Annotated in this window: 57 protein-coding genes, 1 pseudogene and 1 riboswitch (1 of these 59 running past the window's edge); of the genes and pseudogenes, 27 read left to right on the forward strand and 31 right to left on the reverse strand. The window is 38.2% G+C overall.

Annotation, left to right across the window (positions count from 1 at the left end):
• Nucleotides 1–262: 262 nt before the first annotated feature.
• The 6 genes from L1283_RS18150 to L1283_RS18175 form a co-directional block, all read right to left on the reverse strand.
• Nucleotides 263–604 (reverse strand): four-helix bundle copper-binding protein, encoded by a 342-nt coding sequence (locus L1283_RS18150; RefSeq protein WP_038330913.1) that lies wholly within the window; start codon nucleotides 602–604, stop codon nucleotides 263–265.
• Between the two features lie 105 nt (nucleotides 605–709).
• Nucleotides 710–1,273, reverse strand: a complete 564-nt coding sequence (locus L1283_RS18155) for a hypothetical protein (protein ID WP_152606065.1) — start codon at nucleotides 1,271–1,273, stop codon at nucleotides 710–712.
• A 35-nt stretch (nucleotides 1,274–1,308) separates the two neighbouring features.
• Nucleotides 1,309–1,692 (reverse strand): hypothetical protein, encoded by a 384-nt coding sequence (locus L1283_RS18160; RefSeq protein ID WP_260031553.1) that lies wholly within the window; start codon nucleotides 1,690–1,692, stop codon nucleotides 1,309–1,311.
• 63 nt (nucleotides 1,693–1,755) lie between these two features.
• Entirely contained in the window at nucleotides 1,756–2,697 is a 942-nt protein-coding gene (locus tag L1283_RS18165) for a cation diffusion facilitator family transporter (RefSeq protein WP_038330906.1), read from the reverse strand.
• Nucleotides 2,698–2,784: 87 nt separating this feature from the next.
• Nucleotides 2,785–5,196: a heavy metal translocating P-type ATPase gene (locus L1283_RS18170; RefSeq protein WP_038330904.1), complete on the reverse strand. Its 2,412-nt coding sequence runs from the start codon at nucleotides 5,194–5,196 to the stop codon at nucleotides 2,785–2,787.
• 89 nt (nucleotides 5,197–5,285) lie between these two features.
• Entirely contained in the window at nucleotides 5,286–5,849 is a 564-nt protein-coding gene (locus L1283_RS18175) for a helix-turn-helix domain-containing protein (RefSeq protein ID WP_038330902.1), read from the reverse strand.
• 211 nt (nucleotides 5,850–6,060) lie between these two features.
• On the opposite strand from L1283_RS18175, the gene L1283_RS18180 reads away from it, so the two are divergent.
• The 6 genes and pseudogenes from L1283_RS18180 to L1283_RS18205 all read left to right on the forward strand — a co-directional run bounded on the left by L1283_RS18180 (nucleotide 6,061) and on the right by L1283_RS18205 (nucleotide 12,182).
• A complete protein-coding gene (locus L1283_RS18180; RefSeq protein ID WP_038330900.1) occupies nucleotides 6,061–6,906 on the forward strand; it encodes an RteC domain-containing protein in 846 nt (281 codons plus the stop codon).
• A gap of 262 nt (nucleotides 6,907–7,168) precedes the next feature.
• Nucleotides 7,169–7,297, forward strand: coding sequence for a hypothetical protein (locus tag L1283_RS18185; protein ID WP_257213780.1), 129 nt, complete (start codon nucleotides 7,169–7,171; stop codon nucleotides 7,295–7,297).
• Between the two features lie 37 nt (nucleotides 7,298–7,334).
• The gene (locus L1283_RS18190; RefSeq protein ID WP_038331140.1) at nucleotides 7,335–7,616 is read left to right on the forward strand and encodes a helix-turn-helix domain-containing protein; all 282 of its coding nucleotides are present in this window, start codon (nucleotides 7,335–7,337) and stop codon (nucleotides 7,614–7,616) included.
• Between the two features lie 105 nt (nucleotides 7,617–7,721).
• Nucleotides 7,722–9,212, forward strand: coding sequence for a DUF3945 domain-containing protein (locus L1283_RS18195; protein WP_038330898.1), 1,491 nt, complete (start codon nucleotides 7,722–7,724; stop codon nucleotides 9,210–9,212).
• Between the two features lie 2 nt (nucleotides 9,213–9,214).
• The gene (locus L1283_RS18200) at nucleotides 9,215–11,299 is read left to right on the forward strand and encodes a type IA DNA topoisomerase (RefSeq protein ID WP_038330896.1); all 2,085 of its coding nucleotides are present in this window, start codon (nucleotides 9,215–9,217) and stop codon (nucleotides 11,297–11,299) included.
• 71 nt (nucleotides 11,300–11,370) lie between these two features.
• Nucleotides 11,371–12,182, forward strand: a pseudogene (locus L1283_RS18205) (ORF6N domain-containing protein).
• A gap of 46 nt (nucleotides 12,183–12,228) precedes the next feature.
• On the opposite strand, the gene L1283_RS18210 reads toward L1283_RS18205, so the two are convergent.
• From L1283_RS18210 to L1283_RS18220, 3 genes are all read right to left on the reverse strand, one after another.
• Complete coding sequence (locus tag L1283_RS18210) at nucleotides 12,229–13,149, reverse strand: helix-turn-helix domain-containing protein (RefSeq protein WP_038331139.1); 921 nt, start codon at nucleotides 13,147–13,149, stop codon at nucleotides 12,229–12,231.
• A gap of 13 nt (nucleotides 13,150–13,162) precedes the next feature.
• A complete protein-coding gene (locus L1283_RS18215) occupies nucleotides 13,163–14,059 on the reverse strand; it encodes an NmrA family NAD(P)-binding protein (RefSeq protein WP_038330895.1) in 897 nt (298 codons plus the stop codon).
• Nucleotides 14,060–14,357: 298 nt separating this feature from the next.
• Nucleotides 14,358–15,680, reverse strand: coding sequence for a voltage-gated chloride channel family protein (locus L1283_RS18220; protein ID WP_084106827.1), 1,323 nt, complete (start codon nucleotides 15,678–15,680; stop codon nucleotides 14,358–14,360).
• A 30-nt stretch (nucleotides 15,681–15,710) separates the two neighbouring features.
• Nucleotides 15,711–15,777: riboswitch (Fluoride riboswitch) on the reverse strand.
• Between the two features lie 177 nt (nucleotides 15,778–15,954).
• On the opposite strand from L1283_RS18220, the gene L1283_RS18225 reads away from it, so the two are divergent.
• Together L1283_RS18225 and L1283_RS18230 are read left to right on the forward strand one after the other, a co-directional pair.
• On the forward strand, nucleotides 15,955–16,392 hold the full coding sequence (locus tag L1283_RS18225; RefSeq protein WP_038330892.1) for a DUF1896 domain-containing protein: 438 nt from the start codon (nucleotides 15,955–15,957) through the stop codon (nucleotides 16,390–16,392).
• Nucleotides 16,379–21,829 carry an N-6 DNA methylase gene (locus tag L1283_RS18230; RefSeq protein ID WP_177766421.1) on the forward strand — a complete coding sequence of 1,817 codons (5,451 nt, stop codon included), beginning with the start codon at nucleotides 16,379–16,381 and terminating at the stop codon, nucleotides 21,827–21,829. Before L1283_RS18225 ends, L1283_RS18230 begins: the two co-directional genes overlap by 14 nt.
• Nucleotides 21,830–21,884: 55 nt before the next feature.
• Here L1283_RS18230 and mobC read toward each other — a convergent pair whose 3' ends face one another.
• Nucleotides 21,885–23,882 carry a conjugal transfer protein MobC gene (gene mobC, locus L1283_RS18235; RefSeq protein WP_177766423.1) on the reverse strand — a complete coding sequence of 666 codons (1,998 nt, stop codon included), beginning with the start codon at nucleotides 23,880–23,882 and terminating at the stop codon, nucleotides 21,885–21,887.
• 108 nt (nucleotides 23,883–23,990) lie between these two features.
• On the reverse strand, nucleotides 23,991–24,770 hold the full coding sequence (locus tag L1283_RS18240; protein ID WP_038330885.1) for a helix-turn-helix domain-containing protein: 780 nt from the start codon (nucleotides 24,768–24,770) through the stop codon (nucleotides 23,991–23,993).
• A gap of 83 nt (nucleotides 24,771–24,853) precedes the next feature.
• Between L1283_RS18240 and L1283_RS18245 the strand changes: the two genes are divergently transcribed.
• Nucleotides 24,854–26,005, forward strand: a complete 1,152-nt coding sequence (locus L1283_RS18245; RefSeq protein ID WP_065720163.1) for an NAD(P)H:quinone oxidoreductase — start codon at nucleotides 24,854–24,856, stop codon at nucleotides 26,003–26,005.
• Nucleotides 26,006–26,165: 160 nt separating this feature from the next.
• Here L1283_RS18245 and L1283_RS18250 read toward each other — a convergent pair whose 3' ends face one another.
• Nucleotides 26,166–27,443, reverse strand: coding sequence for a relaxase/mobilization nuclease domain-containing protein (locus tag L1283_RS18250; RefSeq protein ID WP_260031541.1), 1,278 nt, complete (start codon nucleotides 27,441–27,443; stop codon nucleotides 26,166–26,168).
• An 8-nt stretch (nucleotides 27,444–27,451) separates the two neighbouring features.
• A complete protein-coding gene (mobA, locus tag L1283_RS18255) occupies nucleotides 27,452–27,883 on the reverse strand; it encodes a conjugal transfer protein MobA (RefSeq protein ID WP_038330878.1) in 432 nt (143 codons plus the stop codon).
• Between the two features lie 724 nt (nucleotides 27,884–28,607).
• Between mobA and L1283_RS18260 the strand changes: the two genes are divergently transcribed.
• From L1283_RS18260 to L1283_RS18270, 3 genes are read left to right on the forward strand one after another with little or no spacing between them, the layout of a single operon-like run.
• On the forward strand, nucleotides 28,608–29,375 hold the full coding sequence (locus tag L1283_RS18260) for a ParA family protein (RefSeq protein ID WP_038330876.1): 768 nt from the start codon (nucleotides 28,608–28,610) through the stop codon (nucleotides 29,373–29,375).
• Nucleotides 29,376–29,380: 5 nt separating this feature from the next.
• Nucleotides 29,381–29,818 carry a DUF3408 domain-containing protein gene (locus L1283_RS18265; RefSeq protein WP_038330874.1) on the forward strand — a complete coding sequence of 146 codons (438 nt, stop codon included), beginning with the start codon at nucleotides 29,381–29,383 and terminating at the stop codon, nucleotides 29,816–29,818.
• Between the two features lie 5 nt (nucleotides 29,819–29,823).
• Nucleotides 29,824–30,459, forward strand: a complete 636-nt coding sequence (locus L1283_RS18270) for a conjugal transfer protein TraD (protein WP_260031539.1) — start codon at nucleotides 29,824–29,826, stop codon at nucleotides 30,457–30,459.
• A gap of 6 nt (nucleotides 30,460–30,465) precedes the next feature.
• Here L1283_RS18270 and acpS read toward each other — a convergent pair whose 3' ends face one another.
• Genes acpS through L1283_RS18305 form a run of 7 tightly spaced genes read right to left on the reverse strand, consistent with a single transcriptional unit; the run spans nucleotide 30,466 to nucleotide 34,667 of the window.
• On the reverse strand, nucleotides 30,466–30,840 hold the full coding sequence (gene acpS / locus L1283_RS18275) for a holo-ACP synthase (protein WP_143884044.1): 375 nt from the start codon (nucleotides 30,838–30,840) through the stop codon (nucleotides 30,466–30,468).
• 2 nt (nucleotides 30,841–30,842) lie between these two features.
• Nucleotides 30,843–31,427 carry a hypothetical protein gene (locus tag L1283_RS18280; protein WP_260031536.1) on the reverse strand — a complete coding sequence of 195 codons (585 nt, stop codon included), beginning with the start codon at nucleotides 31,425–31,427 and terminating at the stop codon, nucleotides 30,843–30,845.
• Nucleotides 31,424–32,458 (reverse strand): nucleotide kinase domain-containing protein, encoded by a 1,035-nt coding sequence (locus L1283_RS18285; protein WP_260031534.1) that lies wholly within the window; start codon nucleotides 32,456–32,458, stop codon nucleotides 31,424–31,426. The genes L1283_RS18280 and L1283_RS18285 overlap by 4 nt, the downstream gene beginning before the upstream one ends.
• Nucleotides 32,458–33,201, reverse strand: a complete 744-nt coding sequence (locus L1283_RS18290) for a thymidylate synthase (RefSeq protein ID WP_143884041.1) — start codon at nucleotides 33,199–33,201, stop codon at nucleotides 32,458–32,460. Before L1283_RS18290 ends, L1283_RS18285 begins: the two co-directional genes overlap by 1 nt.
• 4 nt (nucleotides 33,202–33,205) lie before the next feature.
• Complete coding sequence (locus L1283_RS18295; RefSeq protein WP_260031532.1) at nucleotides 33,206–34,066, reverse strand: ImmA/IrrE family metallo-endopeptidase; 861 nt, start codon at nucleotides 34,064–34,066, stop codon at nucleotides 33,206–33,208.
• On the reverse strand, nucleotides 34,067–34,405 hold the full coding sequence (locus tag L1283_RS18300) for a helix-turn-helix domain-containing protein (RefSeq protein ID WP_228429942.1): 339 nt from the start codon (nucleotides 34,403–34,405) through the stop codon (nucleotides 34,067–34,069).
• A complete protein-coding gene (locus tag L1283_RS18305; RefSeq protein ID WP_260031529.1) occupies nucleotides 34,395–34,667 on the reverse strand; it encodes a hypothetical protein in 273 nt (90 codons plus the stop codon). Before L1283_RS18305 ends, L1283_RS18300 begins: the two co-directional genes overlap by 11 nt.
• A gap of 193 nt (nucleotides 34,668–34,860) precedes the next feature.
• Here L1283_RS18305 and L1283_RS18310 point away from each other — a divergent pair, with 193 nt between their 5' ends.
• From L1283_RS18310 to L1283_RS18375, 14 genes are all read left to right on the forward strand, one after another.
• The gene (locus L1283_RS18310; protein ID WP_260031528.1) at nucleotides 34,861–35,166 is read left to right on the forward strand and encodes a DUF4134 domain-containing protein; all 306 of its coding nucleotides are present in this window, start codon (nucleotides 34,861–34,863) and stop codon (nucleotides 35,164–35,166) included.
• A gap of 11 nt (nucleotides 35,167–35,177) precedes the next feature.
• Entirely contained in the window at nucleotides 35,178–35,507 is a 330-nt protein-coding gene (locus tag L1283_RS18315; protein WP_260031527.1) for a DUF4133 domain-containing protein, read from the forward strand.
• A complete protein-coding gene (locus tag L1283_RS18320; RefSeq protein WP_379824674.1) occupies nucleotides 35,504–37,894 on the forward strand; it encodes a TraG family conjugative transposon ATPase in 2,391 nt (796 codons plus the stop codon). The genes L1283_RS18315 and L1283_RS18320 overlap by 4 nt, the downstream gene beginning before the upstream one ends.
• Before the next feature lie 490 nt (nucleotides 37,895–38,384).
• Nucleotides 38,385–40,259 carry a reverse transcriptase domain-containing protein gene (locus tag L1283_RS18325; RefSeq protein ID WP_429626372.1) on the forward strand — a complete coding sequence of 625 codons (1,875 nt, stop codon included), beginning with the start codon at nucleotides 38,385–38,387 and terminating at the stop codon, nucleotides 40,257–40,259.
• A gap of 256 nt (nucleotides 40,260–40,515) precedes the next feature.
• The gene (locus L1283_RS18330; protein ID WP_260031524.1) at nucleotides 40,516–41,148 is read left to right on the forward strand and encodes a DUF4141 domain-containing protein; all 633 of its coding nucleotides are present in this window, start codon (nucleotides 40,516–40,518) and stop codon (nucleotides 41,146–41,148) included.
• Between the two features lie 3 nt (nucleotides 41,149–41,151).
• Entirely contained in the window at nucleotides 41,152–42,147 is a 996-nt protein-coding gene (gene traJ, locus L1283_RS18335) for a conjugative transposon protein TraJ (RefSeq protein ID WP_260031522.1), read from the forward strand.
• 20 nt (nucleotides 42,148–42,167) lie between these two features.
• On the forward strand, nucleotides 42,168–42,791 hold the full coding sequence (gene traK / locus L1283_RS18340; protein ID WP_260031519.1) for a conjugative transposon protein TraK: 624 nt from the start codon (nucleotides 42,168–42,170) through the stop codon (nucleotides 42,789–42,791).
• A 10-nt stretch (nucleotides 42,792–42,801) separates the two neighbouring features.
• A complete protein-coding gene (locus L1283_RS18345; protein WP_038330851.1) occupies nucleotides 42,802–43,089 on the forward strand; it encodes a hypothetical protein in 288 nt (95 codons plus the stop codon).
• Complete coding sequence (gene traM / locus L1283_RS18350) at nucleotides 43,076–44,428, forward strand: conjugative transposon protein TraM (RefSeq protein ID WP_260031515.1); 1,353 nt, start codon at nucleotides 43,076–43,078, stop codon at nucleotides 44,426–44,428. Before L1283_RS18345 ends, traM begins: the two co-directional genes overlap by 14 nt.
• A 23-nt stretch (nucleotides 44,429–44,451) precedes the next feature.
• A complete protein-coding gene (gene traN / locus L1283_RS18355) occupies nucleotides 44,452–45,354 on the forward strand; it encodes a conjugative transposon protein TraN (protein ID WP_260031512.1) in 903 nt (300 codons plus the stop codon).
• 21 nt (nucleotides 45,355–45,375) lie between these two features.
• Nucleotides 45,376–45,936, forward strand: a complete 561-nt coding sequence (locus tag L1283_RS18360; RefSeq protein WP_260031510.1) for a conjugal transfer protein TraO — start codon at nucleotides 45,376–45,378, stop codon at nucleotides 45,934–45,936.
• Between the two features lie 11 nt (nucleotides 45,937–45,947).
• On the forward strand, nucleotides 45,948–46,397 hold the full coding sequence (locus L1283_RS18365) for a DUF3872 domain-containing protein (RefSeq protein ID WP_143884027.1): 450 nt from the start codon (nucleotides 45,948–45,950) through the stop codon (nucleotides 46,395–46,397).
• A 105-nt stretch (nucleotides 46,398–46,502) separates the two neighbouring features.
• Nucleotides 46,503–46,766: a molybdenum ABC transporter permease gene (locus L1283_RS18370; protein ID WP_143884026.1), complete on the forward strand. Its 264-nt coding sequence runs from the start codon at nucleotides 46,503–46,505 to the stop codon at nucleotides 46,764–46,766.
• Between the two features lie 299 nt (nucleotides 46,767–47,065).
• The gene (locus tag L1283_RS18375; RefSeq protein ID WP_143884025.1) at nucleotides 47,066–47,458 is read left to right on the forward strand and encodes a response regulator transcription factor; all 393 of its coding nucleotides are present in this window, start codon (nucleotides 47,066–47,068) and stop codon (nucleotides 47,456–47,458) included.
• A gap of 3 nt (nucleotides 47,459–47,461) precedes the next feature.
• Here L1283_RS18375 and L1283_RS18380 read toward each other — a convergent pair whose 3' ends face one another.
• The 11 genes from L1283_RS18380 to L1283_RS18430 all read right to left on the reverse strand — a co-directional run bounded on the left by L1283_RS18380 (nucleotide 47,462) and on the right by L1283_RS18430 (nucleotide 56,661).
• Entirely contained in the window at nucleotides 47,462–49,804 is a 2,343-nt protein-coding gene (locus L1283_RS18380) for a DEAD/DEAH box helicase (RefSeq protein WP_143884024.1), read from the reverse strand.
• Nucleotides 49,798–50,496: a hypothetical protein gene (locus tag L1283_RS18385; protein WP_260031505.1), complete on the reverse strand. Its 699-nt coding sequence runs from the start codon at nucleotides 50,494–50,496 to the stop codon at nucleotides 49,798–49,800. The genes L1283_RS18380 and L1283_RS18385 overlap by 7 nt, the downstream gene beginning before the upstream one ends.
• A 460-nt stretch (nucleotides 50,497–50,956) precedes the next feature.
• Nucleotides 50,957–51,673 (reverse strand): PRTRC system ThiF family protein, encoded by a 717-nt coding sequence (locus L1283_RS18390; RefSeq protein ID WP_260031501.1) that lies wholly within the window; start codon nucleotides 51,671–51,673, stop codon nucleotides 50,957–50,959.
• Nucleotides 51,670–52,383: a PRTRC system protein B gene (locus L1283_RS18395; protein WP_260031499.1), complete on the reverse strand. Its 714-nt coding sequence runs from the start codon at nucleotides 52,381–52,383 to the stop codon at nucleotides 51,670–51,672. Before L1283_RS18395 ends, L1283_RS18390 begins: the two co-directional genes overlap by 4 nt.
• 10 nt (nucleotides 52,384–52,393) lie before the next feature.
• On the reverse strand, nucleotides 52,394–53,548 hold the full coding sequence (locus L1283_RS18400) for a hypothetical protein (protein ID WP_260031497.1): 1,155 nt from the start codon (nucleotides 53,546–53,548) through the stop codon (nucleotides 52,394–52,396).
• Nucleotides 53,549–53,565: 17 nt separating this feature from the next.
• Nucleotides 53,566–53,784, reverse strand: a complete 219-nt coding sequence (locus tag L1283_RS18405; RefSeq protein WP_038330829.1) for a PRTRC system protein C — start codon at nucleotides 53,782–53,784, stop codon at nucleotides 53,566–53,568.
• A 26-nt stretch (nucleotides 53,785–53,810) separates the two neighbouring features.
• Nucleotides 53,811–54,413, reverse strand: a complete 603-nt coding sequence (locus tag L1283_RS18410; protein WP_260031496.1) for a PRTRC system protein E — start codon at nucleotides 54,411–54,413, stop codon at nucleotides 53,811–53,813.
• Nucleotides 54,414–54,417: 4 nt separating this feature from the next.
• A complete protein-coding gene (locus tag L1283_RS18415) occupies nucleotides 54,418–54,621 on the reverse strand; it encodes a hypothetical protein (RefSeq protein WP_143884016.1) in 204 nt (67 codons plus the stop codon).
• Entirely contained in the window at nucleotides 54,618–55,094 is a 477-nt protein-coding gene (locus L1283_RS18420; protein ID WP_260031495.1) for a hypothetical protein, read from the reverse strand. The genes L1283_RS18415 and L1283_RS18420 overlap by 4 nt, the downstream gene beginning before the upstream one ends.
• A gap of 55 nt (nucleotides 55,095–55,149) precedes the next feature.
• Nucleotides 55,150–56,223, reverse strand: a complete 1,074-nt coding sequence (locus L1283_RS18425) for a DUF932 domain-containing protein (protein WP_260031494.1) — start codon at nucleotides 56,221–56,223, stop codon at nucleotides 55,150–55,152.
• Nucleotides 56,224–56,268: 45 nt separating this feature from the next.
• Nucleotides 56,269–56,661: a single-stranded DNA-binding protein gene (locus tag L1283_RS18430; protein WP_260031493.1), complete on the reverse strand. Its 393-nt coding sequence runs from the start codon at nucleotides 56,659–56,661 to the stop codon at nucleotides 56,269–56,271.
• Nucleotides 56,662–57,416: 755 nt separating this feature from the next.
• On the opposite strand from L1283_RS18430, the gene L1283_RS18435 reads away from it, so the two are divergent.
• A protein-coding gene (locus L1283_RS18435) for a recombinase family protein (RefSeq protein ID WP_159333377.1) crosses the window boundary here: on the forward strand, nucleotides 57,417–57,671 show its beginning. 1,218 nt of this gene lie beyond the right edge of the window; only the first 255 of its 1,473 coding nucleotides appear in the window; the start codon lies at nucleotides 57,417–57,419; its stop codon lies off the right edge, out of view.

Here is a 57,671-nt window from a genome sequence, read left to right on the forward strand (position 1 = left end):
CAGATTGAAAAATAGGGGTCAATATCGAAATGATGAAAAAAGCTATGCTTGTACCACAGAAATCCAATCCTAAAATTTATTTAGGACACATATGACATTTTGTTTTTACTTTAATTATAACTTCTATACTGCAAATTTCGGTATTGCAACCAAGCTTTCCATTATACTTTTCTTTATTAGTTTTATGATATTTACTGATTGTACAAGACATAAAAAAAAGAGGATGTAATACCCTCTTTTTTTTAGAAAAATACTTATTAAATTATGCTGCCATCATTTCTTCACAAGCTTGAGCACATTTTCTACAAGCTTCGGCACATTCTCTACAATGCTCCATTCCCATAGCAACATGTTTTTCACATTCTTCAGCACAAGCGTTGCAAATTTCCATACAAAGTTTGCAAATGTCTTTACTAAATTTACCGTCAAGACTTAGAATATTGGCTGCTGCCTGACAAATTGCAACACATTCTAAATTGAGTTGAATACATTTTTTTAGATGAGCTACTTCTTTCTCATTTAAGCAAGCAATAGCACACTGGTTACAGATCGCCACACAGTCAAGGCAGGCTTCTATACACGATTGGAATTTTGTCTGTATCATATCTATATATTTTTGTGAATACTAAATTTAAAACAAAATAAAGTCATTTTAGTTCTTTTTAAGTTAACTTTAATAAACTTCAATGGTATTTTTATAGGTTCTACATCAACATTCCTTTAATATATTCAACTGCAAATACTGTTCCTTAATAAAAATAGCCTCTTTCAATTTGTCATATCGGCTGGGTAATTGTTCTGAAATTTGATAGTAATTTTTGAGTATGATATTTTTTCTAATATATATTGTTCTCAACAAACTTATCTCAGACACCAGATTTTTCCTATCATTCTTATTTTTTATACTTAATCCAATCAGTTCATAAATCTTATCAAGTTCCTCTGCTATTACTAATTCCAATACCGTATTAATCCCACCAAAGAAACTAAAAAACTTACTTTTAGAAATGTTGGCAACTGAGGTAATATCAGATATTTTTACGTCTTGTATGTTCTTTTTCATCAGAACTGTCCTTATATTTCCAATAGCTTGGTATACAAGGCTAGCATTTCTTCTATCAATATTCGTCATATGAAAAATTCCTCCATTTATTTTGACCATACACAAATCTAGTTGTCTGCAAGGTAGCAAAAGTGCAATTTGACTATTAACAATTGTAATTTTTACGGATTTTGGGCAAATAAAAAGCGGTAGTTCCTTTTCAGAAACCACCGCTTTAGCAAACGCAATAAAGCTACTCGACCTTATTATTTTTTCAACTTGTCCGCAGGCGGATTATAATCAGGTAAAGAGGTTACCCTTACCGTATCTACCCCAGTAATATCCCAGGTAATAGGAATCATCGTCATATACTCGCATTTAGGACACATATCACCTTCAGAGCCTACCATTTCTTTATGTCCGGGACAACCGGTAATCAAGTGTCCGTGTGCATCGATCAATTCACCTTTTTCATTTCTGTCTTTGCCCGCAATTTTATCGACAGACTTCTCAACTTGTTGTTCTGTAGCATGGTTATGTCCATCGCCTTCTGCGTGTGCGTGTCCATCTTTTCCTGCTTTTGTATCACCTCCACAAGCAGTAAAGAAAATGGCTAAAGAGGCTAAAGCCGATATCATTAATTTGTTCATTTTCATTTTATTTATTTTTTAAAGATTAAAGCTTATTTAAGTACTATTGAATGATTCTTAAGTTTAATGCTGATGGTCATGTGCTGAAGGAACAGCTTTTACATTACATAATATTGAATTATCATGTTGATGTTGGGGTGTCTCTAATTGAATAGTTACGTGATTAATACCTAAATGTTCCAATTCATGTTCTATTTTCCGAAGAAGTGTCTCACTTTGACCTATTGTCATTTGTTCATCTACCACAGCGTGACAAGTAAGCGCATTTAACCCACTTGTAATTGTCCAAATATGCAAATCGTGAATAGCTTGGACACCCTCGGTTTTTAAGATTTCTTCTGTTACCTTCTCAATTTCGATATTATCGGGTGTCCCTTCCATCAATACATGAACAGATGATTTGGTAACCAGATATCCACTTCTTAAAACCAAGACAGAGACGATAATACTTGCTAAAGGATCTGCCCAACCCCATCCGAAAAACATAATAAGTAAGGCTGCGATAATTGCCCCTACAGATCCTAGCATATCACTGATGACATGCAGATAGGCACCACGCATATTGAGGTTTTCTTTTACATCCGCTCCACGCATCATTATCCAGGCCACTAAGATATTAACCAGTAATCCTATAAATGCTACAATCAACATTCCGCTAGACTGGATTTCTGGCGGACTCTGAAAACGTTCAACAGCCTCATAGATAATATATCCAGAAATCAATATTAGTGTTGCACCGTTGATAACGGCTGCCAATATTTCAAAGCGTTTATATCCATAGGTTTTAGCATAATCGGCTATTTTGCTACTGAATTTAAAAGCCATTAATGCAATGAATAGTGAAATGGCATCACTTAACATGTGTCCAGCATCCGCTAATAAAGCAAGACTATTTGTCAAAAATCCTCCCACAACTTCTACAGCCATATAAGCTGTAATAATCACCAAACTAATGGTTAGTGTCTTTTTGTTTGCGCTATGCGAGTGATTATGCTCTTGTCCCATAATTTTATAATTATTGTTTTGCTGCTGCAAATATCAGCAGCAAAACGTGTTAAACTATTTCGATATTTTTTGTTTGATTTGTAAGATTTACTTCTTCCACTTCAAACGCAAACTGTTACTAACCACACTTACACTACTTAAAGCCATCGCAGCTCCTGCAATCATCGGATTCAATAAGAAACCATTAATTGGATACAATATACCTGCTGCAATTGGAATGCCTATAAGGTTGTAAATAAAGGCCCAGAACAAGTTTTGTTTGATGGTAGCTACTGTTTGTTTAGACAATCTGATCGCTTGTGGAATCTTAGTCAAATCGGAAGAGATGATGGTCATTTTTGCTACGTCCATCGCAATATCCGAACCTTTACCCATTGCGATACTTACATCGGCTGTTGCCAAAGCGGTACTATCGTTGATACCGTCACCGACCATTGCAACTACTTTGCCTTGGGCCTGTAGTTCTTTTACAAATTCTGCTTTCTGATGTGGTAATACTTCAGCTTTGTAATGACCAATTCCAGTTTGCTCGGCAATAGCTTTTGCTGTGGCTTCATTGTCGCCAGTAAGCATATACAGATCAATACCCATATCTTGCAATTCTTTGATTGCAGCTACTGAAGTTTCTTTGATTTTATCAGAGATAGCCACTACAGAAAGTGCTTCTTTACTATTGGCAAACCAAATTACCGTTTTTGATTCTTTACCCCATTCATCAGCTTGAGATTGTAACTGAGCAGGAATACTAATGTTATTTTCAAACAATAACTTTTTGTTTCCAACATAGTAAGTTTCGTTATTGTAGTCGGCTTTTGCACCTTTACCTGTAATACTGTCAAATCCACTCAAACTTACGGTTGATATACCTTCTAAGTTTTTCACCACCGCTTCTGCCAATGGATGTTCTGATTGTTTTTCGATACTCAACAAAATATTTTTAGTCGTATCATCATTGTTCAACCACGTAATACCGGTTACTTCTGGCTTACCTTCGGTAATGGTTCCTGTTTTATCTAAAATGATAGCTTGCACTTTTTTAGCCAATTCCAAACTTTCAGCATCTTTAATTAAAATACCACTCTCAGCCCCTTTACCTACTCCCACCATAATAGCTGTTGGTGTAGCTAAACCTAAAGCACAAGGACAAGCAATAACCAATACTGTAACAGCTGCTAACAGACCTTGTACCACACCATTGTCACCGCCTAAAATTAACCATAGAATAAAGGTAAAAATAGCGATACCAATAACCACGGGAACAAAAATACCTGCAATTTTATCAACCAGTTTTTGCACTGGTGCTTTACTACCTTGTGCATCTTGCACCATTCTGATGATTTGTGCCAACATAGTTTCTTTACCCACTTTCACGGCTTCAAATTGGAAGCTTCCTTTTTGATTGATGGTTCCGGCAAATACTTTTTCTTTCTCTTTTTTCAATACAGGAACGGGTTCGCCACTCAACATACTTTCATCCACATAAGAATTACCAGATATCACCATTCCGTCCACTGCGATTTTCTCACCTGGCTTTACTAAAATAATATCGCCAGCATTTACATCTTCAATAGCCGTTTGTTTTTCTGTCCCATCTTTTTGAATGACGATAACGGTTTTAGGCTGTAATCCCATCAATTTTTTGATAGCAGTCGAAGTATTTCCTTTTGCTTTTTCTTCCAATAATTTACCTAAAAGAATGAAGGCTATAATAACCGCTGCGGCTTCAAAATACACGTGGGGGTGAATGCCTCTTGCCATCCAGAAATCCATAAACACCATATTGAAAACACTGAACAGATAGGCGATACCGGTGCTCAACGCTACTAAAGTATCCATATTGGCAGATTTATTTTTGGTTTGCTTCCAGGCATTGATAAAGAAATCACGACCAATCCATAACACTACCGGAGTAGAAAATACCAACATAATTTCATTGGCATAAGGCATATCCATAAAGAACATTCCTATAACAACTACAGGTAATGATAGAATGATCGCCCAGGTGGTTTTATTTTTTAACTGTTTGAATTTCTTTTCGTGGATGGCTTCTAAAGTTTCCTGTTGTTTAGACTCATCTTCAATCAACAAGTCATAGCCTCCAGCTTGAACAGCTTTTCGAATAGCATTGGCATCTGTCATATTTGGAAAATATTCAACAGATAGATTACCAGTAGCAAAGTTTACAGATGAATTAACCACGCCTGGCACATAACGCACCACACTTTCTGCACTACCTGCACATGAAGCACAAGTCATCCCCAAAACCGGAAAACTAGCTTTTACTGTTGGTACACCATAACCTAAATCTCTTATGGCATTTACAGCATCAGCGACTACTTCTTCATCCTTAACCGTAATAGCCGCTCTGTGATTATTTATTTCTACTTTGTGACTTTCAACTCCCTTTACTTGTGCAAGTCCTTTTTCTACGATTAATGCACAATGTTCGCTTTCTACATCCTCTAGAGGTATGTAAATTATTTCTTTATTTGTTGCCATATTTCGATTGCTTTATTTTACAATACAAAATTGACAATAAATTGATAGATATTTATTGTGAAATTATGGGTTTGATTTGTAAGATTTACTTAAACCTCATCTAAAGGCTTACGTTTGTCTTCTCGAATTTGTTTAAAATGGCTAGGTGTAAGACCTGTTACCTTCTTGAACTGATTACTTAGATAAGCCACACTTGAATAGTTCATGCGATCGGCAATTTCACTTAATGATAACTCATCATAAACTAAAAGTTCTTTTACTTTTTCTACTTTTTGAGCTATAAAATATTTTTCAATAGTTGTACCCTCAATATCAGAAAACAAATTAGAAAGATAATTGTAATCATTATGTAATGCATCACTTAAAACATCGGAAAGATTTGTTTTTACGTCATTGTCCTGATGATGCACTAATTCAATAATTACGTTTTTTATCTTCTCAATCATGCGACTTTTCTTGTCATCAATGACCTGAAAACCTAAGGGATCTAACGCACTTTCTATTGCTTCTCGTTCTTTTGTAGTCAGATCTTTCACGAGAGAAACTTCTCCCAATTTTATATTACTAGCCTCTAAACCGAGCTTATCGAGTTCGTTCTGAACAACGAGAATACAGCGGTTGCAGACCATATTTTTTATAAACAATGTCCCCATATATCACAAAGTCAGTTTTTAATTTACATAAATACACAAATACAAATTTATGATTAATAATTTAGTATTTATCGTTTATGGGTGGTTAAGTGATAAACCGCCGATGAAAAACGATTAAAATCTTTCCCATTGTAGGGACACATTGGTTATTAAATTACTATTTATTGGTAAAATTTGTGTGATACCGATATTGATAGTAAAATCTTCCTTTATGAGAAAGTCAATAAACAATATTGTTAGCGAAATTCAGGAGCAAGAACGGAAACTCTCAGTCACGTGCTCGGGACTAATTGAAGAAGCTTTTCAAATGACGGTCTTTCTTCAGGAGCTATTGGTTTCGGCAAAAGAATATGTGTTAAGTTCGGGATTTGAGAACGAGGCAAAAGAGATTGAATTCTTTAAAATGACTAAGCCCCAAATCCTCGGAAAGCTAATTTACTATAATAAACTGTACCGGATAGAAACCTCGTGCCCGGTCAATAATGGAAAAATCTACCGCAACTATTTCTCGAAACATTTAACAGAGCTGAAGATTGAGTTCAGGGAACATATCTGCAATTCCCACTTTTACCGATACTACCGTTCAGGCAGAATAGATAAAGATCAAGAATATTTTAAACGGGGGCAGATAAATTACCTCGAAGGGCTTAATAGTTATGTGTTTGAAATCGACCCGCTTTTCTCAACCTATTACGATTACAAATTAGCTCGTATTCTCTCCAACGACCTGTTATATGCCTACCTCTTAACCAAAATCAGTCCCGAAGAAAACTCTGATACATTTTTCAGCAGCACCAGCGAAATTAAAGAGCTATCTTGGACGGACAGCAAGAATGCTTTGATTGAGCTAACGTATGCCCTATACGCATCTGGTGCTATTTCGGACGGTAAGTTAGGCATCCGGAAGCTCACTGCTATTTCACAAGTGTTGTTTCGAATACCACTGACCGATGTGCATCACGCATTCCACCGGATGAAAACCCGTGCAGGTTCTCGAACCTTGTTTTTAGATCAGTTGAAACAGGCATTGGAAGAATATATGGATAAAGACTTATAAACACTCCAATCAATAAAGAGTTTGAAAGCGATACGCATCCCGTATTGCTTTTTTGTGTTTGCATCTGCCCATATATGCCAACTGGCATAAGGGCTTGTTTTACCATGGCTCAAATCGGAAAATCTAACGAAAGCCTTATTTAATAAGGCTTTCCGTCAAATTGTAAAATTTTCAAAAAACCGCTAAACCAATTGGCAAGGCTTGGCAGACAAACACTGCCACCTTTCTCAATTTTGCATTGTAAACATTAAAGAGCAATGCGATGAAAATTATAACTATTGAAGCAGCAGCAGGGATACAGCTTAATAACTGGATAAATACTATTGCTGATTATCTACAAAGGCTGAATGATACAAGCTATGATGACTTATGGCAAAAGGCAGAAAGCTGAAAACAGACAAAAAAATAAATCCTTAAAAACATGTGCTATGAATATTGATAGAATGGAATTTATATCGTGGATGGAACGCATCATGGACAGATTTGATATGTTGGGCGACAATATTAACGATTTAAAAAAGAAACGAAATACCATTGATGGAGAGGAACTACTCGACAATCAGGATATTTTGCAAATGCTGAAAGTCAGTAATCGTTCTCTGCAACGTTATCGCTCTATTGGGAAGCTCCCATATTACACGATTAGCGGGAAATTGTATTATAAATTATCAGATGTACATCAGTTTATCAGAGAGAGCTTTAATAAATAGAACAGAACGCCAATGAAAGCCAAACATTTCCATTGACTGCCACTTTAGGCTAAGCAGGAAGCACTTCCTTTACTTTCGGCATAAAAACTTTAAAATTTTCAGATTATGAGCGAAGAAACAAAGAAACAGGAAACCTCCGAGCAATCTGTTCAGAACGTACCAGAACAACTGTCGGACATACTGTTAATATTGGATAAGGAAAAAATGAAAATCCAAGCCGTAAAGAGCATTGACGAAAACGGCAAAATGGAAACCGTTGACCCTACCAAAAAGAACCAATCTGATTTTATGCGTGTGGACAAACACGGCGATTTCGTTTCCAATTTCCTATCCAATTTTTGGAGACAGCTAAAAGATCCTACCAATTTCACATTCTTTAAAGTGCCGGCAGGAGAAGCTGTAGAAAAGGCAAAAAAATTTCAAAAGCAGGTAGATAACCCTACACCGGAGGGTAAAAAAGAAATGGAAAAACACGAGGTGAAAAATGAACCCGAAAAAGAACAAAAACAAGAAAATAAAAATGATATGGCAACAACACACACAACACCAGAAACAAACGAATACCGTTTCAAGCCGGAACAGATTGATTGGGAAACAATGAACAATCTCGGATTAAGCAAGGAATACCTTGAAAAAAAGAACCTCCTTGAACCATTATTGAAAGGTTACAAGACTAATGAGCTTGTACCTATTAGTATTAATCTTGGCGGTGCAGTAGTACGCACAGATGCCCGTTTATCGTTACAGCCTACACCAGATGGAAGTATCGTGGCGGCAGTACATGGTATCAGACGTGAACCCAACCTAAACTTTGAGTTCTTTGGACACAAGTTTAACGAAGAAGACAAAAAGAACTTGCTCGATACGGGTAATATGGGGCGTGTGGTAGATTTGAAAAATCCCAAAACAGAAGAAATGATGCCGTCCATTATCAGTGTGGACAGGCTTACCAATGAGCTGATTGCTTTAAAAACAGAATTTATCAAAATCCCTGATGAATTAAAGGGGATAAAACTGAACGATGTGCAAAAGCAAACCTTAATGGAGGGGAAACCTCTGTTTATCGAGGGAATGATTTCTACAAAGGGAACCACCTTTGATGCAAATGTTCAGTATAATGCTGACAAAAGATTTGTTGAGTTTTTGTTTGACAGAAACAACAATAACCAGCAATCCCAAAATAAGCAACAAAGTAATAAGCAAACCAGTCAACAAAAGCAATCGCACGAAGCTCCGAGAACTTTCAGAGGTAAGGAACTGACTGATGAGCAGTACAACAAATTCAAAGACGGACAAACCGTATATATTGAGTTGAAAGACAAAAAGGACCAGCCCTACCAGGGTTACATCACTTTCAATAAACAAGATGGAAAAACCAATTTTGAGTTCCCAAATCAATATAAGGAACGTGTAAAACCTACCGAAGCTCACAAAACACAAACTGCGGTTAATTCTGAAGGAAAAACCAACGAAGCAACCAAAAATGTGAAAGAACCTTTGCAAAAAGAACAGCAAAAACCGAAGAATGAAAAGCAACAGGAGCAACAGGAAAAACCGAAAGCTCCAGCAAAATCAAAAGGTAAAAAAGTGAGTTAATTATGAAAACAGTTATCGCAGAAAAACCAAGCGTAGCAAGAGAAATAGCCAGCCTGTTGGGAGCATCTGATAAAAAAGACGGCTACTTAACGGGTAATGGCTATTTTATTACGTGGGCATTCGGTCATTTAATTGGCTTAGGAATGCCCGAAGATTACGGGATTTCGGGGTTTGATAAGACTTCATTGCCTATCCTCCCGAACCCGTTCATATTGACCGTTAGAAAGGTCAAAAAAGACAAGGGCTACCAAGCCGATACGGGAGCATTAAAGCAACTGAAAATCATCAAAGAATTGTTCAACAAAAGCGACAGCATTATCGTTGCTACCGATGCAGGACGTGAGGGCGAGTTGATTTTTAGGTATATTTACGAGCATCTAAAATGCTGTAAACCCTTTGAGCGACTTTGGATTAGTTCACTTACCGAAAAGGCAATCAAGCAAGGCTTTGATAGCTTGAAAGACGGCAAAGAATTTGACGGATTGTATCAGGCTGCGCAAGGCAGAAGCCGGGCCGATTGGTTGGTGGGCATCAATGCTACACAAGCATTGAGTATTTCGGCAGGCAATGGTATTTATTCGTTAGGTAGGGTGCAAACGCCTACATTGGCTCTTATTTGTAAACGCTATTTGGAAAACAAAAATTTCTCTATTAAGAAGTATAGGCAAATTCAGCTATCACACAACAAAGAAAATGTTGATTTCAAAAGCCTTTCCAAAACCAAATGGGAAAACCAAAAACTTGCCGATGATACATTGAAAGCCATTCAGCGAAGCGATACGGCAACAATTACATCGGTAGAAACCAAAAGCGTTACAGAGCAACCGCCTTTGTTGTTTGACCTTACAGGACTGCAAAAGGAAGCTAATAAAAAGCTCAACCTTTCTGCCGAAGAAACCCTGAATATTGCCCAAAGCCTTTACGAAAAGAAGTTTATCACTTACCCACGCACCGGAAGTAAATATATCCCTGAAGATATGTGGGCTGAAATTCCCAACCTTGTAAGAGCATTGCAGAATAATGAGCAATTTAAACAAGCGGTATCAAAAGTAAAATGGGGTCGGTTTAATAAGCGTATCGTAAACGATTTACGTGTGACAGACCACCACGGTTTACTTATTACCGACAAAATTCCGTCTGCTCTCAAAACGGACGAAACGAAAGTTTATAATATGATTGCCTTTCGACTGCTCGAAGCCATATCACAACCTTGTATCAAAGAAGTAACAGATATAGCGTTGCAAGTATCGCATTACGATTTTACGTTGAAAGGCTGTAAAGTTTTGGAAGCAGGTTGGCGTTTGATAAAGGGAACTTTCTCGGACGAAGACACTGAACCAATTCAGGACTTACCCGATTTAAAAAAAGGTGACGAACTGAACATTAAGGAAGCCATTTGTTTAGAAAAGAAAACCAAACCGCCTGTGCTTTATACAGAAGCCGGGCTATTGTCGGCAATGGAAAATGCAGGAAAGGAAATTGAAAACGAGGACGAACGGAAAGCCCTGCAAAATATCGGTATTGGCACGCCTGCTACAAGGGCAGCGATAATCGAAACGCTGTTTACCCGCAACTATATCCAACGAGAAAAGAAATCCCTGATACCCACTGAAAAAGGATTGCAGGTATATGAACTAGTAAAAGACCGCAAAATTGCAGATGTGGCAATGACCGCTGAATGGGAACTTGCCTTGCAGAAAATAGAAAACAATGAAGCTGATGTCGGAGCATTTCAAACAGAAATGGAAAAATATGCAATATCTATTACCGATGAACTATTGCAAACTTCCATTGCTCAAAACAACCTGCCTAAACTGAATTGCCCGAAATGTAAAAGCCAGCAACTCATCATCCGGGATAAAATTGTAAAGTGTCCTGATGAAGTTTGTAATTGGATACAGTTCCGTAATGTGTGTGGCGTACAAATCAGGATAGCCGATATTGAAAGTCTTATCAATAAAGGTAAAACTTCACTTATTAAAGGAATGAAAAGCAAGGCAGGAAAGAAGTTCGATGCCTTTATCATATTGGATGAAGAATACAAAACCTCTTTTGAATTTGAAAAAAACAAAAGTTACAAAAAGTAATGGAAAACAAACCTACCATTAGCACAATGGAAATCAAGAGCCTGATTTATTCCTTACGTGGAAAGCAAGTAATGCTAGATAGCGACCTCGCTTCCTTACACCAAGTGGAAACAAAGAACCTCAACAAAGCGGTAAAAAGAAATATGAAAGGTTTCCTATTTCATTTTGCTTTCAATTGACAGATGAAGAATTTGAAAACTTGAGGTTCCAATTTGGAACCTCAAGTTTAAACTATGGTGGAAGACGTTATCTACCTTATGCTTTTACCGAACAAGGTATTGCAATGGCATCTGCTATACTTCGTTCACATATTGCTATTAAAGTGAGCGTTGAAATTATGGAAGCTTTCGTAGAAATGAGAAGAATGCTAATCAGTAACGCCTCTTTATTTCATCGTTTGGATAAGATTGAATTGAAGCAATTACAAGCCGATCAAAAATTTGAGAAAATCTTTAAGGCTTTGGAAAACGACAAGCTCCACAGCGAAAAAGGTATCTTTTACAACGGACAGGTTTTTGATGCCGATGCTTTTGTTTCTGATATTATCCGTAGTGCTGGAAATTCCATTATCCTGCTTGATAATTATGTGGATGATACGGTGCTGACCTTATTGAGTAAGCGCAATACAAATGTAGCCTCCACCATACATACCAAATCTATCAGCAATCAATTACGGCTGGATTTACAACGGTACAACATCCAATATCCTCCCATTATTGAGATTGAGATTTTCTCCGATGCTCACGACCGATTTTTGATTATTGACGATACGGAACTTTACCATATCGGGGCATCACTCAAAGACCTGGGCAAAAAATGGTTTGCCTTTTCACGAATGGATATTGAAGTTTGCAGGATGCTTCAAATATTGAATAAACAATAAAAACCTCTCGTTTCTATAAAGAGTTTGTTTATACCATTCTCAAATTTCAATTGAATGATTTTCTAAATTCTAAAGGAGATTGGTTAGTCTTACTTTTGAATATTCTATTAAAAGATTGAGAATGCTCAAAACCTAATCCATATGCAATTTCACTAACCGTCAAATCTGTTGTTGAAAGTTTTTCTTTAGCTTTTAAAATCAGTTTATCGTGAATGTGTTGCTGCGTGGTCTGTCCTGTCAATATTTTAAGTAAGCCACTTAAATAGTTTGGCGACACGTTTAATTTATCCGATACATATTGAACTGTAGGAAGTCCTCTTGAAGCCAGATCGTTGTCGTTAAAGTAATCGTTTAATAATTTATCCAGTCTGTCCAGAATTTGATGATTAGTGATTTTTCTTGTCAGAAACTGCCGCTCATAAAACCGTTCGGCATAATTGAGCAACGTTTCTATTTGTGAAATAATAATATGTTGGCTGAACTTATCCATATTCGTGTGATACTCCTGCTGAATACCCAGAATAATATTCTTCAATAGTAATTCTTCCTTTTCCGATAGGAATAATGCCTCGTGTACATCATAACCAAAGAACTCGTATTTTAAGATCTTATCAGCGAGGCTCGTATGCCATAAAAAGTCAGGGTGAACAAGCAATATCCACCCTGAAAAATCGGGCGTTGCCTCTTTATCTATTTCAAAACTAAATAACTGCTTCGGTGCAGAAAAATACATAATCCCCTCATCAAAGTCATATTCCTGTTGCCCATATATTGCCTTAGAATACGAAGACCGTTTGAGCGATATGGAATAAAAATCGAGCATCCATCTATAATCACATACGTTGCCTATATGTCGAATGTCGGCACAATTAATCACACTGATAAGAGGGTGCTGTGGCTTGGGCAACTCCCTGACCTTATGGTATTCGCTAATGGTTTTTATTCGATATGTAGGCTTATTTTGCACAGTATAAAGATATTTATTTTTTATTGAAGACGGTTGCAAATTCGCCTGCAAAATCGGTCAATTTTACTTTACCCAATGATTGCGGTTTGTACAAATTGTAATCTTCGTAGGCATCCGTTCTTCGGCTGGCGTTCATTTCTGTATAACCTTTGGCAACCTGTGGATTGAAACCAATAGCCAACAGAGCATTTAAAAATTGTTCATCAGAAACCATCTGCCATTTCAGATCGGGTTTTCCAATTGCCTCGCCCAGCACTTGAGCCACTTTGTTTGGAGAAACTTCATCGCTGGCAATATAACGAATTGTCCTGCCGTTAAATGGTTTTTCCATCTCTTCTACAATGGCACTGGCAATATCTAAAGGCGAAACCCAAGGTTCTTTTTTATCGCCACCATAATTTTGGATAATTGCCCCCTGTGATTTGATAGCAGGTATAAATGCAAACATGTTATAGTAAAAGCCAACAGGTCGCATTTCTTTCAGGGAAACCGATTCCGGTAATTCTTTTAAAATCTGCTCTACCTCATAATGAATTCGGAGCATTCCGTTTCCGTGATCTGTATGTGCACCGATACTGCTCAAATGCACCACTTTGGTTACACCTGCCAATAGAATAGCCTGTACGTAAATATTAGCTATCCTTATCCTGTGTGCGTAAACATCGATAGTTTTATTGAAATAATTTGCGGGCGGTTCCATCAGATAAACGATGTTTGCACCTGTAAAAGTTTTCACAAGAAAACCTACGTCTTCAAGCGAGCCAACAGCAGGAACTGCCCCAATAGCTTCGATCTCATTTTGTCTGCCGACATTACTGCTGATAACCGTTACGGAATGTCCTTTTGCTACCAACCCTTCTGCAAGTGGTTTTCCGATATGCCCTAAAGAACCTGTCAATACAATTTTCATATTTTAAAATTTAATTATTGACAAAGTTCAGTGGTTTAAAAATCCGGGATGTAACCAAATCTATCTTTGTTGTAACCGAAAAAATAAGTATAAAATTTCTCTATATCAACGACCGTTTTTAAATTATTGACAAGACAGAGCTTTACCACATCGGGTCATCACTCAAAGACCTCGGCAAAAAATGGTTTGCCTCTTCCCGAATGGATATTGAAGTCGGCAGGATGCTTCAAATATTGGGTAGTCAGTAAGTGTGTTAGCAATTTAAGTGGATTTAATATTTTTATCCTTTACAAATTGTTTATTTATGATTTCCATTGAGTTCAGTTAAGCGTTTTCCTTGGTGATTTGAAAATCTGCGGTTCTTTGGTTCGCCAATCATTTGTTTACCGTAAATACTAGTGTGGCCTGACAAGAGATACGAAATTACACAAGCGATAGCTACATATACACCACATTCAACACCAAATAGTTCAATTGCCATAATAATACAAGCTAATGGTGTATTGGTTGCTCCTGCAAATACAGCAACAAATCCCATTCCTGCCAAAAGTCCTGTTGGTAACGGAATGAATAAACTTATAGTATTTCCCAAAGTTGCTCCGATAAAGAATAACGGCGTTATTTCGCCGCCTTTGAAACCTGCCGAAAGTGTGATAATAGTAAAAGCCATTTTCAACGCAAAATCATATGCAGGTAATTGTTGGTCAAACGAGTGAACAATAGTTGGAATACCTAACCCAATGTATTTTGTTGTGCCGATTGCCCAAACCGCAAAAGCCACAATCACTCCGCCAACTAAGGGACGAAAAGGAGCAAATTCAATTTTTGATTTAAAAATCGCACTTGTTTTATGAATGACCTTGCTAAATGTTGCGGAACATAACCCAAAAATAATCCCTGCAATAATTGCATATATAATATTTAGAAATGAAATGTTGGGTACAAAATTGATGTGATAATGTGTGTGATGTGTCTGCCAAAGTTTGGTAACTAAATCGGCAATAATTCCTGCGGCAAATGCAGGAAAAATAGCATCATATTTCAGTCGTCCGATTAGAAAAACTTCCAAACCAAAGACTGCACCTGCTAATGGTGTTCCGAATACGGAGCCGAAACCTGCGGAAATAGCCGAAATAATTAAAATTTTTCGTTCGCTCTCTGTCAATCGAAAAGGTTTGACAAATTGGTCGGCAATAGCACCCGCCATTTGTAAAGCCGTCCCCTCACGTCCTGCCGAGCCGCCAAAAAAATGCGTAGCAATAGTTCCGATATACACATACGGAGCCATTCGGAACGAGATAATTTCTTTTGGATTGTGAATGGTGTCAATAAGCAAATTATTTCCTGCTTCAATGTCTTTGCCCAAATAGTAATAGAGCAAACCGATGAAAAAACCACCAATTGGCAATAATGCAATTAACCATAAATGATTTTCACGATAATTTGTAACCCAGTCCAATGATTGCAGAAAACCTGCTGAAGCACTACCAACACAAAGTCCGATAAGCAAACATAAAAATGTCCATTTAAGGATGTAGGAAATTGAAGGATACTTTCTGAAAAATACTTTCGTAGATAAATTGATTTTTTGACCGAATGACTTTTTGTTATTTATTGACATAACCAACCCGATTAAAATGTTAAACATTTAATTTAATCAGGCGTCATCAGCTTTTAAAAGCGGTTGGGTAAGGAAGAACACCATTTCCTTTTGGAACGACAAATGTATTAAAAAAATATTATAATATATCTGCCGTAAAGAAATATCCTTTTTGTCTTTTCATTCTATTACGCCAAATACCGCCTCTCAACGCCAAACCCTGCAACATTCACAAAGGCATTTGCTTCCGCTTATAATTTTAGGCTTCAAGCAAAATTCTAAACAAAATTATAGTATGAGTACACAGCAAAAAGACCTATCGTATTTCAGGTTACGACTGCAAGAATTATTAAACAGCAGCTTCCCTGAAAAGGCACACGACCAAAAGTTTATCGACCAACGTTCATCGTGGGCTGCCAATGCTTATGAGGTGGCTTTCCGTTCGGGAAACGTAGTTGAGCAATGCAACGAGATTGCCAATTATATCCTGTTTGAAAATCTGCATTTCTCCAAATTCGATACGGTTTTCCAAGTCGTATGCAATGAGTTTGATACCCTAATGGCAGACGAAGAACTACGACCGTTCGCTCTTAAAATGTTCACCGTCTGTGAGCCTGTTTTCTCCAACTATAAATTAACTGATGATTTCGCTTACACCTATGAGTTTGATGCTCTTTATACCGAAGTAACTGGAACCATTGCAATATGGATAGAGAAAAATGGGCTTCAGTAAAAAGCAACATCTCCAACAAAACATTGATGCCTTACGAATTGCTTTTAAACTGGAAAAGGAGAACCGTCAAGCCACCGTAGGCGAAAGACTGCTAATGATGCAATACAGCGGATTTGGCGGTCTTAAATTCGTGCTGAACCCCATAGCGGATGATATAGACATCAACCATTGGAGAAAAACCGAACATAACCTTTTCCCGATTGTGCAGGAACTCCACCAACTGCTAAAAGAAAATCCCCAAGACGAAAAGCAATACCGCAGGTACGTGGACAGTATGAAAAGCTCGGTACTAACCGCTTTTTATACACCACCGCAGGTGATAGATGCCATTTCGCAATCAATGCGTGATAAGGGTTTGCACATTGACAAGTTCCTTGAACCATCGGCAGGTATCGGATCATTTGTCGAATCCTTTGCAGGGAACGAAACCAAAGTTACAGCCTATGAAAAAGATGTGCTCACAGGAAAAATATTAAAACAGCTTTATCCCGAAAGCACTGTCCGTATAAGCGGTTTTGAAGAAATACCCGAAAAAGAACAAAACAGTTACGATGTTGTTGCCAGCAATATCCCTTTTGGCGATACTTCTGTTTTTGACCTTTCGTATTCTCGTAGTAAAGAGAGTGCAAAAGTTCAGGCTGCCCGAAGCATTCACAATTATTTCTTTCTGAAAGGTAACGATATGCTCCGTGAGGGCGGTTTACAGGCTTTTATTACCTCACAAGGGATTTTAAACAGTCCGAATAACGAGCCTATACGCAGAGCGTTGATGGAAAACAACGATTTGGTATCCGTAATTCGCTTACCCAATAATCTATTTACTGATTATGCAGGTACTGAGGTCGGCAGTGATCTTATCATTCTCCAAAAGAATACAGCAAAACAAAATCTGACCGAAAGAGAAGATTTATTTTGCCAAAGTACGAAAACAGGCTACGGTACGCCAAGCAATGCTTTGTTAGATAAAAGTGGACAAATTGTACATACACATTGGAAAGTAGCTACCGACCCTTACGGGCAACCTGCTTTAATCTATACACACAACAAGGGTGTTGAGGGCATTGCAAATAGCCTTGAACAGATGCTTTCCGATGATTTTGGAAAGCATTTAAACTTGTCTTTGTACAAAGAAAAACGGAATGATGAACCTATTGTTCAAATTCCGACACAGCCCATTGTTACACCTCCAGTTATTGAACGTGAAATTCAAGAGCGTGAAATCATTCAGCCGGAACAACATCGTTTAACACAATCAGCCATCATACTGGAAAGTCCGCAGGAATTAAAACAGTTAAGCATTTTCGACCTGTTTGAAAATGATGATGAAAACATAGCGGTTTTAACTCCACCAAAGAAAGCAACGAAATCTAAAAAGCAAACTACCAAAAAACAACGGGCTAACATTGGTCGCCAAATCGACCTGTTCAGTTCAGCAATGCAGCAACCTTATACGCCTTCAGTTTCCAATGGCTCGGTCAATAGAACCGTTCCACCCAACGGAACAAAACAGGAAATTATTCGCGATTTATTTTCGCAGTCTAACGGAAATGACCAGGCTGATAAACCAGCTATTTCCGTACCTGTTCTTGCAGCCATTCCTAAGCCTGCTCCGTATAGTGGCGAATTGCAATCGTTCCATCGTAACGATTGCCTTGTGGTTGATAATGGTTGGGTAGGTCATTTACAGGAAGTAGATAAAGTGGATAAAACTGCAATGTTCTACCCCTTGCAATTACCTTCTTTACAGAAAGCAAGAGCCGAAGCGTATATCGGAGTACGTGATATTTACCAACAGCTTTACAATAAAGAAGCGGAACTACAAACCGAACATAAGGCAGAAAGAGAAAATTTAAACCAACTGTACGATGCTTTTGTAAAAAGGTACGGTAGTCTGAACAGTGCCGATAATATCAAGCTGATTAAGACGGATAGTGCCGGAAAAGAAATCCCTTATTTGGAGCGTGTAAAAGGGAGTGTTATCCATAAAGCGGATATTTTCAGCCATCCTGTAAGTTTTTCCACGACAACATTAGCAACCGATAATCCCGAAGAAGCATTAGCATCCTCATTGAATAAATACGGAAGTGTTGATTTGGACTATATGTCCGAAATCAGCAGTATGTCCGCAGATGCCTTGAAAGATGCTCTGCACGGTCGTATTTTTTATAATCCCCTGCAAAGTGAATACGAAATTTCCGAACGCTGGATAGCCGGTAACGTGGTAGAAAAAGCACAGGAAATAATAGAATATGTAGAAAGCAATCCCGAAAATACCGAAGCAAAGCACAGCCTTATGGTATTGGAAGAAGCCCGACCAAGACGTATCGAATTTGAGGAACTGGACTTTAACCTTGGTGAACGCTGGATACCCACAGGTATTTATGCCAAATTTGCTTCGCACCTGTTCGATGCGGAAGTGAATATCCATTATTCCGACAGTTCCGATGATTTTTCCGTAATCTGTAATCGGGGCAATCAAAATATATGGGTAAAATATGCGGTAAAGGCTGAAAGCAGGACGTTTGATGGCGTTGCTCTGCTCAAACACGCTCTTGTCAATACGACGCCCGATATCACCAAAAAAGTCGAAATAGACGGCAAGGAAGTCAAAGTAAAGGATATGGAAGCCATACAGATGGCAAACACTAAGATTGACGAAATACGTACCGCTTTTACCGATTGGTTACACGCACAGAGCAATGAGTTTAAAAAAAGGCTAACCGACCAATACAATGATAAGTTTAATTGTTTTGTTCGCCCAAACTATGATGGAAGCCATCAGGAGTTTCCGGGATTAGACCGTAAAGCATTGGGCATTGAAGACCTGTACGGAAGTCAAAAAGATGCCGTATTGATGATTAAACTCAATAACGGTGCTATCTGCGATCACGAAGTAGGTACAGGAAAAACATTGATAATGTGTACGGCAGCACAGGAAATGAAGCGTTTGGGACTTGCTCATAAACCAATGATAATCGGGCTGAAAAGTAATGTGCACGAAATCGCCGAAGCCTATCGCACTGCCTATCCGCACGCTAAAATCCTCTTTCCGGGCAAAGAAGATTTTACACCGCAAAAACGCCTGCGAATTTTCGGAGATATTAAAAACAACGATTGGGACTGTGTGATTTTAACACACGACCAATTCGGTATGATACCGCAATCGCCAGAAATTCAAAAGGAAATCCTCGAAATAGAATTGGATAATGTGGAGCGAAACCTCGATGCGATGCAGTCGCAGGGAGCTGAAGTAACAAGAGGTATGCTTGCCGGGTCCATTAAACGGAAAGAAAACCTCGAAGTAAAGCTAAAGACTTTACAGCACGATATTGAAAATCGCAAAGATGATATTGTGGACTTTAAAATGATGGGCATAGACCATTTGTTTATCGACGAGAGCCACCAGTTTAAAAACCTGATGTTTAACACCCGTCACAGCCGTGTAGCTGGATTGGGTAACGTGGACGGTAGCCAAAAAGCGTTAAACCTGCTGTTTGCAATCAGAACCATACAGGAGCGTACCGATGCAGATATGGGTGCAACCTTTCTTTCGGGTACAACCATCAGCAATTCATTGACGGAATTGTACCTGCTCTTTAAATACCTGCGACCACGGGCATTGGAAAAACAAGGTATTAACTGTTTTGATGCGTGGGCAGCAATCTATGCCCGTAAAACGACCGATTATGAGTTTTCAGTTGCCAACAATATTGTGGCGAAAGAACGTTTTCGATACTTTATCAAAGTACCCGAGCTTGCACAGTTTTACTCGGAAATTACGGATTACCGTACTGCAAAGGATATTGGCATTGACCGACCTGTAAAAAACGAAATCCTGTACAACATTCCACCAACGCCCGACCAGGGCGTATTTATCAAAAAGTTGATGGAGTTTGCTAAAACAGGAAATGCAGTCTTGCTCGAACGACCGCCCTTATCTCCAACAGAAGAAAAAGCAAAGATGCTGATTGCTACGGACTATGCTCGTAAGATGTCATTAGATATGCGAATGGTAAGCGGAGCTTATGAAGATCATCCCGATAGCAAGGCTTCGCATTGTGCAGCTAATATTGCCAAGTATTACAACAAATTCAATGCACAGAAAGGAACGCAGTTCGTCTTTTCGGATTTGGGTACGTACAAACCTAACGAATGGAATGTGTACTCCGAAATCAAACGTAAGCTCGTGGAAGATCACGGTATACCTGCACACGAAGTACGCTTCATTCAGGAAGCCAAAACAGATAACCAACGCAAGGAGCTTATCAAAGGAATGAACGAGGGCAAAATCCGTGTGCTGTTCGGCTCAACGAGTATGCTCGGTACAGGTGTCAATGCACAGAAAAGAGCCGTTGCCATTCATCATTTAGATACACCGTGGCGACCAAGCGACCTTGCCCAGCGTGACGGTCGGGCAATCCGCAAAGGCAATGAGATTGCCAAGTTCTTTGCCGATAATAAAGTAGATGTAGTTATCTATGCCGTTGAAAAATCATTGGATAGTTATAAGTTTAATCTGCTCTTCAACAAACAGTTATTTATCGACCAATTAAAATCCAACAATCTCGGCAAGCGAACCATAGATGAAGGCAGTATGGACGAAAAATCGGGTATGAACTTCTCCGAGTATGTGGCAATCCTGTCGGGAAATACCGATCTGCTGGATAAAGCCAAAGTAGAAAAACAGATTGCCGGATTGGAAAGTGAAAAACAGGCGTTTAACCGTTCCAAGTCAAGTGCCAAATACAAGCTGGAAGATTTTACAGATGAACTGAGCAAAGCTCAATCCCGTTTGAACCGGATGAGTACAGACTGGGAAAACTTGCAGCAACGCCTACAAAAGCATTCAGACGGAACAATCGCAAATCCTGTGCTGTTGGATGGCTTACCGCCCAATGCAAACCCGAAACAAATCGGCACGAAACTTAATGAGATTGCGGATAGGGCTCGTACCGCAGGGCAATATGAAGAAATCGGCAGCTTGTACGGTTTTACGCTGTTGGTTAAAACTGAAATGTCTGAAAAAGAGGGGGCAGATATTAGGGTAAACCGTTTTTTGGTTCAGGGCGAGGGCAACATCAAATACACCTACAACAACGGTTTAATGGCGAAAGACCCTGAAACCGCAGCAATGAACTTTTTGAAGGCTTTAAAAAAGCTGCCGGGCTTTATTAAGCAGGAGCAGGAGAAAATTTCTGAAATACAAAAAGACCTGCCTATACTTCAGGAAGTGCTTAGCGGTACGTGGTCTAAGGAAAGCCGATTGAGCGAACTCAAAACGGAACTGGCTGCGGTAGAACGGAAGATACAGCTATCAATTACGCCGGAAACAAAAACAGATGCTCCGGAGCAGGAAGAAAAGAAGAAAGAAACCCCGACGGTTCAGGAAAGCATTGTGCGGGTAAAAGGTGTTCATATGCCCCGTGGTATATTGTAGTAATATAGCATACGGGCAAAATAAAAGGGAGGTGTTAGACCTCCCTTTTATTTTATCACTCCTGTACCAAATGCTGTAAATCGGGGTCATTCTTGATGCGTTCCATTTCACTTACAACAATATTTAGTATATCTGATTTTATCTGCTTGTAATTGGCTTCAATTTCCTGCTTCATTTTATCTTCACCCTGCTTATCAACAAAGGACAGGATTTCCGGTATTTTCTGATAGGCTTTTGTTTCGGCAGCAACTGTTTCATTATCTACCACAATTTCGGCGTGGAAAATCTTTTGCTCGATACGCTCGTCAAAGTTATCTGATACCGAACCTACGAACATCCCCTGCGTTAAGGTCGAAATTTTAGAGGCAGGTATCAGGCTATCCAACTGGGTAGATATAGAGGTAGATTTATCGTTTCGGTTGATGGTCATACTCTGGCGTTTCTGCAACACTTTACCGAAGCGTTCGGAAAGGCTCTTTGCCGTTTCGCCTACAACCTGCCCGCTGAAAACATTACCGACGGTATTCTGAATAACCTTGCTTTCCTTATCGCCGTAATCTCTTGTTAATTGCGAAAAGTCCTGAAAACCCAGACATACCGCCACCTTATTACTTCTCGCCGTTGCGATGAGATTGTCCAGTCCCCTAAAATAAATTGTGGGCAGCTCATCAATTATAACCGAACTCTTTAGCTGTCCTTTTTTATTGATGAGCTTTACAATCCTTGAATTGTACAAACCCAAAGCTGCCGAATATATATTTTGCCTGTCGGGATTGTTACCTACACATAAAATCTTAGGTTCATTCGGGTTATTAATGTCGAGCGTGAAGTCGTTGCCAGTCATTACCCAATAAAGCTGCGGGCTAATCATTCTTGATAGTGGAATTTTTGCAGATGCGATTTGACCTTGTAATTGGTCTTGTGCGCCGCCTTGCCACGCATCCATAAACGATGACAAATAATTTTCTAAATCGGGATAGGAAGTTAAAATCGTGAACACGTCCGAATACTTTTTATTCAGCAATTCGATGGCGTGCGGGAAAGTGCAATACTTCCCGTTTTCGTAGATTTTGAGATACCAAATAATGGCTGCAAGCAATATAATTGGGCTTTCCACGAAGAAATCCCCTTGCTTCAAAATCCACGACTTGTTAAGATTTAGCATTATCGTATATGCCGCTTCGTAGGCATCCGATATGTCCGTCATAAATTCGGGATTGAGTGGATTACAACGGTGGCTCTTGCGTGGGTCGTCGAAGTTTATCACGTAGAATTTGGGTTGTACTTCGTACTTATCCCGATGCTTCAGTAAGTGATTGTAGGCAATAGTAGAAAGGTCGTCGAACTTGAAATCGTAGATGTACATACTAAACCCTTTCTCTATCTGCTGCTTGATGTAGTTGTTTACAATTGCATAGCTCTTGCCCGAACCTGGTGTGCCCAACACAATCGAGGCTCGAAAAGGGTTCACGATGTTAATCCAACCGTTGTTCCATTTGTTTTTGTAAAAGAACTTTGTGGGTAGATTGACGGAATATTCGTTTTCCATCAGCTTTGTTTCCTGTTGGAAGCTCTCGTTTTCATTATTGAAAACGTCGTCCATCAGGTTGTTCTTTAATAGTCTGCTCATCCATACACCCGCCATCAGCAAAGCGATATAGCCTAACGATATAGTCAGGATATACAGGAACGTGCCTACTGCCGGGGATAGCTTTAGCAATGGTGTGTTCAGGAAAAACAGCACGAAACCGATACCCAAAGTCACGTAAATTTTAGTCCAGGTTATCTTCTCATTCTTTACGCCCTTAGTGCCTAAACAGCTTAAAGCGAGCAATACCAAAGCAAAGGCTTTGGTATATAGGGTATGTGAGAACAAACCCGCCGTTCTGTCGAAATTGCCTAAAATCTTGTTGATTACTTCCAGTGTCCAGCCACGTTCTAAAAAGAACCCGTAGCAGAACCAATAAAGGTGCATCAGTACCAATAGAATACTGACTGCCCGCATAAAAGCCATTATCTTGGCTAAGCCTCTTAAATCGTCCTCTCCCTGCATTATTTTGAGTTTTAATGTTCGGGCGTGAATTTAAAGTCTGTTCGGAATAGTTATAAGATTGTGGTAGTCTAAGGCAGTACGTGGCGGTATTTGGCTTAATCAGTGTATTTATTTAGGAGCGGATTTCATTAATGATTTATAGGAAGTAAGGAATGCGGACAAACTCTTGTATCCTACTTTGAATGCTACTTCTGTAAGGGTATATTTTTTAGTATCAATTAGTTCAATACTCTTCAAAATACGGGTAAGCTGTATATATTTCTGTATGGTTATCCCCGTTTCATTTTTAAAGATACGTTGTAAATTGCGTACCGACATATTCGCAATTTCTACATAATCTTCGACTTTAAACTCATATCTGAAATTTTCATTGATATGACTGCAAATCGGAATTAGTCGCTCGTCTGAAGGTACAGGGATTTCCAAAGCATTATTTTTCTGATAAAAATCTGGAAGGTTTTGCAAAATGGCTAATAAAAAGACTTTCTGATTATCATCTTCAATAAGTTGTTTATTCCACTTAGTTGCATAATTGAGCATTTCGTGTAAGACAATAGGAACACGGAAAATCTTTACGGAATTGTAAAATTGATTTTGCGGAATATACTTAAAGAGCAATACTGTCAGATTAACGGTTTCTGCTGATGATGATATGCGGTGTTTTATATTTGACGGTATCCATATTGCGTGATTTTGAGGTACAAAATAAACCTTATTCTCTATGTAAAAATACTGAAAACCCTCTGTAACATAGGATAGCTGATAACGTGCGTGAGAATGCTCGTAATCATCGTGTTTCCAGTTTTGTTGCTGCCATATATAAGCATCGCTTATAACATCATCTGAATAATTGCCAGGAGTTGTTTCCTTAAGACCACATTTTAGCATTGCGTTTTAAATACACTTTTTGGCAAAGCTAATAAAAACGAAATATTTAATTTTGCAATATTATTAGAAAAATTTCCTGTGCAATGAATAAAACAATCTCATTTTTAGTTTTCACGCTCTCCTTTTTATTATCAATCAACACTACTGCTATGGCTCAAAATAAGAAAACAAACATACTGGTGCTTATCCATTCTGATAATGGCGGCACTTATGAACTGGCAAAGAACATTACCGAAGGAATTGAGAAAAATAGCGATGCTAATGCTACTATAAAGTTGGTGAAAGCATCAGATAATGTCAAGTTGAAAGACATTCCCGTAGCCAACGTTGATGAATTAAGTTCCTACGATGGCATAGCTTTTGGCTCGCCTGTGTACTTCGGGAATATCAGTACGGCAATGAGCGAATTTTTATCAAAAACGGTAGATGTCTGGACAAAACACGAATTAGAAGGTATGCCTGCAACTGTTTTTATGTCTGCAGGAAGCGGAGCCGGAAAAGAACTGGCATTGCAATCTTTCTGGAATAGTCTGGCAGTACACGGTATGATACTGGTATCAAATGGTATTCGTGGATATGAAAACATAGAAAAAAATATACCGCAAGGGAACTCGGTGTTAGGTACAACTAGTCTGGCTTCCTTAAAAGATGTGACAAGACCAAGCAAAAGCGAGCGTTATCTTGCCAAATTACAGGGAGAAAATTTTGCTAAAGTTTCCACGGCATTAAAAGGAACTTTCAAACAAAAGTCAATCGAAACTAAATCTGCATACACAGTGGATATCAACGAGGTATTGAAACAGAAAAATATTGTTTTACCTGAATTACCAAAACCTGTAGGAAACTACGAGCTTTTTTCGCGTTCCGGGAATTTAGTATTTATCAATCAGGTTTCACTTAAAGACGGAAAGATTTTATATCCTGGAAAAGTCGGTATTGATGTTACTGAACAACAAGTAGAAGAAGCGACCAAAGTTACTATGCTCAACATTATTGCAATTTTGAAAGAGGCAGTGGGAGGCGATTTGAACAAAGTAAAAAAATGTGTGCAATTGATTGGCGTTTTTAATACTCCTGAAACATATACGCAGCACGCTATGTTGATGAATGCAGCTTCTGACCTGACAGTGGAAATATTCGGAGAAAAGGGAAAGCATACACGAAATACATCGGGGGCATATTCCTTACCAGTTGGTTCTTCTGTATCTATTCAGGCAATTTTTGAAGTTGAGTAGATAGCTGTTATACGCAGATAGATAATTATTGATAATGAGAAAAATAATTCTGATTACCATTCTTTCATTCACTATGTTGCAATATACTGTCTTTCAGAAAGGTCAGCGTAATGTTAAAGAACGAATCCAATATATTTTTAGTGAACTATAAAAGGAAGAATTACATTTTTTTCTTCCTTTTCTTCTTCATCTTGTTAGCAAAATCCTGTTCCTCATAATCCTCGCCCTGGGCTTCGGGTAGCAAACCGCCCAATGCTTCAATCAAACCATCTTCGTGTTTTTCCGTAGTTAAGAAGTCGAACAAATGGTGTGGTTCTTCCGCAGGAAGATCCGCATCATTTGATGTGGATAGTTTGGGGATTGGTACAGCAGCTTCTTTTATATCCGGTTTGATATTATTATTCCAGTAATCATTAAAGACATTGGCAGAAAGCTCCTTGTCTAAACGTGAACCGTTCCAAACTGCTTTGGAATTATGGTCTATGAATGTGATACCATAAATACGACCTGTATCGTTCTGTCGTACCACCACGTTAATGCCCTGTTCAATTAGCTGCTTTTTAAAACCCTGCTCGTCGCTCGTGGTTTTCAGGGCAACGGTAACGGCAGCTTTTAGGGTCTGCTTGCCTGGGTGGTCTTTCAAAGCCGTTTTGCATTTCGCAAAATGCAATTCCAAAGCCGGAAGCCCTGCGCTCTTTCCGAACAGGGAAGCCTTGAACGGATGCCCGGCTTTTTCGCCATTTTCATTTAAGGGGATGTACAGTAAACCCTGCCGCATCTTTTTGTGTAGTTCGCCCTCCACTTTTTCGGTAGTAATATTGAACAGGGATAGCAGGGCATTGTATTCGCCCAAAGTCTGGTACTGGTAATAGTTTGGCAGGTGACGAACAACCGAAGCGATTTGGCTCTTTACGTCGCCTGCCTTATAATCTATCGGGAGGAAAACATTGTCATTTTGGTTACGCTCTTTATCGGTTGCGGGTATCAATCCATGTTTCTGCTCCAGTTCACGGCACAGGTTCATAGACCGCATTTTCTCGAATTTGTCCGAAATCTTTTTGCCTTGTTCATCAACACAAACCGATACAATATGAATATGGCTTCGGTCAATATCAGTGTGCTTGAATACCACAAAAGGCTGTTCTTCATAACCCAGCTCCCGCATATACTGTTGTGCTATTTCCCGATATTTATCATCACTAACATTATCTTTCGGGTCGGGATTGAGTGAAATATGCAAAGTATGTTTCTCGGTTTTTTGATTTGCCAGAAGATAAGGAGCAAAAGATTGTGCCAATTGCGCAACGGAATATTGCCCGCTTGCCGTTTCAATAATCTTATTTGTAAACAAGATTTGTCCGTTTTCTTTCTCTACTTTTAGATTATTATATGCCAACGCACCGTACAAATTTGCACTTCTACCGATTTTTGCTATCATTTCTAAGGTTATTTTTTGAGGTATTTCTTGTCAAATTCCTCGGTTATTTCCAGCACTTTTTTAAACAGCTCAACCATTTCTGTCGTCTGCTTTTCTAATTTATACAGGTATGCCGATGCTTTTTTCTCCGAAAAGCTCTTGTACAATAGCTTTACAATCTGGTTATAATTGACACCAATAGAACGAAACTGACTGTGAAACGAAGTCAACCGCATATAGAAATCAACCGTTCCTTTGTCAATCTGAACGGACTTCATTTTGTTTCCGAACAGTTGTGTAATGATAAATTTTGCTTTGTTGGGCATTCCTGATCCTTCAAAAAGCGATAAAAATTTGGCGTTTTCTTCGTCCGTAAGACGAAAAACGTGACGGTGGGTACTTGGGTCAAGCTTTGGCTTACGACCGCCCTTATTTCGTTTGTTATTATTGCTCTCGTTCATCACTAATCCATTTTTTAATCCGTACAAAACCTCGACTTCGGAGAGTGTTTTTCAGCTCCCAGCAGGGCAAGTTGTTTTGAGACACGAACTCGGTTTCGAGTGCCTCAAAACACAACTTGCCGTGTTCTGTTGAACACAAAAATCCGCCCTGCGGGACGGATTGATTTTAACAGGGAAAAACGGCTCGATGCCGTGGCTGTTAAACTCCATTTTGTCCATTCGATTTTGCATAAATCCGTTAATAAAAATCATTATACAAAGTAAAGACCTGTTTTTGAAAGCATTGTACTGTGATACAGTGCCAAACAATGCCTTTGAACGCCAAACAATGCCACATTGAAAGAACTGCTTATTTATCTCTTTTTATTTGTACCAACAAAAGGATATAAGTGCATAAATAGTTATGCACGTAACAACCTAAGTATATAACTATCGAGGTAGATAGATAAAAAAACAAGTACATAGGAAAGTACATGTTCAGATACCTATCTGTGTAATTCTACATGTAGAGATGCAGGCACATCAGTAAATAGGTTTTTCGATACAAACTTACTTACCTGCACACCTACAGAGGTATGTGTTTAGGTGTATAGATACCTGCCTAAATATATCTGTATTGAGTAACATATCTATATGCAGAGATAAATAGGTAGCAGACTGCAAACATAGGCACCTACGCAAATAGGTAAATGAGTATATAAATAATTAAAAAAAAGTTAAAGAGATGAATGCAAAACACAAAACAGTTTTTATCGCCTTTTCTTCTCAAAAAGGTGGCGTAGGTAAGAGTACGTTTACAACACTTGCGGCAAGCATCCTGCATTATCGTTTGGGCTACAATGTAGCTGTATTTGATGCAGATTTTCCACAGCATAGCCTGTTGAAAATGAAAGAGCGTGATTTGAAAATGGTAATGGAAAACGAGGCTTTGAAAAAGCTGGCGTATAAACAGTTTACCACCATCAACAAAAAGGCGTACGAAATTATTCAGCACAGAGCGGATAGCGTACTGGAAGCAGCCAACGAATTTGTTGAGGCTTCTCCGGTTTCAATTGATGCTGTATTTTTTGACCTTCCGGGAACGGTAAACACGCCGGGTATTCTGAAAGCATTGGCGGGAATGCACCACATTTTTACGCCAATCACGGCAGATCGTGTAGTAATGGAAAGCACGCTCGTTTTCACACAGCTCTTGCAAGACGTGATTATGAAAAAAGGCGAAACGTCCATAAAAACGATCAACCTGTTCTGGAACCAGGTTGATGGCAGGGAGAGCACACCTTTATACGATGTGTATAACAACCTTATCAATGATTTGGGATTTAGCCTGATGCAAAGCCAAGTAAAAAACAGCACACGCTTTCGCAAAGAAAGCGAAGTGAACAGCAAAGCTATTTTTCGCTCAACGCTGATGCCTCCGGACGAAAGGTTGATGAACGCCTGCCAACTAGACCTTTTTATGAACGAATTTTTAAAAATCATTCAATTATAATCCCTATGGAAAAAGATAATAAGAAAAAAATTACTCCTGATATTGACGAGGAGCTAATGATGAACCTGATGGTTGACGGTGTAAAGAAAGAAGGGTTACAGCTTCCACCGGAACCTGAACCAAAAGCAACCGAAACTGTGGTCGTTAAGCCAAAGGAACTATCACAGGATAAACAGGCTGTCAAGGATAAGAGCCGTAGTAAGAGAACTTCTGAAATAGATTACGAAAATACATTTTTTAAGAAATCAGACACCAATGCCCGTGACGGAAAAACAGTTTATATCAGACCAGAATTTCATGAAAAATTGACACGAATCATACAGGTGATTGGCGAAGATAAGATTACTATTTATGCTTATTTGGACAACTTACTGGATTATCATTTTCAGGAATTTAGCGAACAGATTACCAAAAGTTATAACGACAAGTATAAACCTATTTAATAATTATGGAAACATTAATTGTAATATGCCTGCTGATAGTCATTGGGCTATTGTTGCATGATAAGATTGTTATCAAAAAGAGGTCGGAGCAAAAGCCGAAACAGGAAAAAGTCAATCCTAATCTTCCAGATATAATGGGGCAACCGAAACCTATAAGATGCCAATTAGTGCCAAACACCGCCACTGAACGCCAAATGGAGGACCTACAGTTTAATCCTGCTAATTTAGACATAGAATACGACGAGAATGAAAACTTAGGTATTCAAATTCCGCAGGAAGAACTGGATGAGGTTTTTAGTAATACGCCTGATTTTGAGGAAGAGGAAGAAGAATGGAACAGGTATGGAATATCCGGTGGCAATAATGGTTTAGCCCAAGGGGTTACTTTTGAAGAACTAAGCTCCGTGGGGGTATTGCTCCAAAAAGAAAAATTGGAAACAGCCCAAAAGGAAACAGCGATAGCTATAGTTCATAAAATACAGGGAACCGAATTATTCAGCCTACTGGAAAATTCCATGGACGGTGCATCCAGAAAAATTGCGGAGCTTTTGGATAGCACAATCATTTCTGAAACGGATGCCAGTTCTTCCACTTTGCGGAAAAGTGATTTGAATGATTTTGACATTGGGGAGTTTGTGTAAGGATTTTTATCCTTCAGCAATAACAAAAGCCTGAGAGAAAGAAGAAGAATGGCTTATACTAACATGCCAGTTCTTAATCCCTAAAGATATAGATAGGTGTAGTGGAGTACCTGATAAGATTATATTTGGTCTTCCTGCATCTTCTTTTAATATTTCAATATCGGTTAAAGCAATTCCGTCTTCCATACCTGTAAACAAGCATTTTAGAATAGCCTCCTTTGCCGCAAATCTACCCGAAAGAAATTGTAGTGTTCCTTTTGCTGGACAGAGGTCTAACTCTCTATTAGAAAAGATTCTAGATTGTATAGCTCTATTATTTTCCCAATCTAACTTTCGTGAAACAGTATGTTCTACTATATCACAGCCAATTGAAATAATCATTACTAAAATGAAATATGTTTTAATTTTCTATTTGCTGTATCAAATTCTATAAGACCTCCCTGATTTGATATCAGAAATCTAAAAGCAGCATAAGATTGTAATATGGCATATTCCCATTCTTCAGAGGTACGAACGCTTACTTCAAAATTCTCTGTCATTTCTTTAATTATTCTCAAAGTAGTTTTTGATACTTTTGATTTTCCTTTAAAAAAATTCTTTCTTTTTGCTTCATTAAATATAATCATAGAAATTGCTTCCTCCGTAATTGTGGCTCTTGCACCGTCTTCTATTTCATCAACCAAACTGTTACTTTTTCGTTTTCTTTTCATCATGGCTCTTGTACATGGAGACCATCCCAATAGAGCGGCAAACGAATAATGAAATATATCATGATAACGATAGTAATCATTTTTATAAGAGTTGTCATTAATAACATCTCCAAGTTGTTCAGTTCCATTAGAAATTACTCTTACTTCGTTCTTTTGGTCATTTCCTACTTCTTTAAATGACACGTTAAAATATCTAGGGATTTGCTCCCTAGATATATAGTTGTCGTCAAAAAACTTTTTCTTAATTTGTTTTATCATCGTATTTTATTCTTTAAATCAAAAATAATGTTTTCGTTAATTCCCCATTTTGGAGGAAACCAATAGTCAATAGGTTTAGAGTTAAGTTTGTACACTTGCTTAATCCTTACTCTATCACTATTGCCTTTTATATCAGGATGTTTTACTCTTGCATATTTATCTACTTCACAAAATAAATTTTGACAATCTATCAGTTGTAATCGCCTTCCCCAAAGTGTTTTGAAATCTAACTGTAATCTTTCAAATTCCATTTCCTGCCTATCGGTCATTAGTTTAATGATTTCAACATTGCTTAACCCTCCTGTATTAGCAAAGCATTTACTTATTCCACCTAAAGCTCCAGGGCCAGGTACTACAAATTCTGATTCTGAAAAATCAATTATATTAGAGTAATTAATGTCAATTAAAATTTGATACGCTAAAAAATCGCCTAATCCCGGAAAACTTTTAACAATGTCAAATGCTTGTTGCATTTTGTTACAATCCATAAGTTGTATAGAAGTGTCTTTTTTCAAGATATAATCTATCAATTTTAAATGATTTGAGTGTTTTCGCTCGTAGCCAAATTGCCTTACAGAAGGCATTATATATGCTGCTGAATAGATTGTCTTCTTTTCTGCGAAAGCCTTACTTAGAACTTTATCATACCTTTTAAAATCAAATTCTTCATAATTTAAGTCTCCAATATTTTTTTTTAGCAATTCCCATGTGTCAATTTTGTTAAACAATTTGAACAACAGTATTCTAAAAAGAACTTCATCGGGTGAGTTAGAATAATCATCATTGTAAATAACTTCCTTAATTAAATACTGACTTACTCTATCCGAAGCCCTGTAAGCATTTGTAAATTTATGTTTAGATAAAATGGGGTCGTTTGTCCAAGGATATTTATCCCCTTGTATTCGACTAAAAAAAACATCTTGTCGTAATACCGCAAACCTCCAATAGCTATCAAATACCTCTGTTGTTTTAGCAGGTAATAATGGCTTATATATTGTAAAAGTGTTCTGCTTTTTAGCTATTGTACTCATTAGTTTTCTACCTTCATTTTAATTATTAATCCTTTTGCTTGAGCTTTTGTTAAATGGTCTAATTTTTCAACTCCAACAAAACAATTAAATCGTTCCAATTCTAATCCAGCTTGCTGTGCTACAAACTTTCCAAGATTGATTAACCCTAACCAGTTTCCATAAGCTCTCTGATACAAATACTGCATAGCATAAAAGCTATTTATTATTAATCCTCCATTTTCTGATTTATAGAATGAAACATGTTGTAAACAAGGAAAACTCTGGAATACGCCATTTTTATGGTCTTTTAATGGGTCAAAAATAGCAGCTTGTGATTTCGAGCGACGTTTTATTTTAGAGTCTTCACTTAAAGAATCAATTATTATTTCTAATTGATTCTTTTTACTGTCTCCAAATGCTATAAGGCGTTCAAAATAAGTTCCTGCACTGTTTCGCTTATCAATTTTCTTTAGCCTTGGTAAAACGTTTTCTAAATACAATCTAAACAACTCTTGCCGGTTACTTTTGTTAAACAGATATAAAGATTGTGGAAATATTGTTTCAGAAACAATATCAATTGAATCTAGTTGGTGTTCTGCCAAATCTTTGTTCAATTCGTTTTTTATAGTGTTATCCTCGTCAAAATCAGATAAAGTCAAAACTAATGGTGTAATTTCATTACCCGAGTTATCGATTATATGTTGTAAGACTTTACACCATGCTTTCGATAAATTATTCTCTTCTATTAGTACTGGTATATTCATTTTATTAGTTTTCTAAATGTCTATATTCCGCAAAACCAATATAGTTCTGTGGTTGGATTCTCACAAAGCAACTGGTTTCACCACTTGTTGAATAAATGGAAGATATTCCAGATTTTTTCGCTAAATATAGTGTCCCAACTTCTGTGCTTTTTATCTTTTCTAAATAGTTATTATCAACTTCTAAATCAGAAGGAATAACTAAGTAGTTTGAAACTTCTAAATCAATAGGTTGATTATTTGTTTTAAAATCAATAATCTTGAAATATGCTTTTTCTTCAACGTTGCCAAAATGCTTTTTGAATATTTTGGAAGGTGTATGTTTAGATAATTCCATGTATTTATATTCATTCATTAACATATTGACTTTACAATGTGTAATTAACGTTTGATATCCAACCCCTAATACAGAACTAACTATATAATAATCAATTTCTCTTGCGGTATTAAAATCAAGCTTTCTTTTTTTGAACTCTGATTGTACACAAGCAATTGGCATTAACAAATGTGCAGAAAATGCATCAACTAATTTCTCATCATCACTTTTGTAATTTGAGTTGTCATTTTCGTCTGTAAGAATATCTAATTTTAATCCATGGTTAAAAACATGATGACCTAATTCATGTCCGCAAGTAAAAATTCTTCTTGGGAGCGGACGTAGACGTGAAATTATAATTTTGGGTTGGCTTGTATTGTTCATAATGATATTATTTACATAAAGACCTTCCATATTAATATCAACGAATTGTACATCTATGTTTAATTTAGAACAAACATCGTAGATGTTTATAGCCTCATATAAACTGAGCCCTAATTTTAGTCTTGTTTCACTTGCTTTTCGGATAGCACTTGTATATAACTCATTCATTTATTTCGGAAGTATTCTTAAGATTTCTAATAGCTTCTTTCTGTCGGATTCATCCATTTTCCCCAATTCCCTTGCAGCAATTTTTGTTTGCTCATCTAAAGCCGATTCATTTTCCTCTTTCAACAAAAGCCATGAAGTGCTTACTTTGTACAACTTAGCAAATTGAATAATCTCTTCTGCACTTACTTTTCGTTTTCCACTTTCTATTTCAGAAATAGCTGGTCTTTGTATTTGTAAGATTTTTGCAGCATTTTCTTGCGACAAGCCAGACATAACCCTTGCTTCTTTTAATCTTTCAGCAATTTGTTCTCTTTCAGTCATAGTACCCTTATTGTTCATTTTTTGACAATTTTAATAGCTTCGTTGCAGCCTCTTTTATATTTAATTGTTTCTTCGTTTTTTGATCATGGAAAATATAGCAATCATTTGGTATAGTAATACCTGTTTTAATCTCAATTTGAGAAAAAATGGAAACTAACACTTGACTCATAATGAAATTTCCAGGATAGAAATTTCCACTTACGACTTCTTCAACTTCTTGATGAATACAAACTTCTTGTATAATCTCAATTATTTCTTTTTCTAATTCTAATATTCCCATGATTGTAAGAATTTCATACAAAATTATGTAAGATTTTCTTACAATCAAAATATTTTGATAAATATTTATGCCACTCAACGCCAAATCATTCCTTTGACTGCCACTTTGTTATAACCCCTTGATTTCCGAAACATCTTTGTCCCGAAAGCCCGCAAGGTGTGGGATAACAAAAACAAATTAATGTGTTTCAATTATGGAAAAACAAAGAAAAAAAGTTTTGCTGGCAACCGTAGCGATGTTGTCAGGAATTGGTTCTTTCGCACAGGGAAATGGTTCGGCTGGGATCAACGAAGCTACCCAAATGGTAACAAGTTATTTCGACCCCGCAACCCAATTAATTTACGCCATCGGTGCGGTGGTTGGGCTTATCGGAGGCGTTAAGGTGTACAACAAATTCAGTAGTGGCGACCCCGATACTTCGAAGACGGCAGCTTCATGGTTCGGTGCGTGTATCTTCCTGATTGTAGCGGCTACTATTCTACGTTCATTCTTTCTTTAATCTTTTGCCTTATGAATTACAATATCAACAAAGGCATCGGAAGAACGGTAGAATTTAAGGGATTGAAAGCACAGTACCTTTTCATCTTCGCAGGTGGATTGCTCGGTACCTTAATCTTCGTGATGATAATGTATATGGCAGGTGTAAATTCTTACATCTGTCTATTACTCGGAACCGGAGGTGCTTCACTCATCGTATGGCAGACTTTTTCACTGAACAGGAAATATGGCGAACACGGACTGATGAAGTTGGGAGCCATAAAAAGGCATCCTCGCTACATAATCTGTCGCAAGCCTGTACACAGGTATTTAAGATTCACTCCTAAACCCAAAACCGTATGAGAAATGTAGCTAAGACAGCCACATTGGAAAACAAATTTCCTTTGCTAGCAATAGAGAACAACTGCATTCTTTCTAAAGATGCAGACATTACCGCCTGTTTTGAAGTACGGTTGCCAGAACTGTTTACCGTTGCGTCGGCAGAATACGAGGCTATCCATTCCGCTTGGCACAAGGCAATCAAAACCTTGCCAGACTTTACAGTCATTCATAAACAGGATTGGTACATCAAAGAAAACTACGCTCCCGATCTGGCACAGGAAGACCAAAGTTTTCTGTCAAAATCCTACCAACGTCATTTTAACGAGCGACCATTCCTAAACCATTATTGCTATCTGTTTCTAACCAAGACGACCAAGAATAGAATGCGTATGCAAAGTAATTTCAGTTCGCTTTGTAAGGGTACGCTTATTCCAAAGGAAATCAATAAAGAAACGATACACCGATTTATGGAAGTGGTGGCTCAGTTTGAGCGTATTGTGAACGATAGCGGCTTTATAAGCCTGCGACGTTTGACTGAAGACGATATCATTGGTACGGACGAAACACAGGGATTGCTGGAACAATACCTAACGCTGTCAAGAGAAAACGGAACGGCAATGCAGGATATAGCACTCAGTGCTGAAGAAGTCCGTATTGGAAACAAAAGGTTGTCCCTGCATACCTTGTCGGATACAGACGATTTGCCTGCAACCGTTTCGGCGGATACCCGATTTGAAAAACTTTCCACTGATCGAAGCGACTGTCGTTTGTCATTCGCTGCTCCTGTGGGATTATTGTTGAGCTGTAACCACATCTACAACCAATACCTGTTTTTAGATAACAGCGAAGACAACCTGCAAAAGTTTGAGAAGTCAGCAAGGAATATGCACTCACTGGCTCGGTACAGTCGTGCCAATCAAATCAACAAAGAGTGGATTGAGAAGTACCTGAACGAAGCACATTCGTTTGGGCTGTCTTCCGTAAGGGCACACTTCAACATTATGGCTTGGTCGGAAGATTCTACAGAGTTGAAACAACTAAAGAACGATTGCGGAAGTGCATTAGCATTGATGGAATGCAAGCCACGCCACAATACAACGGATGTAGCTACCCTGTATTGGACAGGAATGCCAGGCAATGCAGGTGATTTTCCAAGCGAAGAAAGTTTTTACACTTTTATTGAGCCAGCCTTGTGCTTCTTCACCGAAGAAACCAATTATCACAATTCACCATCGCCATTTGGTATCAAGATGGCTGACAGGCTTACAGGAAAACCTATTCATTTGGATATTTCGGATTTGCCAATGAAGCGGGGCATTATCACGAACCGGAACAAGTTTATTCTTGGTCCGTCAGGTTCGGGTAAATCTTTTTTTACCAATCACATGGTTAGGCAATACTACGAGCAAGGTGCTCACGTACTGCTGGTAGATACAGGTAACTCCTATCAGGGGTTGTGCGAATTAATCAAAGGAAAGACTAAAGGCGAAGACGGTGTTTACTTCACTTATACCGAAGATAACCCGATTGCCTTTAATCCATTTTACACCGATGATGGTGTGTTCGACATTGAAAAGCGTGAGAGTATCAAGACTTTGATACTCACGCTTTGGAAACGTGACGATGAACCGCCTACAAGGTCAGAGGAAGTTGCTCTTTCCAATGCGGTTTCAGGTTATATCGACCGTATAAAAAACGAGGGCATTTTCCCATCGTTCAATGGCTTTTACGAATATGTAAAAGGAGATTACCGCAAGGTACTCGAAGAAAAACAGGTTCGTGAAAAAGACTTTGATATAGCCAATTTCCTCAACGTTTTAGAGCCTTATTACAAAGGTGGCGAGTATGACTATCTGCTGAACTCGGACAAACAGTTAGACCTACTTTCTAAACGCTTCATCGTGTTTGAAATTGATGCGATCAAGGATCACAAAATACTTTTCCCAATCGTAACCATTATCATCATGGAGGTTTTTATCAACAAAATGCGAAGACTGAAAGGTATTCGCAAACTGATACTGATTGAGGAGGCTTGGAAAGCAATCGCAAAGGAAGGAATGGCAGAGTACATAAAGTACCTCTTTAAAACGGTTAGAAAGTTTTTCGGCGAAGCTATAGTCGTAACCCAGGAAGTAGATGATATTATTCAATCGCCCATCGTCAAAGAAAGTATCATCAACAATTCAGATTGTAAAATTCTCTTAGATCAGCGTAAGTACATGAACAAGTTTGATGATATACAGACGATGCTGGGGCTTACGGATAAAGAGAAAGCACAGGTACTATCCATCAACATGAATAACGATGCCAGTCGCTTGTACAAGGAAGTTTGGATTGGATTGGGCGGAACACACTCGGCAGTGTACGCAACGGAAGTAAGCCTTGAAGAATATTTGGTGCGCCCATAAGGGCATATAGTGAATGTGGTTTGGCAACCACTGGGCAAGTGTTTATAACGCCCATCAACAGCCGACTTATCCGAACGGGAAACCCGACGGGGAGTGTAGCATGTCGGAAAAGCCATAAGTCAACTAATTGTCGTGTTGCGACTGAATGGCGAGTTGAAAAGTTAGATATAAGGATGAAGTCTTGATTGATTGAACGACAGTCCGAACGGTCAGTTCTTAGGCAGTGACGGAAGACAGTTACCAACGTCACTTTGTGGTAATATCCTAATGACAGGTAGTAGTGATAGCATAAACAGACCACAACGTAACTGCAATAAGCAGAAAAGGGCGAACATCGCATCCGACAATCTAACGTGCCAATAGTTGCTATATGTCTAAATGGGGATTGCCTAAGTCGGAATGCCACAGGCGTGGCTATGGAAAAAGCTCCTGAATATCCGATACGGCAACGGAGTCTCCGTAGTAGTCCGAGCAGGGGAAAGCCCTGTACATGGCGAAGGGAGACAGTCAATTTAGTTTAATACGATTAACGGAAAATGTGAGAGACATTATGAGAAATCCAGAAAAAGTATTGAACAGTCTAATAAGGCACAGCGGAAACACGGACTATAAATTCGAAAGGCTGTACAAGGTTCTGTTCAATGAAGAGATGTACTTTATCGCCTATCAGAAAATCTACAGTAAAGTAGGCAATATGACGGCAGGAGTTGATGGAAAGACCATCGACGGAATGAGTATATCCCGCATTGAAAGGCTGATTGCATCGTTGCGAAACGAGACCTATCAGCCAAACCCATCCAAGAGGACATACATTCCGAAAAAGAACGGGAAGAAACGTCCGCTTGGTATACCATCTTTTGATGACAAATTAGTGCAGGAGGTTATCAGAATGATATTGGAAGCAATTTATGAGGGGAGCTTTGAGCATACTTCACATGGGTTCCGATCCAATAGAAGCTGTCACACAGCCCTATTAAGCGTCCAACAGTCATTCACTGCTGTACGGTGGTTCATCGAGGGCGATATAAAAGGCTTCTTCGACAATATCAATCACGAAATATTGATTGGTATCCTAAAGGAGCGTATCGCTGACGACAGGTTCATTCGGTTGATACGAAAGTTCCTCAATGCAGGGTATATTGAAGATTGGGTGTACCACAAAACATACAGTGGCACACCGCAAGGTGGGATTGTAAGCCCCATCCTTGCCAACATTTACCTTGATAAACTCGATAAATATGTCAAGGATTATATCAAGGACTTCGATAAGGGTAAAAGAACTACGGCAACACGCCAGTACAGGCTACACGAACAGAGACGATACCGCTTGGCCAAGAAACTCAAATGTGAGACAGACGAAACTGTCAGAGAGCAGATGATTAAGTACATCAAAGAGTTGAGACAGGAAAGAAACAAATATCCAGCTTATGACAAGATGGATGGTAGTTTCAGAAAGTTAAAATACGTTAGGTATGCGGACGATTTTCTTATCGGGGTCATAGGTAGCAAAGAAGACTGCAAAAAGATAAAGGAAGACATCAAGGTTTACCTTGATGAAAAACTGAAACTTGAACTGTCTGATGAAAAAACCTTGGTGACTAATGCTAAGAAACCAGCCAAATTCTTAGGCTTTGATGTCTCCGTGCGAAACTCCGATGAAGCCAAGAGAGATAAGCACGGTAGAACCGTAAGATGTTTCGGAGATAAGATTGTACTCCGTGTCACAGTAGACGTGATGAAGAAAAGGCTACTGAGCTATAATGCCATGAACCTGGTAAATGAAAAAGGCACAGAAGTTTGGAAACCACGCTCACGCTATTACATGAAAGACTTGGATGACTTAGAAATCATCAGTCAGTACAACGCTGAAATACGGGGCTTTTACAATTATTACTCAATTGCCAACAACAGCTCGTTTGTCCAGTCATTTTCTTACATCTTGGAGTACAGTATGTACAAAACGTATGCACTGAAATACCAAACTTCAATTAGTCAGGAAAAGACTAAAAGATGTATCAACGGAGTGTTTTCCATTCCCTACAAAAACAGGAAAGGAGATATAATGTACAGACGCTTTTACAAAGAGGGTTTCAAACGCCAAAAAGCTGCCCGTGGTGCTTACGTGGATAGTTTACCTGTCACAGTTACCATTACAGGAGGAAGAAACAGCCTTATAACAAGGTTGCAAAACCAGAAATGCGAATTATGCGGTGCCAACGAGAAATTGGAAATGCACCATATACGCAAATTGAAAGACCTGAAAGGTAAGCAAGACTGGGAAAAACGAATGAGTGCAAGGAGAAGAAAAACCTTGGCAGTATGCTCAAAATGCCACGATAAGATACACGCAGGCAAGTTAGACTGAATAAATTGATGGAGAGCCGTATACCTGGAGACAGGTACGTACGGTTCGGGGGAGAGTTCTTGGAAACCTACCATAGTCAATATGGCAAGGCGCCGGGTCCTTATCCTACGCTTACACGACAGAAGAAACCGAAAAAATGGAAGTGATGCAACTCGCTTCCGAATTGGACGGTAATGTGGAACTCGCCATTAAGCATATCGCTATGCAAAGGCGTGATGAATTAAATCAATAAGTAATCATTTAAAATTTCAAGACAATGAAAAAAATATTTTTAATGATGCTCACGGCAATACTGTTTGTCGTAGCACCGTCAGCAAAAGCTCAATTTGTCGTAACTGACCCAGCAAATTTAGCATCAGGTATTCTCAACTCTGCGAACGAAATCGTACAGACTTCCTCTACGGTTAGCAATGTGGTAAAGAACTTCAAAGAGGTTGAAAAAGTGTACAAACAAGGCAAGGAATATTACGATAAACTCCAAGCCATCAACAACCTTGTGAAAGATGCCCGTAAGGTGCAACAAACAGTTTTAATCGTGGGCGATGTATCCGAGATGTATGTGACCAATTTCGGTAAGATGATGAACGATCCAAATTTCAAACCAAATGAGTTAGTAGCCATTGGTAACGGTTATTCGGCACTGCTGAATGAAAGTACAGAACTGCTAAAGGAATTGAAGCAAATTATCAGTGCATCAAGTCTTTCGCTAAATGACAAAGAGCGTATGGATATTATTGACCGTGTGTACAAAGAAGTAAAAGAATACCACAGCCTTGTACGCTATTACACCAATAAGAACATATCAGTAAGCTACCTAAGAGCAAAGAAGAAAAACGATGCCAAAAGGGTGCTTGATCTGTACGGAACTTCTAACCAAAAATACTGGTAAATCATGGAATGGGATAATCTTCACGAACTTCTGCGTTCGCTCTACGATGATATGATGCCTCTTGCAGGCGATATGGCTGCGGTTGCGAAAGGTTTGGCAGGATTGGGAGCTTTGTTCTATGTAGCATTAAAGGTTTGGCAGGCTTTAAGCCGTGCCGAACCTATTGATGTGTTCCCCTTACTTCGCCCATTTTCCTTAGGACTTTGCATTATGTTTTTCCCAACTATCGTGTTGGGAACCATTAATGCGGTATTAAGTCCTGTTGTAACCGGAACCCATCAAATACTCGAAGACCAGGTACTCGATCTGAACAAACTGCAACAACAGAAAGACCAATTGGAATATGAAGCAATGGTCAGAAACCCCGAAACAGCCTATATGGTATCGGACGAAGAGTTTGATAAAAAGCTGGAGGAACTGGGCTGGTCGCCATCGGATATTGGAACAATGGCCGGAATGTATATGGATAGGCAAGCCTACAAAATCGAAAAAGCCATCAAAGATTGGTTTCGTAACCTACTCGAAATACTATTTCAAGCTGCGGCTTTAGTCATTGATACTATCCGAACGTTCTTCCTGATTGTTTTAAGCATTCTCGGCCCAATTGCTTTTGCCATCTCCGTGTGGGATGGCTTTCAATCAACACTAACACAATGGATCACCAGGTATGTCAGTGTATATCTCTGGCTACCTGTTTCAGATCTGTTCAGCTCTATGTTGGCAAGGATACAATCCCTCATATTAGAACGGGATATAGCTATGCTCGCAGACCCAACTTATATACCTGATACGAGCAATACGGTGTACATCATTTTTATGATTATTGGCATTATCGGATACTTCACCATACCAACAGTGACAGGTTGGGTAATCCAAGCCGGAGGTGCAGGAAACTTTACACGCAACGTAAACCAAACGGCTATGAAAACTGGCAATATCGCAGGTGCAGGAGCTGGTTCGGCAGCAGGGAATATCGGTGGCAAATTAATGGGAAAATAAAATAATTAAATCAGTTAAAAATGGAATTTAAAACTTTAAGAAATATAGAAAACAGCTTTAGGCAGATACGTTTGTATGCCATAGTATTTGCAGTTCTCTGTATTGGTGTTGTAGGATATGCCGTATGGAAATCGTACAGCTTTGCCGATGAGCAACGCCAAAAAATCTATGTGCTGGATAACGGCAAATCCTTAATGCTTGCCCTGTCTCAAGATGCCAATATTAATCGACCTGTTGAGGCTCGGGAACACGTTAGGCGTTTTCATGAACTGTTCTTTACGCTGGCTCCCGACAAGAATGCCATTGAAAGTAATATGAGCAGGGCTTTCAATCTTGCCGATAAATCAGCCTTTGATTATTACAAAGACCTTTCTGAAAAAGGGTATTACAGCCGTATTATTTCGGGTAATGTACAGCAAAGCATAGAGGTAGATAGTGTAGTGTGCAACTTTGACAATTATCCTTATGCGGTGCGTACCTACGCAAAGCAGTTCATCATTAGGTCAAGTAATGTAACACGTCGTAACCTGGTTACTTCCTGCTATCTCGTAAACTCCGTTCGTTCCGACAACAATCCCCAAGGTTTTAACATCGAAAAATTTGCGGTGGTAGAGAACAAGGATATAGAGGTCATCGAACGTTAAAACAGGATATATGAAAAAATTCAAGGAAAATATGGACAGGTTTTTTGACAAGCTGGACAACAGTTGGAGGGCTTTACCATTGAGGAAGCAACACCTATACACGCTGTACTTCTTTATTGGTTATCTACTGCTTACTGTAGGCGTTGTTACCAAAGTATGGTACGATACAAGCAATTCAAAAAACGATATACAGATAGAGCATATTGAAAACCCTGTCCTTAAAAAGAACGAAAGTCCTGCAAGGTTACAGGACACATTATCAACAATTTTAAAAAATCAGATTTATGAAAGAAAATGAGAACAAAAAGTCGGTTGTTCGGGTAACGGAGGGTAACCCGAAAGAAACCGCGGATGTACTGCAAAACGGTAAGGAGAATAAAACGGAAAAGCTCAAAAAGCCTTTGATTTTTGGTTTGATGGGTATTGTTTTCGTGGGTTGTATGTATTTAATTTTTAAACCGTCGGAAGACAAAAAGGAAATCGAAAACATCGGGCTAAACGATGACGTGCCACAGGCTACCGGAGCAGGAATGCCTGCCGACAAAGGCAAGGCGTATGAACTTGAAATGTTGGAACGCAAAGAACAGGAGAAGCGTAATGGTTTAGCAACGCTTTCAGATTATTGGAACACCGATGACAAGAAAGAGCCTGTGGATGAATTTACCGAAGATGATGATGAAAGCACCGGCTATGGAGGTGGTAGTAGAAATTCGGGAAGAAACAGTAATCCTGCATTGAACAGCTATCGAAATGCACAAAGTACATTGGGTAATTTCTATCAGGACAACAATTCTGAAACAATGGAACTTCGCAAGCAATTGGACGAGTTGAAAGAACAACTAGCTGATAGAGATCTGCCAAAGCCTACAACTGTAGATGACCAGATTGCATTGATGGAAAAATCCTATCAGATGGCGGCAAAATATCTCCCGACAAATACGAATACCAACACCGCAGAACAACCTGTACCTGCAACAAATAGTACCACTTCAGTGGCTTCGGGTGAGAATAAAAAAGAACATTTTGTATCATTTACTGCTGCAAGGAAAAATACGGTATCTGCTTTATATCGGGAGCCTACAGATAGTGAGTTTTTGGAAAATTGGAGCGAAACCCGAAACAGAGGATTTTATACCGCAGGTATTTCCGAACAAATTGTACAGCCCAAAAATAGTATCAAAGCCTGTGTAAACGATGCACAGACGGTGGTTGGCGAAACTGGTGTTCGGTTACGATTATTAGAACCTGCAAAAACACCAAGCCGTACTATTCCGCAGGGAACGGTTGTAACGGCTAATGCCAAGTTTCAAAACGGACGTTTACAGCTTAAAATTACCTCTGTTGAATTGGAAGGTAATATCATTCCGGTTGATATTACTATCTATGATCTGGATGGACAGCAAGGTCTGTATGTTCCGTATTCTCCGGAAATGAATGCTCTTACCGAAATGGCGGGTAATATGAGCCAACAATCAGGAACAAGTCTGATGCTTACCCAAAATGCAGGACAACAAGTAGCTGCTGATTTAAGCCGTGGCGTGGTGCAGGGCATTTCGGGCTATTTCGCCAAGAAAGTACGTACCCCAAAAGTTTCGCTAAAAGCAGGACATCAGGTCTTTCTTGTATCAAAACAATAATGTTAAACTCAATATTTAGACAAATGAAAAATATTTTTAAAACCTTTTGGGCAGTTGCCCTGACCATCGGCTTTGCCGTAACCTCCTTTGCACAGGATAGTGTACCTGTAAAAACACCCCTTGAATTGGGCAGAATTGAGCCATATCGTATGGAAGTAACCTACGATAAAACCTCGCACCTGATTTTCCCTACTGCCATTCGTTATGTGGATTTAGGAAGTGAGTACCTGATTGCCGGAAAAGCAGAAGATACAGAAAACGTATTGCGTGTAAAAGCATCGGTTCGGAATTTTGAAGCCGAAACCAACTTTTCCGTCATTACCAATGATGGTCGTTTTTACTCTTTCAATGTGTATTACAGTTCTTACCCGGAAGCGTTGAGCTACGACCTGCTAACAATGCAAAAAGCAGTAGATAAAGCCAACGGAAACGATGTGCTGTTTGAAGAATTGGGCAACAATTCTCCGTCTTTGGCTGGTTTGTTATTGGAAACCATTTACAAGAAAGACAAACGTATAGTAAAACACATCGGGGCAAAGAGCTTCGGTATTCAGTTTATCCTGAAAGGTATCTATATCCACAATGGGAAATACTATTTCCATACGGAATTAAGGAACAAAAGCAATGTGCCGTTTAACATTGATTTTATCAATTTCAAGGTAGTAGATAAAAAGGTAGCCAAACGTACCGTAATACAGGAACGACCTATAATACCGCTTCGCACTTACAAGCCTTTGGAAGACGGAATAAACGGACAATCTACCGAACAAAATGTTTTTCTGTTAGACCAGTTTACCATTGCCGATGATAAGGTATTGCTAATTGAAATCTTTGAGAAAAACGGTGGACGACACCAAACACTTCAGGTAGAAAATTCGGACTTAATCAAAGCCCGTGTAATCAATGATATACACCTGAAATTTTAATTACCTTTTAAAGCAATTACAATGAAAAAATATATCTACACCGTGATGTTGCTCTTTATGGCCATCATGGTAACACAGGCACAAAGAATGTTACCTAAACAAAAAGGTTTGGAAATAAGCACAGGTATTTTGTCTGATGATAAAATCGGTAATGATTATTACATCAGTCTTGGTATGACCGTGAACGGTAAAAACGGAAATTATCAGATATGGGCTTTGGAATACACACACCAATACCACGATTATAAATCGCTCCAAATACCGCAGGAAACCTACACCGTTGAAGGAGGTTACAGTTTCTTTTTATTAGGCGATGCCCGTAAGAATATCACACTGAATGCCGGGATAACAGGTGTTGTTGGTTACGAAAACATCAACCGTGGCGAAACGATGCTGTATGATGGTGCGAAAATAATGAGTGAGGATAATTTCATTTACGGTGCCGGTGGTCGCCTGACCTTTGAAACGTACCTGTCTGACAGATTTGTATTGGTTTTGCAAGGGCGTACCAAAGTGTTATGGAGTACAGATTTGCGACAGTTCCGACTGTCCGCAGGTGTGGGATTAAGGTTTAACTTTTAAAACATAAAACGATGATAGCAATATTTAATAAATTCAGAATAGGATTACTAGCGATATATGTACTATTGGCAATCTTTACAGCTTCGGTTACTTTGGTATCTTGTAGCAAAGATGATGAACTCGAAATAAAGAACGATTTTCCTTTCGAGGTCAATGTAATGCCAGTGCCTAAAGATGTTACCAATGGGCAGACCGTTGAGATACGCATTACCATACAGCGTACAGGAAATTACAGCAACACACAATATTTCCTACGCTACTTCCAATTCGACGGACAAGGTACTTTGCAGTATTATAATGAGCCTCCGTATCTTCCGAATGATTTGTATCCTTTGGCATCGGAACAATTTCGATTGTATTATACTTCAACTTCAGCAGTTTCACAATCCTTTGACGTTTGGATTTCGGATAGTTTTGGGAACGAAAAACAATTGAGTTTTCAGTTCAATAGTAGTGATTAAAAAGAAAAAGAAATCCTGCCTTTTTATGACAGGATTTCTTTTTTAGGATAATGAGTGGGAAAATTATTTTGTAAATTTAAAATGTGAATTTAAAGTGATTTTGTTATGATTTCTTCATTGGTTATAGGGATAATATCTTTAGTTGCAGGTTTGGCACTCCGTTACTGGATTAACCGAAGAAAGTTTTATAGAAGAAGTCACTCTGGTGCAGAGGGCTTTTCGTCTTATGAAAAGCAGGTCACCATTAAGTTTCTTGAACGAGTTGGTAAATGGATAGCTTATGCACTGATTATTTTCGGGCTGTTGTCAGTGTGGGTTTACTCTCGTGAAAAAAAGGCAATAAAAACAGAGCAATCAAATCAAAAATAATTTCTAATTACATTTTTAGGAGAATCGGATATCTAAAAGGTTATCCGATTTTTTGTTTTTAAAAGAGATAAAGATTGATAAGGGTTACAATTATAGAGAGAATGCTAATCAATTAAAACGACTTTAGTATATTTACTTAGTAAAATAAGACAACAAGACAATAAGTAGGAACGCTCACGCTAGGCGTGGGCGCTCGCTTATTCGTTGTCGGGTATACCAGTGCCTCAGTATCGATAAGTTGTAGTTGCCTACGCTTCTTTTTTGTGCAGGCAATCCATTAATTTGATACGAGAATAAATATGGAAACTGGTACATCACAACAAAAAATCACCCTTGCTTTTATCGATGGCAAAAGCCCAATTTTGGATCTGATTTACAACGAACTCATAGCTTCAGGAATTGAAGTGTTGTTTAGATCGGAAAGTATTAAAGATGGATTAATTCAATTATCTGATTTAAAATCTATACCAAAGGTTTGTATTATTGACATTGATTTTTACGACAAGAATATACTGGAACAGCTACAGAAATTGAGATCAAAATATCCATCGATTAAGCTACTTGCTCATAGTGATATTGACGATGAGCAAGTAGGCAAGGCTCTTTTGGATATTGGTTTTTCAAATTATCTAATTCTTGGTAGTGACGTAGATAATTTTAAAAAAGCCATTGACAAGGCTGTCAATGGCTAGGATTTATAGATATCTTTCAATTAATTTAAAATTGTCAAAATTTTCAGTGTATTCATCTATATTTTTCTTAAAGACGATTTCTGTTTCATCTATTTTTTCAACATATTCGATAAGTTCTTCAATTTCATCAAAACTAAATCCGTATTTAATTAACCATATTTCAGTCTCATTATTAGTACCGTATTTTATATAATTGCTTAAAACTTGTGCTCTAATATCATTAGTTTTTTGAAAATATAATATAAAGGCACTTGACAAAGGATCTTTAAGGGATAATGACAACACTTTGTCTATATAATCATAGGTATCATATATTATCTTGTCAAAATCAATATCAACTATATTGGTATCTCTTGGAAATAATGAAACTGGTCGTTTAAAGGTCTTATTTGGCAAAGGTTCTGCGATGCAAGAAAACCTAACTTTTTTCTTTGATAATAATAGTCTAAATTCTCTAGAAGTTATCTCTTTTTTTAATAATTGTCTTCTCAATGCCCTCCTATAATCTTTTTCTGACAAAAAAGCATGTCGTAATGAAATAATTTCAGCAAACGATTTACCTTGAATTTGCCAGAGTAAAATTGGAATAGACGTACTGAGAACATTTTTTTCTCCATTTGATAACTCAGTACGCCTAAGATGTGCTTTATATATATTTTCAAACGATATTTTAATTTTTTTTCTTTGATCATCTTCTAGTCTATAATATTCCTTTACAGTTAACGGTTGTGATTGCTTATTTAGAAATTTATCTAAGATAAAAACTATTTCGTCATCAAGGTTTGCACCTGATATCCGTTTAATCTGGCTCTCAGTAAGCTGTAAATCAACATTAAAGGTGTCATTTTTAATTGCGTCAACAATATCTATAAAATCTTCATTGTTAGGATCTGTTGTGTCATCTAAATTAGATGTAGTTGTTAACTTCGACTCTTTATTTAGCCTTTCTATAAAGAGCTTTTTGTTTTTTTTCTCTATCACTACGTAACCGAAGTCAAAACAATCATTTTCAGTTGTTGTCCGTCCAGCTCTACCAATCAAATTTTTTAGATTAAGAGTTTTTTGATCTTCGTTTCCAGTAAATGTGAAATTATTGATCCAGACTATATCGAAAGGCATATTAATGCCTTGAATTAAAGTTGATGTTGAAAAGCAAATTTTTGCATGATGTCCATTAACGAAATCTTCGATTATTAAACGAGCTTTAAGCGGTATTGAACCATGATGGATAACAATTCCTCGTTTCATTAAATAAATTAATACAGAGTTTTTTTCTCGGTCATCTTTTGTTCCCAAAAACTCTTCAAGTTTACTGATATAAGATAAACCTTTTTCATCTGAAATTTCAGGACACAATTCAATATACTCGGCAAAAGTTTCAATAAAACTCCCATCATATATTTTTGATTTAGATATATAAATTAAAGCTGTACCATTATTTTGAATGATCTCTTTAACAATATTATTATCTATACCTCTTCCTTTTATTCTATCGTCGAAAGGCGAAAAGTATTTAAAACCATTATCAAAATGCTCAATGTATATTTTTCCGACAGTCTTTTGATTGTATGTTTCTGAATCTGTGTTGTTTGTAATGTCATGTTTTTTGAATTGAGCATCTGGGTTGAGTACAAATGGATGAGTAAAAATTTTTTTAACATTTTTTAGCTTTTTATCAATTCTCCTAACCAAAGAATCAAATTTCATTCCTCTAATTCCTTCTTCTGAAATCTGAGCCTCGTCCAATAATATTAGTTCTAAATTTAGATTATCTATATTCCTGAAAATCTCTTCACCCCGTTCAGGAGTAATAATATAAATTCTGTTTTTTGTGCGCTTAGTGTTGACAATTTCAATGAATTGAAGTACTAATGTTTCCTTAGAAACTAATTTTTTAACTTTTATTAAGTATTCTGAAAGTAATGCTCGTGATGGCAAAATAATAATTATATCTCCCTTGGATTCTTTTATCAGTTCTTGAAATAGAAAAGATTTCCCTGCACTTGTTGGAGCAGAAAACGAAAAATTGGTGTATTTCTTTATTGAATTATACGCATCGGCTTGAACAGGTGTAAAATTATGCCCTGTTTCTTCAATTATTGATTCAGCATATACATTATATATTGTTTCGATGAACGAATTAGGTGTGCTTGTTTTGTAAAACAGTCCCATAAGAAACATTAATTTCCCTTCATATTTTTTAAAATCTTCTGGTATATATTTTTTTAAATACGATAAAGATTCTAAATGACTGTTGCTGACAGGTCCATATTTATGAAAGTCAAAAAGAATTTCTTTAATAGTTTGTTCATCAACCTTCTGCTGAAATAAAATGTTACTTAACATAATTCTACCGCGATTAAATATAATTCTTTGTTTTTAATTATCTCTTTAATTGGTTTAGAATCAAGAGCATTATTCAATATCGTGATAATACTAGCACTATTGAAAGAAAATGCCGCGGCATATCCCTTTTCATCATTAATGATGTTGTTTTTTGTAGTTTCGTCTAAAAATGGTTGTAACCAAAGTAATTCTCCATTATCTCTATCATTAATAAAATTATTTATTTGTACTAATGCTTCAGGTCTTGGAGTATCATTTGTGCTAAACTTTGCTTCTCCAAATATTAAATAATTAGCAGAACTAATGCTGTGAAAGTCAAAACCAGGATTACCAGATATTTTTTCTTTCAAAAGTTCGGCTAGAGGTATTTTTTTATGTAGGAATTTAACTTCCAACGCGTGTTGTGCTGAGTATGAAACAATATATTCGCCAATATCCGTATTCACAGTAGTTGAAACTTTTGCAATTATTTCATTAACTATCTTGTTAATAGTTTTTTCAGCATTTGCTTTAAAAACTTTCTTGGAAATTTCATCCAAATTATTTATCCAACTCGTATCAGAAATATTAGTTTCTATTTCTTTAATGATAGGCTTAAAATCATCAATTCTTATATGAATGCAGTTAATATTGCATTCAGAACCAATTGGGAGTTTACTAAGTATTTTATTATCAATATGGTTAATATTCATTAGTGGTTCTGATTTATAATTACTTATTTTTGGTCAAATAGAAATTCAATAACGAATCTTGCTACAAATAACAAACTTACTGAATTAAAGCAATGTTTAAACAACTAGCAAACAAAAATCTATCCTAACCAAGCGACGTTCTTTTGCTTCTTTTCTTTGGTCGATGCGTGGAAAGAAAAGAAGTCATATCATAAACGACAAAAAGGGATAACGAATATCCCTGCAAAACAGATCGCAACCTGTTTGATGAAATGTGACGTGAGGACGGTTCGTAGCCTTACATTTTGGCAAAGTGGTTGTTCCGCTTAGATGCAAAAAGACTGCCCCGACCTTCGGGAGGGAGTATCTTTTTGCCGCCCGATTTCGGCTATCGGGCGACTGGAATGGGTTGTGAACGAAAGTCTTTCAGATTTAGAAAAAAGCCTCTGTATTCTGTCAATCCGTTACGAAATAGACCCCATCACAAAGAACTTCCCATTTGAGCCAATGACGAATTGATATACAAATCCTGTTTTTCCAATGCTTCAGCTAAACTGCAACTTGGTGTGTCGTCTTGCTGTTCGGACTGCTTCAGCAAATCGCCAAATTCTTCTGTAACCATTGGCAGATTAGAAACGGTTTCGTATCTGTCGGAATTGGGTTGTTTTATATCTCCTATGGTTGATAATAATACCTGTCCTGTGTATTGGCTGTTGCCGTAATCTAGCCAATATTTTGGTGTATGATGGTAATACTTTCCGTAGTCCAATGCTTTTAATATTTCAGCAATACCAAATCTTGCTCTTACACTATCCACGCAGGTAATAAAGATTGTCGCTTGTGCGTTTTCGGGAACTTTGCTCAAACTGTCCTTTTCAAACTTCTGCGTTTCGGCTTTCCAGTTTGTACCTGCAAAACGGTTTGCTCGGTTGATGAGAGCAACGGATTTATATAATCCTACCTCACATTCAGCGAAACGCTGTCTGCCCAAATTTGCTTCTGTAATAACATCATCATCCCAAAGGCGAACGGACAATCCTGCGTGTCCTAAAGCTATTAAACTGTGGTTCATTTCCATTAAGGCGGTCAAAACCTTTGAGCCTGTACCACCTGCACCGATAAGGTTTACCGATATGGGATTGGTAGCATTTATCAAACTGCTGTCTGTAAAATGGACTTTTATTTTTTCGTTGTTCATCGCAATATGTCTTTTAAGGTTAGATTACTTTTTGTCAATACTTCCATTGGAAAGGCTTCGCCAGTGACAATTAAACTCTCCCAATGGCTTACGCAATTTCCATTTATCGGGTTATGACCGTGCATTAAATGACTGAAATAGCTGTTAAAGAAAAAACCTTCCCATTTGTTTATAAATTCTTCCAATGAAGCGGTTTTCTTTATGCGTACATCTACCGTACCCATACATACATTGCCGTCCTCATACACGTTAAAAAAGGGAGCATTGTACAGCTTTGTTTTTATTGTAGGTCTTCTGCTATTTGACAAGGCGAAAACTGCTAAACCCTTTCGGTTGGCTACCCACAGCATAGGCGGTACATTGGCTTTGCCTTTAGGTATGCCCAGACTTTCTACAAAATACATTTCCCTTTGTGTGGCTTTGGTAAACCAAACTACTTTGTTTGCATTAGGCTCAAAGTATAAAACCTCATTGCTTAATATTCCCTGCGGTTTCAATAACGGTTCTTTTTCCTCTTTGGCGGTCTTCAAAGCCTTAGCCAGTTGGTTAGCTTCCTTTACGGTTAAAGGGTGTGCATTAATGGGCGTACCGTTTTTATCCATATCAAAATGCTCTACATAAGTATTGTTACCCTTTCCAGTAGTCTGATAAAATACCAATGCTGATTTTGGGTAGTATAGCGTTCCGAAATCCTGTGTTATATCGTTCATAGCTTTGTTTTTAAAAATTATTCAAAATGTATGTCAATTCATTTATCATCGGTAGCAAACGGTTTTCAAAATCCAAAGTATTGGCGGTTATATCACTTCCGTCAAACCGTTTGATAATAATGGGTTCTTCCATCTGTCCGTATTCCTGTAATTCGTTGTTAACGGATTCTACCACATTATCCATAAGCCAGCCTGTACCGTCTGCACAGAATGAAACATATTTCTCCATTGAAATGATATTTTCCATGTCTTCTTCATTGGCTTCGCCATTTGGTCGGGCATTGCGGAATACGTTTGCATTAGGGTATTGCTGATAAATGGCATAGGCTTCCTGTGCTACTTTAAAGCAATCAGCATCAATCTTATCTTTCGATTTAAAACGGTTTAACCGTTCTTTAAAGAGCCTTAAATTAGCTTCGTTGTAAATTTTCTGTTCCATACGGTCGCCAATCCATTCTGCTTGAGAAAATTCGCTGAGGTAGGCTTCTGTATCTTCTCCGTAATCATCCTCGGTTACCCAATCTTTGTGCATTTCATACATCCAGTACAGATAACTACTTTCCTGTCTGTAGTATGGAATGTCGGCAATGTGGTACAAATAACTGCAAACTGACAAAAACAGTTGAGCGGTATGTTTTCGCTTTGGGTCTTTCAACCAACGAAATAAGGGTATTACAGGAATGTAATACAGGGTTGCACCAGTATTATATCTTTCCTCGCTTGTAAAAAACACTTTCTTGCTATCCTGTATCAGTCTGATTTCTTCCCAATCCGTTATTTTAAGTTTTAGCTGTTCTTCGGTGTCTTTTAAAGCCAATGCGATATTGTAGGGGTAGCCATAAGATTGCGTTGATTTCGGAATGATACCGTAATGCTCTGCCAATTGAGAAAGGGAACTATAAAAATCCCTTTCCATTTTAGCATTATCCCTGCAAGCCTGTACGGTTTCTGTTTCGTTCAGTCTTGGGAGAAACGAAGTCCTTAAAAAACCATTGGCAACATGGCTACTGGTACGGACTGCTGTTTGTCCTTTTGGATTTCGTTTGCGTCTTTCGGTCGTTGCATCCAGTTTGCAAACTCGCTCAACTGACGGTGCAATTGCTTTTGCTTGGGTTCTTGGGGCATTTGGAATGTTCCCGATACGGTATGTCGTTGCATAAGTCATTGTTTTACTGTTTTAGTTTAACCTTTTGTTCCCATTGCACTTTCAAAACGGTACTGTACGGTATCGTCCTTGATTTGTGGTGCTGATACTTTTGCGGTAGTCAGAATGGGGTATGTATTGGAATAAAAATTCATTACTGCTTGTACACTCCATTGCGGTTCGGGGTCGTTGAGTTTGATTTCCTGCCCCTTATCATTCAATATAAAAACTCGTTGTAATTGCGTTGCTAATAACATAACATTTGATTTTTGGGTTAGTACTTCTATTCTTCTTCTCCTGCTTTATCAATGGGGTAATCGTCTGTAACTTCTGCCGATTGTATCGGTTCGGGTGTTGCTTCTTCTGTTGCACCGAAAAGGCTCGGTGTGGCAAATTTGTCCGATAGTGAAGTTTTACGTTTGCGTATGGCATCGGCATAGTCGGGAAAATCGGCAGGGTTCGGCACTTTCATCCACGCTTCACGGAATTTACCCTCTTTTTCCAGTTCGTCAGCCTTTGCCATAGCTTCTTTATATTTCTTTTCCTTGGCTTCCTTTTCTTTCTTCTCCTTATCGGCTTTTTCCTTTTCCATTGCCGATTGTTTTTTGACTTCTTCCATTTGCTTCAAGAATTTCTCCATATCCACCATCAAACCCGAAACGGTCTGTACTGGTGCGGTTATCTGTTCAAAAAATCCCTCATCAAACTCCTGTGCGGTAGCATTGAATGTAAGGGGCGGAATAAGGTTTTTTGCACTATCCCCGCATTGTTCATTGTTAAGCATAACCGATACGATTAGCTTGGTTTCTGCTCCCTTTGAAATGTTCAGTTGCAATACTCCTGTAAAGTCCAACTGCTGTATCTGATTGAAAAAATTTGTGTTCATCGTTCTAATTTTTTTGTTTATCCTCTAATCGTTTTTTCTTAGCTGTCAGTTTATTGAACATATCTGTCCAGTAGGCGTTCTGTCTCTTGTCGAACTCTGAAAAACTTTCGTCCTCGTGCCTGTAACCAGTGAACCGTTTGCTAATCTTTATGGCTTCATCAAGATCAGTGACTTCGATAGAGCATCCGTTTAAATCCGTTACTTTCATAGCAATGATAATTTGCGTTCCAAAAGCGTTTCCAGTATTTCGTAATCGCTGTCATAGGTTTTTCCCTCAAAATGGTAGGTGTCTTTATCTTCGTCAAAATCATACGCTTCTAGGTCTTCATCGCTCAAAAATACATCGTCCAGTATTCCGTTTTGATAGATTGCCCTGCCATATATTCCGTTTCCCATTTCCTCATAATCCTGTATAAAATCAACTTGGTAGCGGTCTGCTATGCTCCGCAGTATCTCGGAGTTTGGCGACCATTTTGTTTCGTACTGAAAATTCCCTTCATCGCCCTCGTTCCAGTAGATATTGAAGAAATACCCACCGTTTGTACTGTCTGTAAAGTCGGGCAATTGCCCCTCTTCGGCTTGTTCTTCCTTTTCCTTTAGGGTTTGAAAAAGTTGTTGTATCTGTCTGATTGCTTCGGGTTTCCCCTCAAATACAACCGTATTACTGCACCAATTCGCCATAATATTTGTTTTTAAAAGGCTACCACCGTTTGCAAGGCAGTAGCCTATGGTTTAATTAATTGAGTTGAAAAACGTCTGCACCAACTTTCTGAAAAGAAGTACATAATTCAAATGCTTTCTGTGATTTAAGTTGAGCAGTACCGCCCATTACAATACTCTGTAATTTGGCTTCGTTGTCTTTGTAATTTCTTACGTTCTGATAATAGCCTGTTACTGCATTATATGCCCCGAACAAAGTACCTTTTGTGGTGTCCATCTGTTGGGTATCGCTTACCATTGCATAAGCAAAAGCATCTTCAACCACGTTTTTGTATACGGTGGAAACTTCATCTTCCGCACCTTTTTTTAGCAGTTCCAATGTTTCCTTATTTGGGCAAAGTGCCAGTTGGATTAGCTTTTTAACTTCTTGGTCTGAAACTTTTACTTTCGTCCACTCATTGAAAATTCCTTCTAATTGGTCACTGAACTGGTTCGCAATTCCCATAACTTTATGTGCATTGTCCAAACGTTGTTTTGCTCCTGCGGTGTGCTTAATGCGTACTACATTGCTCATATTACGCAAAGAAGCATTTAAGGTATTTTGGCAAACGATACGGATAGGTGTAAAAGCGGCTGTAATACTACCGCTACCGTCATGCGAAGTCGTAAGGAAGATGTATTTTTCTGTCACATCATCGCCATTGCCCACACGGATATAACTAGGTAATTTGGCGGTGATAAAAATGCGTTCCCCATTACCCAAAGCTCCTGCGGTTTCGTATAAAATGCCGTCCGTACCACCTACAATACTGTCAAAGAATGAAAAAGCATCCCTGTTTTGTACGATATGATAGTCTTTACCCACCACACCCAAAACTGCATTGTTATCGGTGCGTATGTTGGCGAAATAGTTAGGTACTTCCAGTTCGCTATTTCCAATCTCGATACCGTTAGCAGTTTCTATAATGCCTGAGCTTTTTGTAAAGAGTGGAGATTTTACCACTTCATAATCTAACCCTGCGTGTCTGATAGCTTGCTCACTTGTTGGGTAGTCCTGTACGATTTGCCCCAAACCGTGCCACGCTTTTTCCTTTACGCTAAAAAATGAGTAACGTCCTGTTTTGCTGTTGAAATTGATATTATGTGCCATGTTGTTGAAATTTTAAAAGTTTGAAAAATGAATATTTGATAGCTGTTAAAATGGTAGGTCATCTTCGGTTTGCTCCGCTTTAGCCTTGCCTTTGTTGTTATTGTCAGTAGCCTGTGCGGTTTCTGTTTTCCTGCTACCTCCGTGCAGTTTGATTTGTGAGGTATGGAAATTCAGTCCTGCTTTTGGCTCTCCGTCATTTCCTTTCCACGCTCTTGTACTTACTCTGCCTGTCAGTTCTACCAGTGTGCCTTTTGTGAGTAGTCTGGCTACGTTGGGAGTTATCCAGTACGAGCAGTCGAAATAGGTTGTTTGTTCTATGCGTTCGCCCTGCTTGTTTTTGTAGCTGTCGTTTGTTGCTACTGAAAAGTTTACTACTTGTTTGTCCTGTGACGTTGTGCGTACTTCCGCATCTCTTGTCAGTCTTCCTGTGATGTTCATGATTTTCGATTTTTACGTTGTTAAATTCCTGTTCGATTTTTTTTGATTTGATTTATTCGGCAATGAGAGGAGGTGCTTGTTTTCGTTTCACTTTTTCCATTTCCAATGCTGATATTTTTCATTTCTGACATTTTTTTTATTCGTGTAAAGAGCCGGAGTATGCTTTGTTTCGTTTCACGAGCATAAAAGGTTAGTGTTTAGCAGCAGCAAGGTTTTGTCAAAAAAATACGACCCGCATGGGTGGAGATTATTTTGCAAACCCAAAGGGCACGACCTTGCTGTTGCGTTATGAACACTGAAATACCTTTGCTCTTGAAATGGGACAAAAACAGCATACCGGCTCTTGGATAAAAAATAATGTGGAAGCCAATGGAAAAGGTATTGGATAATGACCCGATGTGCGTAGAAAACACGCAGCCATCGAGGCTGAGTTTTACAACACTTTAGTGTTCAATCAGTAGCTTATTATTTTCTATCTCATTCGGTCACCAATAATATATGGTCAAATACTGCCTTTAAAAGACAAAGACTACATCTTTGGGCTTTCTCTTTAAAATCATCCATAATTTCAAAATCCATATTTTCTAAATAGGATTGGTTATGAGAGATAATTCACAGAAAACTAAGGTCACCGCTGAGAAACTTAAGAAAGTTATGAAAGGTGATAAAACGGAAATGTCAAATGAAGATGCTACGAGAATGCTTCTGTTTTTAAAAAGACTAGCACGGATCGCTGTAAAAAAATATTTGGAAAGATGAGAGTAAGTAGAGAGCCCATTGCAGACATTTATGTACGTGTAAGCACAGATGAACAGGCCGATAAAGGTTACTCGCAACGTAACCAGGAAGAAATGCTGCGCAAATACTGTGAAAGCCATTCCATAGAAATACGTCATGTCATATACGAAGACCATTCTGCCAAAACCTTTAATAGGCCTGAATGGAAAAAATTGATAGCTAATCTGAAGAAAAACAAGAATCGTATCGATCTTATTCTATTTACCAAATGG

Source organism: Sphingobacterium sp. HSC-15S19 (assembly GCF_050433745.1).
In the GTDB taxonomy this organism is placed as follows: Bacteria; Bacteroidota; Bacteroidia; order Sphingobacteriales; family Sphingobacteriaceae; genus Sphingobacterium; species Sphingobacterium siyangense.

Bases quoted from the DNA above. Each gene is read 5' to 3' on its own strand.
- L1283_RS18150 (WP_038330913.1), bottom strand. From the start codon at position 604: ATGATACAGACAAAATTCCAATCGTGTATAGAAGCCTGCCTTGACTGT.
- L1283_RS18160 (WP_260031553.1), bottom strand. From the start codon at position 1,692: ATGAACAAATTAATGATATCGGCTTTAGCCTCTTTAGCCATTTTCTTT.
- L1283_RS18165 (WP_038330906.1), bottom strand. From the start codon at position 2,697: ATGGGACAAGAGCATAATCACTCGCATAGCGCAAACAAAAAGACACTA.
- L1283_RS18170 (WP_038330904.1), bottom strand. From the start codon at position 5,196: ATGGCAACAAATAAAGAAATAATTTACATACCTCTAGAGGATGTAGAA.
- L1283_RS18175 (WP_038330902.1), bottom strand. From the start codon at position 5,849: ATGGGGACATTGTTTATAAAAAATATGGTCTGCAACCGCTGTATTCTC.
- L1283_RS18180 (WP_038330900.1), top strand. From the start codon at position 6,061: ATGAGAAAGTCAATAAACAATATTGTTAGCGAAATTCAGGAGCAAGAA.
- L1283_RS18185 (WP_257213780.1), top strand. From the start codon at position 7,169: ATGAAAATTATAACTATTGAAGCAGCAGCAGGGATACAGCTTAATAAC.
- L1283_RS18190 (WP_038331140.1), top strand. From the start codon at position 7,335: ATGAATATTGATAGAATGGAATTTATATCGTGGATGGAACGCATCATG.
- L1283_RS18195 (WP_038330898.1), top strand. From the start codon at position 7,722: ATGAGCGAAGAAACAAAGAAACAGGAAACCTCCGAGCAATCTGTTCAG.
- L1283_RS18200 (WP_038330896.1), top strand. From the start codon at position 9,215: ATGAAAACAGTTATCGCAGAAAAACCAAGCGTAGCAAGAGAAATAGCC.
- L1283_RS18215 (WP_038330895.1), bottom strand. From the start codon at position 14,059: ATGAAAATTGTATTGACAGGTTCTTTAGGGCATATCGGAAAACCACTT.
- L1283_RS18220 (WP_084106827.1), bottom strand. From the start codon at position 15,680: ATGTCAATAAATAACAAAAAGTCATTCGGTCAAAAAATCAATTTATCT.
- L1283_RS18225 (WP_038330892.1), top strand. From the start codon at position 15,955: ATGAGTACACAGCAAAAAGACCTATCGTATTTCAGGTTACGACTGCAA.
- L1283_RS18230 (WP_177766421.1), top strand. From the start codon at position 16,379: ATGGGCTTCAGTAAAAAGCAACATCTCCAACAAAACATTGATGCCTTA.
- mobC (WP_177766423.1), bottom strand. From the start codon at position 23,882: ATGCAGGGAGAGGACGATTTAAGAGGCTTAGCCAAGATAATGGCTTTT.
- L1283_RS18240 (WP_038330885.1), bottom strand. From the start codon at position 24,770: ATGCTAAAATGTGGTCTTAAGGAAACAACTCCTGGCAATTATTCAGAT.
- L1283_RS18245 (WP_065720163.1), top strand. From the start codon at position 24,854: ATGAATAAAACAATCTCATTTTTAGTTTTCACGCTCTCCTTTTTATTA.
- L1283_RS18250 (WP_260031541.1), bottom strand. From the start codon at position 27,443: ATGATAGCAAAAATCGGTAGAAGTGCAAATTTGTACGGTGCGTTGGCA.
- mobA (WP_038330878.1), bottom strand. From the start codon at position 27,883: ATGAACGAGAGCAATAATAACAAACGAAATAAGGGCGGTCGTAAGCCA.
- L1283_RS18260 (WP_038330876.1), top strand. From the start codon at position 28,608: ATGAATGCAAAACACAAAACAGTTTTTATCGCCTTTTCTTCTCAAAAA.
- L1283_RS18265 (WP_038330874.1), top strand. From the start codon at position 29,381: ATGGAAAAAGATAATAAGAAAAAAATTACTCCTGATATTGACGAGGAG.
- L1283_RS18270 (WP_260031539.1), top strand. From the start codon at position 29,824: ATGGAAACATTAATTGTAATATGCCTGCTGATAGTCATTGGGCTATTG.
- acpS (WP_143884044.1), bottom strand. From the start codon at position 30,840: ATGATTATTTCAATTGGCTGTGATATAGTAGAACATACTGTTTCACGA.
- L1283_RS18280 (WP_260031536.1), bottom strand. From the start codon at position 31,427: ATGATAAAACAAATTAAGAAAAAGTTTTTTGACGACAACTATATATCT.
- L1283_RS18285 (WP_260031534.1), bottom strand. From the start codon at position 32,458: ATGAGTACAATAGCTAAAAAGCAGAACACTTTTACAATATATAAGCCA.
- L1283_RS18290 (WP_143884041.1), bottom strand. From the start codon at position 33,201: ATGAATATACCAGTACTAATAGAAGAGAATAATTTATCGAAAGCATGG.
- L1283_RS18295 (WP_260031532.1), bottom strand. From the start codon at position 34,066: ATGAATGAGTTATATACAAGTGCTATCCGAAAAGCAAGTGAAACAAGA.
- L1283_RS18300 (WP_228429942.1), bottom strand. From the start codon at position 34,405: ATGAACAATAAGGGTACTATGACTGAAAGAGAACAAATTGCTGAAAGA.
- L1283_RS18305 (WP_260031529.1), bottom strand. From the start codon at position 34,667: ATGGGAATATTAGAATTAGAAAAAGAAATAATTGAGATTATACAAGAA.
- L1283_RS18310 (WP_260031528.1), top strand. From the start codon at position 34,861: ATGGAAAAACAAAGAAAAAAAGTTTTGCTGGCAACCGTAGCGATGTTG.
- L1283_RS18315 (WP_260031527.1), top strand. From the start codon at position 35,178: ATGAATTACAATATCAACAAAGGCATCGGAAGAACGGTAGAATTTAAG.
- L1283_RS18320 (WP_379824674.1), top strand. From the start codon at position 35,504: ATGAGAAATGTAGCTAAGACAGCCACATTGGAAAACAAATTTCCTTTG.
- L1283_RS18325 (WP_429626372.1), top strand. From the start codon at position 38,385: ATGGCGAAGGGAGACAGTCAATTTAGTTTAATACGATTAACGGAAAAT.
- L1283_RS18330 (WP_260031524.1), top strand. From the start codon at position 40,516: ATGAAAAAAATATTTTTAATGATGCTCACGGCAATACTGTTTGTCGTA.
- traJ (WP_260031522.1), top strand. From the start codon at position 41,152: ATGGAATGGGATAATCTTCACGAACTTCTGCGTTCGCTCTACGATGAT.
- traK (WP_260031519.1), top strand. From the start codon at position 42,168: ATGGAATTTAAAACTTTAAGAAATATAGAAAACAGCTTTAGGCAGATA.
- L1283_RS18345 (WP_038330851.1), top strand. From the start codon at position 42,802: ATGAAAAAATTCAAGGAAAATATGGACAGGTTTTTTGACAAGCTGGAC.
- traM (WP_260031515.1), top strand. From the start codon at position 43,076: ATGAAAGAAAATGAGAACAAAAAGTCGGTTGTTCGGGTAACGGAGGGT.
- traN (WP_260031512.1), top strand. From the start codon at position 44,452: ATGAAAAATATTTTTAAAACCTTTTGGGCAGTTGCCCTGACCATCGGC.
- L1283_RS18360 (WP_260031510.1), top strand. From the start codon at position 45,376: ATGAAAAAATATATCTACACCGTGATGTTGCTCTTTATGGCCATCATG.
- L1283_RS18365 (WP_143884027.1), top strand. From the start codon at position 45,948: ATGATAGCAATATTTAATAAATTCAGAATAGGATTACTAGCGATATAT.
- L1283_RS18370 (WP_143884026.1), top strand. From the start codon at position 46,503: ATGATTTCTTCATTGGTTATAGGGATAATATCTTTAGTTGCAGGTTTG.
- L1283_RS18375 (WP_143884025.1), top strand. From the start codon at position 47,066: ATGGAAACTGGTACATCACAACAAAAAATCACCCTTGCTTTTATCGAT.
- L1283_RS18380 (WP_143884024.1), bottom strand. From the start codon at position 49,804: ATGTTAAGTAACATTTTATTTCAGCAGAAGGTTGATGAACAAACTATT.
- L1283_RS18385 (WP_260031505.1), bottom strand. From the start codon at position 50,496: ATGAATATTAACCATATTGATAATAAAATACTTAGTAAACTCCCAATT.
- L1283_RS18390 (WP_260031501.1), bottom strand. From the start codon at position 51,673: ATGAACAACGAAAAAATAAAAGTCCATTTTACAGACAGCAGTTTGATA.
- L1283_RS18395 (WP_260031499.1), bottom strand. From the start codon at position 52,383: ATGAACGATATAACACAGGATTTCGGAACGCTATACTACCCAAAATCA.
- L1283_RS18400 (WP_260031497.1), bottom strand. From the start codon at position 53,548: ATGACTTATGCAACGACATACCGTATCGGGAACATTCCAAATGCCCCA.
- L1283_RS18405 (WP_038330829.1), bottom strand. From the start codon at position 53,784: ATGTTATTAGCAACGCAATTACAACGAGTTTTTATATTGAATGATAAG.
- L1283_RS18410 (WP_260031496.1), bottom strand. From the start codon at position 54,413: ATGAACACAAATTTTTTCAATCAGATACAGCAGTTGGACTTTACAGGA.
- L1283_RS18415 (WP_143884016.1), bottom strand. From the start codon at position 54,621: ATGAAAGTAACGGATTTAAACGGATGCTCTATCGAAGTCACTGATCTT.
- L1283_RS18420 (WP_260031495.1), bottom strand. From the start codon at position 55,094: ATGGCGAATTGGTGCAGTAATACGGTTGTATTTGAGGGGAAACCCGAA.
- L1283_RS18425 (WP_260031494.1), bottom strand. From the start codon at position 56,223: ATGGCACATAATATCAATTTCAACAGCAAAACAGGACGTTACTCATTT.
- L1283_RS18430 (WP_260031493.1), bottom strand. From the start codon at position 56,661: ATGAACATCACAGGAAGACTGACAAGAGATGCGGAAGTACGCACAACG.